The sequence below is a fragment of the Phyllobacterium myrsinacearum genome (assembly GCF_002980555.1).
Classification (GTDB): Bacteria; Pseudomonadota; Alphaproteobacteria; order Rhizobiales; family Rhizobiaceae; genus Phyllobacterium; species Phyllobacterium myrsinacearum.
Window position 1 is genome coordinate 1 of record NZ_PVBT01000012.1, and the last position, 55,449, is coordinate 55,449.

At 60.4% G+C, this 55,449-nt stretch carries 55 protein-coding genes; 18 read left to right on the plus strand and 37 right to left on the minus strand.

Features of this window, described 5'->3' with window-relative positions; genetic code table 11:
* Positions 1–211 precede the first annotated feature (211 nt).
* The 5 genes from repB to C5750_RS26960 form a co-directional block, all read right to left on the minus strand.
* On the minus strand, positions 212–1,192 hold the full coding sequence (gene repB / locus C5750_RS25760) for a plasmid partitioning protein RepB (RefSeq protein WP_105738241.1): 981 nt from the start codon (positions 1,190–1,192) through the stop codon (positions 212–214).
* Between the two features lie 75 nt (positions 1,193–1,267).
* Positions 1,268–2,473, minus strand: a complete 1,206-nt coding sequence (gene repA, locus C5750_RS25765) for a plasmid partitioning protein RepA (protein ID WP_105738242.1) — start codon at positions 2,471–2,473, stop codon at positions 1,268–1,270.
* 725 nt (positions 2,474–3,198) lie between these two features.
* Positions 3,199–5,175, minus strand: coding sequence for a relaxase/mobilization nuclease domain-containing protein (locus C5750_RS25770; protein ID WP_105738243.1), 1,977 nt, complete (start codon positions 5,173–5,175; stop codon positions 3,199–3,201).
* Positions 5,176–5,252: 77 nt separating this feature from the next.
* Positions 5,253–5,525, minus strand: coding sequence for a hypothetical protein (locus C5750_RS26455; protein WP_130273097.1), 273 nt, complete (start codon positions 5,523–5,525; stop codon positions 5,253–5,255).
* Between the two features lie 318 nt (positions 5,526–5,843).
* The gene (locus C5750_RS26960) at positions 5,844–5,978 is read right to left on the minus strand and encodes a hypothetical protein (RefSeq protein WP_280952438.1); all 135 of its coding nucleotides are present in this window, start codon (positions 5,976–5,978) and stop codon (positions 5,844–5,846) included.
* Positions 5,979–6,105: 127 nt separating this feature from the next.
* Between C5750_RS26960 and C5750_RS25775 the strand changes: the two genes are divergently transcribed.
* Positions 6,106–6,429, plus strand: a complete 324-nt coding sequence (locus tag C5750_RS25775) for a helix-turn-helix domain-containing protein (protein ID WP_105738244.1) — start codon at positions 6,106–6,108, stop codon at positions 6,427–6,429.
* 96 nt (positions 6,430–6,525) lie between these two features.
* On the opposite strand, the gene C5750_RS25780 is transcribed toward C5750_RS25775, so the two are convergent.
* The gene (locus C5750_RS25780) at positions 6,526–6,765 is read right to left on the minus strand and encodes a hypothetical protein (protein ID WP_105738245.1); all 240 of its coding nucleotides are present in this window, start codon (positions 6,763–6,765) and stop codon (positions 6,526–6,528) included.
* Positions 6,766–7,160: 395 nt separating this feature from the next.
* Here C5750_RS25780 and C5750_RS25785 point away from each other — a divergent pair, with 395 nt between their 5' ends.
* The 3 genes from C5750_RS25785 to C5750_RS25795 all read left to right on the plus strand — a co-directional run bounded on the left by C5750_RS25785 (position 7,161) and on the right by C5750_RS25795 (position 9,957).
* Positions 7,161–7,883, plus strand: coding sequence for a winged helix-turn-helix transcriptional regulator (locus tag C5750_RS25785; protein ID WP_105738246.1), 723 nt, complete (start codon positions 7,161–7,163; stop codon positions 7,881–7,883).
* A 231-nt stretch (positions 7,884–8,114) separates the two neighbouring features.
* A complete protein-coding gene (locus C5750_RS25790) occupies positions 8,115–9,371 on the plus strand; it encodes an aminotransferase class I/II-fold pyridoxal phosphate-dependent enzyme (RefSeq protein ID WP_105738247.1) in 1,257 nt (418 codons plus the stop codon).
* A gap of 31 nt (positions 9,372–9,402) precedes the next feature.
* Positions 9,403–9,957 carry a GNAT family N-acetyltransferase gene (locus C5750_RS25795; protein WP_105738248.1) on the plus strand — a complete coding sequence of 185 codons (555 nt, stop codon included), beginning with the start codon at positions 9,403–9,405 and terminating at the stop codon, positions 9,955–9,957.
* On the opposite strand, the gene C5750_RS25800 is transcribed toward C5750_RS25795, so the two are convergent.
* The 5 genes from C5750_RS25800 to C5750_RS25820 are packed head-to-tail and all read right to left on the minus strand — an operon-like array spanning position 9,952 to position 15,512.
* Positions 9,952–11,487: a M81 family metallopeptidase gene (locus C5750_RS25800; RefSeq protein ID WP_158531359.1), complete on the minus strand. Its 1,536-nt coding sequence runs from the start codon at positions 11,485–11,487 to the stop codon at positions 9,952–9,954. The genes C5750_RS25795 and C5750_RS25800 overlap by 6 nt on opposite strands.
* Positions 11,488–11,518: 31 nt before the next feature.
* Positions 11,519–12,586, minus strand: a complete 1,068-nt coding sequence (locus tag C5750_RS25805) for an ABC transporter substrate-binding protein (RefSeq protein ID WP_105738250.1) — start codon at positions 12,584–12,586, stop codon at positions 11,519–11,521.
* Between the two features lie 58 nt (positions 12,587–12,644).
* The gene (locus tag C5750_RS25810; RefSeq protein ID WP_245421275.1) at positions 12,645–13,499 is read right to left on the minus strand and encodes an ABC transporter permease; all 855 of its coding nucleotides are present in this window, start codon (positions 13,497–13,499) and stop codon (positions 12,645–12,647) included.
* Positions 13,489–14,400, minus strand: a complete 912-nt coding sequence (locus C5750_RS25815) for an ABC transporter permease (protein WP_105738252.1) — start codon at positions 14,398–14,400, stop codon at positions 13,489–13,491. The genes C5750_RS25810 and C5750_RS25815 overlap by 11 nt, the downstream gene beginning before the upstream one ends.
* Positions 14,397–15,512, minus strand: coding sequence for an ABC transporter ATP-binding protein (locus C5750_RS25820; RefSeq protein WP_105738294.1), 1,116 nt, complete (start codon positions 15,510–15,512; stop codon positions 14,397–14,399). Before C5750_RS25820 ends, C5750_RS25815 begins: the two co-directional genes overlap by 4 nt.
* A gap of 229 nt (positions 15,513–15,741) precedes the next feature.
* Between C5750_RS25820 and C5750_RS25825 the strand changes: the two genes are divergently transcribed.
* The 5 genes from C5750_RS25825 to C5750_RS25845 all read left to right on the plus strand — a co-directional run bounded on the left by C5750_RS25825 (position 15,742) and on the right by C5750_RS25845 (position 21,136).
* Positions 15,742–16,434 carry a GntR family transcriptional regulator gene (locus tag C5750_RS25825; protein WP_105738253.1) on the plus strand — a complete coding sequence of 231 codons (693 nt, stop codon included), beginning with the start codon at positions 15,742–15,744 and terminating at the stop codon, positions 16,432–16,434.
* A 91-nt stretch (positions 16,435–16,525) separates the two neighbouring features.
* The gene (locus C5750_RS25830) at positions 16,526–17,893 is read left to right on the plus strand and encodes an aspartate aminotransferase family protein (RefSeq protein ID WP_105738254.1); all 1,368 of its coding nucleotides are present in this window, start codon (positions 16,526–16,528) and stop codon (positions 17,891–17,893) included.
* A complete protein-coding gene (locus C5750_RS25835) occupies positions 17,883–19,601 on the plus strand; it encodes an acetolactate synthase catalytic subunit (protein WP_105738255.1) in 1,719 nt (572 codons plus the stop codon). The genes C5750_RS25830 and C5750_RS25835 overlap by 11 nt, the downstream gene beginning before the upstream one ends.
* Positions 19,598–20,371 (plus strand): 3-oxoacyl-ACP reductase FabG, encoded by a 774-nt coding sequence (gene fabG, locus C5750_RS25840; protein WP_105738256.1) that lies wholly within the window; start codon positions 19,598–19,600, stop codon positions 20,369–20,371. Before C5750_RS25835 ends, fabG begins: the two co-directional genes overlap by 4 nt.
* Before the next feature lie 63 nt (positions 20,372–20,434).
* Positions 20,435–21,136: a winged helix-turn-helix transcriptional regulator gene (locus C5750_RS25845; RefSeq protein WP_105738257.1), complete on the plus strand. Its 702-nt coding sequence runs from the start codon at positions 20,435–20,437 to the stop codon at positions 21,134–21,136.
* 125 nt (positions 21,137–21,261) lie between these two features.
* Here the strand turns inward: C5750_RS25845 and C5750_RS25850 are convergent, their stop codons facing one another.
* Positions 21,262–21,606 (minus strand): MarR family transcriptional regulator, encoded by a 345-nt coding sequence (locus C5750_RS25850; protein ID WP_105738258.1) that lies wholly within the window; start codon positions 21,604–21,606, stop codon positions 21,262–21,264.
* A 213-nt stretch (positions 21,607–21,819) separates the two neighbouring features.
* On the opposite strand from C5750_RS25850, the gene C5750_RS25855 reads away from it, so the two are divergent.
* Positions 21,820–22,146 carry a hypothetical protein gene (locus tag C5750_RS25855; RefSeq protein ID WP_130502137.1) on the plus strand — a complete coding sequence of 109 codons (327 nt, stop codon included), beginning with the start codon at positions 21,820–21,822 and terminating at the stop codon, positions 22,144–22,146.
* Positions 22,147–22,346: 200 nt separating this feature from the next.
* On the opposite strand, the gene C5750_RS25860 is transcribed toward C5750_RS25855, so the two are convergent.
* From C5750_RS25860 to C5750_RS25955, 19 genes are all read right to left on the minus strand, one after another.
* Complete coding sequence (locus C5750_RS25860) at positions 22,347–22,643, minus strand: DUF736 domain-containing protein (protein WP_105738260.1); 297 nt, start codon at positions 22,641–22,643, stop codon at positions 22,347–22,349.
* Positions 22,644–23,121: 478 nt separating this feature from the next.
* Positions 23,122–23,376 (minus strand): hypothetical protein, encoded by a 255-nt coding sequence (locus C5750_RS25870; protein ID WP_130502138.1) that lies wholly within the window; start codon positions 23,374–23,376, stop codon positions 23,122–23,124.
* 111 nt (positions 23,377–23,487) lie between these two features.
* Complete coding sequence (locus C5750_RS25875; RefSeq protein ID WP_105738263.1) at positions 23,488–24,423, minus strand: DUF2493 domain-containing protein; 936 nt, start codon at positions 24,421–24,423, stop codon at positions 23,488–23,490.
* A gap of 289 nt (positions 24,424–24,712) precedes the next feature.
* Complete coding sequence (locus tag C5750_RS25880; RefSeq protein WP_105738264.1) at positions 24,713–25,765, minus strand: DUF7146 domain-containing protein; 1,053 nt, start codon at positions 25,763–25,765, stop codon at positions 24,713–24,715.
* A 73-nt stretch (positions 25,766–25,838) separates the two neighbouring features.
* Positions 25,839–27,872 carry a ParB/RepB/Spo0J family partition protein gene (locus C5750_RS25885; protein ID WP_105738265.1) on the minus strand — a complete coding sequence of 678 codons (2,034 nt, stop codon included), beginning with the start codon at positions 27,870–27,872 and terminating at the stop codon, positions 25,839–25,841.
* 117 nt (positions 27,873–27,989) lie between these two features.
* Positions 27,990–29,186: a DUF932 domain-containing protein gene (locus C5750_RS25890; protein ID WP_105738266.1), complete on the minus strand. Its 1,197-nt coding sequence runs from the start codon at positions 29,184–29,186 to the stop codon at positions 27,990–27,992.
* Between the two features lie 277 nt (positions 29,187–29,463).
* Positions 29,464–31,914, minus strand: a complete 2,451-nt coding sequence (locus tag C5750_RS25895) for a type IV secretory system conjugative DNA transfer family protein (RefSeq protein WP_158531358.1) — start codon at positions 31,912–31,914, stop codon at positions 29,464–29,466.
* Positions 31,892–32,932 carry a P-type DNA transfer ATPase VirB11 gene (gene virB11 / locus C5750_RS25900; protein ID WP_105738268.1) on the minus strand — a complete coding sequence of 347 codons (1,041 nt, stop codon included), beginning with the start codon at positions 32,930–32,932 and terminating at the stop codon, positions 31,892–31,894. The genes C5750_RS25895 and virB11 overlap by 23 nt, the downstream gene beginning before the upstream one ends.
* Positions 32,929–33,768, minus strand: a complete 840-nt coding sequence (gene virB10, locus C5750_RS27060) for a type IV secretion system protein VirB10 (protein ID WP_425350523.1) — start codon at positions 33,766–33,768, stop codon at positions 32,929–32,931. The genes virB11 and virB10 overlap by 4 nt, the downstream gene beginning before the upstream one ends.
* Positions 33,769–34,235: 467 nt before the next feature.
* The gene (locus C5750_RS25910) at positions 34,236–35,072 is read right to left on the minus strand and encodes a TrbG/VirB9 family P-type conjugative transfer protein (RefSeq protein WP_105738270.1); all 837 of its coding nucleotides are present in this window, start codon (positions 35,070–35,072) and stop codon (positions 34,236–34,238) included.
* On the minus strand, positions 35,069–35,767 hold the full coding sequence (locus tag C5750_RS25915; protein WP_105738271.1) for a VirB8 family type IV secretion system protein: 699 nt from the start codon (positions 35,765–35,767) through the stop codon (positions 35,069–35,071). Before C5750_RS25915 ends, C5750_RS25910 begins: the two co-directional genes overlap by 4 nt.
* 140 nt (positions 35,768–35,907) lie before the next feature.
* The gene (locus C5750_RS25920; protein WP_105738272.1) at positions 35,908–36,942 is read right to left on the minus strand and encodes a TrbL/VirB6 family protein; all 1,035 of its coding nucleotides are present in this window, start codon (positions 36,940–36,942) and stop codon (positions 35,908–35,910) included.
* Entirely contained in the window at positions 36,939–37,187 is a 249-nt protein-coding gene (locus C5750_RS25925) for a hypothetical protein (protein ID WP_105738273.1), read from the minus strand. The genes C5750_RS25920 and C5750_RS25925 overlap by 4 nt, the downstream gene beginning before the upstream one ends.
* Positions 37,184–37,969, minus strand: coding sequence for a conjugal transfer protein (locus C5750_RS25930; RefSeq protein ID WP_105738274.1), 786 nt, complete (start codon positions 37,967–37,969; stop codon positions 37,184–37,186). The genes C5750_RS25925 and C5750_RS25930 overlap by 4 nt, the downstream gene beginning before the upstream one ends.
* A gap of 33 nt (positions 37,970–38,002) precedes the next feature.
* Entirely contained in the window at positions 38,003–39,121 is a 1,119-nt protein-coding gene (locus C5750_RS25935; RefSeq protein WP_158531356.1) for a lytic transglycosylase domain-containing protein, read from the minus strand.
* Positions 39,102–41,609 carry a VirB4 family type IV secretion/conjugal transfer ATPase gene (locus C5750_RS25940; RefSeq protein WP_105738276.1) on the minus strand — a complete coding sequence of 836 codons (2,508 nt, stop codon included), beginning with the start codon at positions 41,607–41,609 and terminating at the stop codon, positions 39,102–39,104. The genes C5750_RS25935 and C5750_RS25940 overlap by 20 nt, the downstream gene beginning before the upstream one ends.
* 1 nt (position 41,610) lies before the next feature.
* Positions 41,611–41,937, minus strand: coding sequence for a VirB3 family type IV secretion system protein (locus tag C5750_RS25945; protein ID WP_105738277.1), 327 nt, complete (start codon positions 41,935–41,937; stop codon positions 41,611–41,613).
* A 14-nt stretch (positions 41,938–41,951) separates the two neighbouring features.
* Positions 41,952–42,275, minus strand: a complete 324-nt coding sequence (locus tag C5750_RS25950) for a TrbC/VirB2 family protein (RefSeq protein WP_105738278.1) — start codon at positions 42,273–42,275, stop codon at positions 41,952–41,954.
* Positions 42,272–43,072, minus strand: a complete 801-nt coding sequence (locus tag C5750_RS25955) for a lytic transglycosylase domain-containing protein (RefSeq protein ID WP_105738279.1) — start codon at positions 43,070–43,072, stop codon at positions 42,272–42,274. The genes C5750_RS25950 and C5750_RS25955 overlap by 4 nt, the downstream gene beginning before the upstream one ends.
* A gap of 492 nt (positions 43,073–43,564) precedes the next feature.
* Here C5750_RS25955 and C5750_RS25960 point away from each other — a divergent pair, with 492 nt between their 5' ends.
* The 3 genes from C5750_RS25960 to C5750_RS25975 all read left to right on the plus strand — a co-directional run bounded on the left by C5750_RS25960 (position 43,565) and on the right by C5750_RS25975 (position 45,418).
* Positions 43,565–43,816, plus strand: coding sequence for a DUF1344 domain-containing protein (locus C5750_RS25960; protein WP_105738280.1), 252 nt, complete (start codon positions 43,565–43,567; stop codon positions 43,814–43,816).
* Positions 43,817–43,970: 154 nt separating this feature from the next.
* On the plus strand, positions 43,971–44,534 hold the full coding sequence (locus C5750_RS25965) for a DUF4337 domain-containing protein (RefSeq protein WP_105738281.1): 564 nt from the start codon (positions 43,971–43,973) through the stop codon (positions 44,532–44,534).
* Positions 44,535–45,046: 512 nt separating this feature from the next.
* Positions 45,047–45,418 (plus strand): hypothetical protein, encoded by a 372-nt coding sequence (locus C5750_RS25975; RefSeq protein WP_130273123.1) that lies wholly within the window; start codon positions 45,047–45,049, stop codon positions 45,416–45,418.
* 698 nt (positions 45,419–46,116) lie between these two features.
* Here the strand turns inward: C5750_RS25975 and C5750_RS25985 are convergent.
* Entirely contained in the window at positions 46,117–46,353 is a 237-nt protein-coding gene (locus C5750_RS25985; RefSeq protein ID WP_105738285.1) for a hypothetical protein, read from the minus strand.
* Positions 46,354–46,585: 232 nt separating this feature from the next.
* Between C5750_RS25985 and C5750_RS25990 the strand changes: the two genes are divergently transcribed.
* Complete coding sequence (locus tag C5750_RS25990; RefSeq protein WP_105738286.1) at positions 46,586–47,044, plus strand: hypothetical protein; 459 nt, start codon at positions 46,586–46,588, stop codon at positions 47,042–47,044.
* Positions 47,041–47,535, plus strand: coding sequence for a hypothetical protein (locus C5750_RS26460; protein WP_130502139.1), 495 nt, complete (start codon positions 47,041–47,043; stop codon positions 47,533–47,535). The genes C5750_RS25990 and C5750_RS26460 overlap by 4 nt, the downstream gene beginning before the upstream one ends.
* 149 nt (positions 47,536–47,684) lie before the next feature.
* Here the strand turns inward: C5750_RS26460 and C5750_RS26000 are convergent, their stop codons facing one another.
* Positions 47,685–47,978 carry a hypothetical protein gene (locus C5750_RS26000; RefSeq protein ID WP_105738288.1) on the minus strand — a complete coding sequence of 98 codons (294 nt, stop codon included), beginning with the start codon at positions 47,976–47,978 and terminating at the stop codon, positions 47,685–47,687.
* A complete protein-coding gene (locus C5750_RS26005) occupies positions 47,975–48,220 on the minus strand; it encodes a hypothetical protein (RefSeq protein WP_105738289.1) in 246 nt (81 codons plus the stop codon). The genes C5750_RS26000 and C5750_RS26005 overlap by 4 nt, the downstream gene beginning before the upstream one ends.
* Before the next feature lie 201 nt (positions 48,221–48,421).
* On the opposite strand from C5750_RS26005, the gene C5750_RS26010 reads away from it, so the two are divergent.
* Positions 48,422–48,673 (plus strand): DUF1344 domain-containing protein, encoded by a 252-nt coding sequence (locus tag C5750_RS26010; RefSeq protein ID WP_105738290.1) that lies wholly within the window; start codon positions 48,422–48,424, stop codon positions 48,671–48,673.
* Between the two features lie 390 nt (positions 48,674–49,063).
* Here the strand turns inward: C5750_RS26010 and C5750_RS26015 are convergent, their stop codons facing one another.
* From C5750_RS26015 to C5750_RS26025, 3 genes are all read right to left on the minus strand, one after another.
* Positions 49,064–50,521 carry an efflux transporter outer membrane subunit gene (locus C5750_RS26015; RefSeq protein ID WP_105738291.1) on the minus strand — a complete coding sequence of 486 codons (1,458 nt, stop codon included), beginning with the start codon at positions 50,519–50,521 and terminating at the stop codon, positions 49,064–49,066.
* Between the two features lie 200 nt (positions 50,522–50,721).
* Complete coding sequence (locus tag C5750_RS26020) at positions 50,722–52,668, minus strand: MacB family efflux pump subunit (RefSeq protein ID WP_105738292.1); 1,947 nt, start codon at positions 52,666–52,668, stop codon at positions 50,722–50,724.
* A complete protein-coding gene (locus C5750_RS26025; RefSeq protein ID WP_245421279.1) occupies positions 52,665–53,882 on the minus strand; it encodes an efflux RND transporter periplasmic adaptor subunit in 1,218 nt (405 codons plus the stop codon). The genes C5750_RS26020 and C5750_RS26025 overlap by 4 nt, the downstream gene beginning before the upstream one ends.
* Before the next feature lie 137 nt (positions 53,883–54,019).
* Here C5750_RS26025 and C5750_RS26030 point away from each other — a divergent pair, with 137 nt between their 5' ends.
* Both C5750_RS26030 and C5750_RS26035 read left to right on the plus strand, forming a co-directional pair.
* Positions 54,020–54,715: a response regulator gene (locus C5750_RS26030; protein ID WP_105733167.1), complete on the plus strand. Its 696-nt coding sequence runs from the start codon at positions 54,020–54,022 to the stop codon at positions 54,713–54,715.
* A partial coding sequence (locus tag C5750_RS26035; RefSeq protein WP_105738293.1) for a HAMP domain-containing protein occupies positions 54,708–55,449 on the plus strand: 742 nt, incomplete at its 3' end. The genes C5750_RS26030 and C5750_RS26035, both read left to right, overlap by 8 nt.

Below are 55,449 nucleotides of genomic sequence, written 5' to 3' on the forward strand. Positions count from 1 at the left end.
CGCCCGAACGGCGTCGTGAATGCATTCCCCGACTGCATCGTCTTCTACCTTTCAATAGGCAAAAGAAATCCATCCGCCCAAACGACGCCAATTCTGCTTGACACTGATTCCCGGAAATGCGATTCTCGACCTGCTAAGAATACGAGAGAGGCCTTCCCAGACAGAGATGTTTAGGTGGGCTTTTTTCTTGTGCGGTTTCTAGTCTCCGTTTCTACTTCCTTGACTGTTTGAACGTCTCATACAGACGATCCAAATTGTTCGAAATCCATTCACCGAATGGTTTCGCTTCCTTATCTGTCAGGTCGAGCGAGAAACCCTTAGGTCTTGGCTTACTCGTCACGCTGACCAACTTGTCATCAGGAATCCAGATCCCTTGATCAACCACACGCTTGGGCGTTTTCTGCTTTTTTGATGCCTTGATGTGATTGAGAAGGAGGTTAAAGCCCTCTTGGGTGCCGACTTTGAAGTCCTTGGATCCAATAAACTCGATTGCCTTGGCTGCATTGCCTGTAATCTGTACGAGCTTCTTCAGCTCCTCCCAGCGGTCCCGACCGACGCCCTTTGCGGCACCTACGGCTTCCAAGACAATCGCTGGCACTGTGTCGACGACAGAGATCATTCTGGATAGAAGGGTGTCATCAATAGTCAGAGCGGACTTGACCGTCTCCTTTGTCATCCCACTATCCATGAGTTTGCGCGCAAATAATGCTTTCTCGATGAAGGAAAGGTCTGCTCTCGCGGTATTTTCCTGGCCTTGTGCGAGCACATGTTCGATATCAGCCAGCGGCTTTATGATCGCACGAACTTTGAATCCGAGCTCTCTTGCAACTTTTGCCCGTCTGTGACCGAACACGATCATATACCGTCTGGGATCATCCGGATGAGGACGCACCAGAATAGGCGTGGACTGTCCCGAGTGGCGAATTGCTTCCCTCAATTCCAGATATGCATCATCGTCCTCCCCAATTCGATCGGCGATGAAGGAACCATCGAGGTCGCTGGGATCAAGGGAAACGACAGTTTCGCCGTCCAGCATCCGAATAGAATTTTCAGCAAGTTCATCAAGTGACTGCATCATTGAGCGGGACGCGCCACGCTTGGCATATTCGGATCGGGCCCCCGATGGTGAATGCGCCTGTTGGTCCTCGGCCAAGGAGGCGGTTATGCTTGCTAAAAGGTCCTTTCTAGCCATCATTACCTCCACAAATCGACCCTAGCGTCTTGAAATAACGTGCAAAATTGACGTTCTGCACGGCTGTCAAAATCATCACTTGCGCCCCCATGCCTTGTGAACCAGGGAAACGATCTCGGAATTGACCAGATTCAGGCTTTCTATTGCGCGCTCGTAGGTTGAACGCGTGAACTGGCTCTTTTCGACTTCATAAAGGGTCTGCTTGGTAATCCCCGCATCCGCAACGGCGGTGGACTTCAGCATTTGGCTTTTGAGCATCCGTTTGTTGAAAAGGGCCTGCAGAAAACCAACCATCTGGGCCTGCGGCCCGTCTGTTGGCTCATAGCGGGTCACAAGATAGCGAAACCATTTCAGCCTAACGGCAGCGCCCGCGCCCTTGATTGACTGAAGTATTCCGCCCAGCATCAACAGAAACTGCGACATTGACATCACGTCAAGCATCTGAGGGTGCACGGTGATCAAAACAGAAGTTGACGCCGTAAGCGATGTCAGCGTCAGATATCCGAGCTGCGGTGGGCAATCAATGACAACGACATCATAGCGATCATCAACCTCTTTCAACGCCGAAGAAATGCGGGTGAAAAAAAGCCTTCCCTCCGGTGAACTCTTATTTGAGGCCGCCAGAGGAGTCTCATATTCATACTCCTGCAATTCCAGATTTGCTGGAACGATATCCAAGCCCGGAAAATTGGTAGGTCGAATGATGTCCCGGATCGATTTTCTATGTTCGTCGTAGCGCAGTGCTTCGTACAATGACGGATTTTTATCCAGTTCAGGTTGTATCCCATGCAAAGCTGATAATGACGCTTGCGGATCAAGGTCGATTGCCAAGACACGGTGTCCGGTCAATGCGAGATACTGAGCGAGATGCGCAGCGGTGGTGGTTTTGCCGGAACCACCTTTGAAATTCACCACCGAAATCACCTGAAGCGCTTCGCCGTGCCGACGATACGGGACATAGCGTTTAAAGTCCGAGCGGCCATGCTTGTCGAGATACTGCCTCAGCTCAAGCATCTGCTGGGCTGTATACGAGCGCCGGCCAGACCCGGACACTTCAGGAGCGGGGCCCTTCCCCTCCAAATGCAGTTTCTTGATATGGTTTTGTGTTACACCAAGAAATTCAGCAACTTCTGCAGAAGAAAATTGTCGTAGGCTTTTAAGCGCATTAGGAGGATACTGCTCCAGACGCAACATGTTCAATTTATCCGAGATGAGCTCTCCTTGTTCGAGAATCTCCTCATCAAAATCGAATTGAATTTCGTGATCTGGCTGCAAGTTCATATTTGGTAGTTTCCGGAATAACGCTTTTCTCAAGCGATGTGCTCATGAAGTGTGATTAATGCCCGATTCGGAAATAACAGCAAGATTTTTTTGGTTAACAATACCTTAACAATCATATTGCGTTATTTGATTATGCTGCGCGTCACCTCATCAAATCGAATGAAACATCGGCGGCTCCACCCATTTGATCCTCCCTTAACACATTGGTACAGTTTGATTTTTTCACATTCTGCACGGCTGTCAATTTCCGTGCTCGACTTCATCACATCTCATGGCATCGAGCCCGGATTCAATTGAACAACCGAAAAGCTTGAACGGCCGGCATTGAGAAATACTATTTGCACCGGCTCCATGCGACGACCGGAAACCGCAACAAGATCATAGCTCCCTTGCTCGACTGTCGGCCATGCCGAATACAGTGGATCGGTGAAGATGATGAGAACGTCTTCCCCATCCCCAATATCGTTTGATGATGACAACCAGGTTTGAATGCAAACTCCCAACGGCCAGCTCGTATTGAGCACAACCCGCAAAGGGCTGCGAGCACCCCAATTGGATCATCACCACGCATTGGCCCATTGTTCGCAATGGACGCCCCGCAATTGTGAGAGACGCAGTGCAATCCAGACGATCCGTCCTGGAGACACAAGCACCACAAACATTGTGCGTGATGCACTCGCTGACGTCGCAACACAATGTGAAAGCCCTCTCCACCAGGATGCAGGTCACCGCATGCGGCTCCTTTCCTTTGCGATCATCCGACCGTGATCCTTGTCGGGCACCATGCCTTTGAGATTTTCACCCGCATTAAATCGCTCCGACTTTGCTTTTACGTCCACGACACGGCCAATCTTCTTTGCAACGGTGTTGAGGCCTTGAAGTTCAGTGGGAAGCGCACGATGCCCGGGTAGGGTGCCAGGATCATCGCAAATCACCGATCTTCGCTCAGCTGTTCGCGCTACAGCGACTTCATTGATCCGGGCGTCCAACTGAAGGCGCGCCAATCGATTGATGACTTCTCCGGCATTGGTAAAGATCGGCCGGTCAACCGGATCCTGAATCAAAGCTGCCGTGGCGGTAATCCTTCTCGCAATGTGCTCCTTGGCGCTATCGGCCTGAGAACGAGAGAGATATACTGTCCTGGTTTCGTGGATCGCATTTCTTTCCAAGATAGGATTACGGCGGTCGTGCAGTGTGCACTCCAATCGCTGATATTCGCGTGAAAGCCCATCATGCAGTTCTTTACTCAGTTCGCGTGCGGTGCTGGGGCCATTGCGGTCTCTGCTCAATTCATCAAGCAATTCAATCACACGGATCAGATTTCTTCGCGTCGTCTCGAACCTTACCCTTGCCGCAGCAAGCCGAGGTGCCGTCGGCCGGTCAAACAACTTCATGCAGACCTTTTGCGCAAGCGTCGGCGGAGCTGCCATGCCTAGACGGCGGAATAGTTCCCATTCCCATCGCTTTATCGCCGGAGGCGCAGCGCGGTCCGTGCGCTTTTGCGGCTCCAGTTTGATGCCATGTTCGCGGGCCTTTTCGGCAAAGCAAACCCGCCAATTCGAAAAATCACGGATATTGGGATCGAGGCGTTTTCCGTGACCATCATTCATGGCAACGATGACATGAAGATGCGGATGCCGTCGCGCTTCGTTGCGGTTGTGAATTGCGTAAGCGTACCGGTGGCCGGCAAATTGGGTCTGCAGAAAAGCTGCACCTGCTTTGATGAAATTGTCGCGATCGGTGTCTGCCGGTGCCGAAATCAAAAGATGCATGAAGTCACGGCTTTGTTGACTACTCATCAAAGAGGCAATGACCGCGCTTTCCCGGCTGATCTCTCTGTGATTGTTTGTGACGACTGTACGCCGCTGAGAACCGCGTTCATACTCACCGATCTTGCCTTCTCGATATTTGATGTATGTCTTGGTCGAGATTGTAACAGCCGCCCCACGTCGTCCCATCGAACGGAGCGCGGCGCTCAGGCCCTTCCGCCCGGTGGTTGTTTCGAAACCTTTCCGCAATGCCACCACAATCCCTTCGCCACCCAGATAGCGTTCAATGTTGCGATGAATCCTTTCGCGCGCGTCTTCCGTGGGCTTCAATCTACCTTCTTTGTGCCTATCGGCCCGATCATGCTTTTCAGGGGCGATAATTATGGCAAGCGTCAACAGCATCTGGTCGCACGCCGCCGGCTCGGCGCTATATGCCAATGATCGCTCCGTATCCTGGTCATCATGTAGTCCTTCATTGCCAATGCGCATCATGGCTTTGCTGATCCTGTCGCCACTCGCATTGGTCAGTAGATAACGTAGAATGAGGATATCTTTCGAGCCGGCCCGCCCCTTGAATTCCTGGCTCCATTCTTCGATCGTTCTGTTTACGTCGGCAACTTCGTGGCCATGTTGATCGACAGCCCGCTCCTCCTTTGCCAAATAGGCAAGAACATTGCGCGCAGATCTAACACCAGCACCATAGCTGAGAACTTTCAGTACAACCGCATTGTTGCCGCGCGCACGGCTAAATGCTGTCGCCACGCCGAATCTGCGCGCCGCACGCAAGGACGACAACCCGGATACCACAAAGGGCAGGGGACGCTTGGGCGGACTGCCCCGATCATCATCCTTTTCGATATTCTCAAAATATGTCGGCAGTGCCCGATGGTCATTCAATACGGGCAAGCCGTCGGCAGATGATTTGTGTGGCATGACACTTGGCATCCTGATCTTTAACCAACGATCGCTGTGATCAACCGGTTCGAATCTGCTTGCCCACCGATCGAGTCTCACCTGAGAGCATTCACAGCTCTCACTCTTTGATCCGTTTCCAATGATCGCACCGCCAGATCGAGATGCGAAAAACTCGGATTTCCCTGCCTGGCCGAACCCGCTTCTTGAAAGTTCGCACCATGGGACTGCATCAGAAATGAGATCCAGCCCACGAGCAATAAGCGATCATCAGCCGGGAAGGTTTCAGCTTCGATGAGGCGCATAACAAAAAGCCAACTAGAGTTATATTTTATTTTTGGAGAACTGCAAGCGAAATCCATCTTGTTCATACTTTTGGATCGGCACGACCGCTGAAAACATTGTCCTGCGTTCCATCTGTCAATCACATGATCCCCGGCAAATGAGCCTGAGAAGAAGCATCCCGCAGGCCAGAGATCAGCCGGGATGCAGGCAATCGCCCCGCGGGCGAAACGGGCTTCTCAACGAGAAGTCCTATCCTGCCAAACCAAAACAAGCTGCCAACTCTCAGCACCGCTTGCAACGCACGCCGCCGACAATTCGTCAGTGCCAGAGGAGGGGAGGGGAGGGGACAACCGTGAATGTCAGGCCAATGTGCTATAGATCGTAAAACGCTGACAAGAGCACAGTCACTCAAAACCGGCCCCGTCTTCAACCGCATTGTTGAGCCCGATGTGCCAGTGGATCAGTGGCAGACCACAGCCCCAGAAACTGCCGCTTCTGCCATGGGCAGCCTCGCCGCAATGGACAACGCAGATCATCATGATCTGCGCACTCTCGTGCCCTGGGTGTGATGCAGGCCCGACGGCGACCCATCATGACAGAGCGGATACAAATCCCACTAGAGTGTATGCTATACTCAGCCAGCAACAGTGATTTGAGGAAAAATGAATGCCAAAATACAGTGCCCCGCTCGAGGAAAGCGTAGAGCTGGGTATTTTTCAATTGCGGCTGGCAGCATCGCTCGCAACGCTGCGCAAACGCGAGCGTTTCAAATTGCATGAACTGGCCAGCAGGGTTGGCGTGTCCAACACCTATATGACACGTATCATGCGCGGCCGCGCTAATGTTTCCCTGGGCCTGCTTTATGCTCTATGCCGGGAGCTCGACGTACCGGTCACCGAATTGATTGGTACATGGGCGGACATGACGGTGGACAATCCGCACAGTGCGGCGACCGACGGCCATTCCGTTGCAGAAGGGAAAAAGCCATAGGTTTGCCCGCGTTTTGTCAGCTCCGACACGGGAAACAAGTGCTGGGATGAACCGAACGATCGCAACCGCCCGGCAATGATCGCAAACGACCGTTGTCTAGCCTGCATCTGAGCCAGCCGCCGCGCCGGTTTCCGCGCGAAGGCGTTCAAAGATACCAAACCAGAACCGATAGTCGGCCCTTCGACCATCGCAGCGCGCCGCAAGCGCATACCAGGCTGCTGCAACGCTGGCTCTCTTGCCGTACAGCAACCGCGTGGCTGCAATTGCCTTTTCAATGTCCCGTTCGTTCCAGATCGCCAGTTCAGGATCGGAACGCGAAGTATCGTCTTTAAGCATGGCATGTTCCCAGGTGAAGCCGGCGGGGTCAGTGTCAATTGCCGGACGTTCGTCCTCACGGACACGTGAGACACATCAGGAAAATCCCGATCTTCGTGTCGTCCCTGGCAATTGATGCACGCAACTGGCCCCATGCTTCAGCAGCACATTTCCATACTTTCATGCCTAAACATCCAAATGCTGCTCGTCAGCACAAGCAAAAGCCCCCAAGCATGGATGATATGTCCTAGCTCAAAACGACGGGCAAACGGCGGCTTTCCTTTCTCCCCCGCAACATGCGAGCAGCAAAATATAACTTCTCTTCTCACATTTGTTGTCATATTTTGTTGCAACAAAAATGACCCGCCTGTCATAAACTGCTCTGGTGAACACTGCAACCCACAAAGGAACGGAAGATGGCACCTGTAATTGTGATCTGTTCGCACGATGCCGAGTTCTTCCTCATGCTGCAGCATATATTCGAGGCAGAAGGGTTCCGCAGCGAGATTGCCCAAACGGTCGATGAGGCTGTGCGCCTGGAAGAGGCCGGCAATGTTGCTGCCATCATTCTTGACTGCGAGCAGGATTTTAAATTCGCCGCGGAAATCTGTGCAAAGTTTCGCTCCGGACAGACCGGAGGCAAAGTACCAATCATCGCCCGCGTTGTGTCCGGTTGCGACAAATCCTATATCGGCCTGCTCAAGGCCGGTGTTGATCAGGTGTTTGCACGGCCAGTTGCGCCGCAGTGGTTCTTGTCCAGCCTCCGGACCATCGTCGGTCCCGGGCGCGATTGCAATCGCCCGGGCGAGAGCAAATCACGGCTTTCCGTTGGCGGCCTGACCATATTGCCTGATAAGTTCCGCGTCCACCGGCATGATGGCAAGAGCATTCATCTCAGCCCGATTGAATTCAAGATACTTTGCGTTGTGGCGCAGTTTCCCGGCAAGATTTTCAGTCGCGAAGAATTGGTCCGCGCGGCGTGGCCGGAAAACGTCCATGTCGAACCACGCACTGTCGACGTTCATATCGGCCGGTTGCGGCGATTGCTGAAACGAGAAACCGGTATGAACCTCATCCGTACCATTCGCTCGATAGGGTATGCCTTTGTCAATGACGAAGCCTCGCGCGCGCAATCGTGAAAATGACGGGGCCTTGTTCACAATGGGCAGATTTGCAAAAATATTGACCTATACGCAAAGAATACACCTAAAAACTTCCTTTACGTGACGATATATTCTTGTAATTTCTCATAATATTTACCTATTTCCCTCTGAAATAATGTAATACTTCAGAATAACTATAGAATAACTGTGAATCTACCGTATTGAGCGACTAATATTCATTCCAAACAGCGATTTTGAGGGATCGGCATGATTGACCAGACAACCACCGCGCGCGGCGTAGGTGCGCACCGTCGCAACACGCAGAAGCTCATTGAGCATGCCGCGCCGCATTTTGCCGCCGCGCATCTTCAGGGACTGATGGCCCTTTATGCCCATCCGCGCGGCGGCCGGAGCGTCGAATTGCTCAATGCCGATAAAATGCCCTGCCGCATCGTCGATTTCGTGCGCTGCTCCTACCTTGGGCTGGACAACCATCCGCAGATCATCGCGGGCGCGGTGCGCGCGCTCGAGCAATGCGGTACGCTGCACTGGTCCTGTGCCCGCACACGTCTCAATTTTGCGCTGCTAGGGCAGTTGGAAGAAGGACTATCCGACCTCTTTTCCGCCCATGTGATTGCCTATTCGAGCGTTCTTGCGGCCAATATGGGCGCCTTGCCGCTTCTCGCGTCCGGTCATCTGACCCAGGGCATAAAACCCGTCATGGTGTTCGACCGTCTGGCGCATGCCACATTGGCGTTTCACAAAGGCACCCTGGCCGAGGAGGCGGAAGTACACACCATCGAACACAATGACCTCGACAGGCTGGACGCGATCTGTCGCCGGAACCGGTGCGTTGCCTATATATGCGATGGCATTTATTCAATGGGAGGCGCAGCGCCAATCGGTGATTTGCTCGATCTGCAAGCGCGGCAAAACCTCTTCCTATATATTGACGACGCTCACGGCATTTCACTGTTCGGCAAAGCGGGAGAAGGCTATGCCCGCTCACATATCTCCGGACCGCTCGGTGATCGGACCATCATCGCCGCGTCGCTTGGCAAGGGATTTGGAGCATCGGGCGGGATTCTGATGCTTGGTACCGCGCATCAATCCGATCTTTTCCGGCGATTTTCAGTCTCGCACGCGTTTTCCGCCTCGCCCAATCTGGCCGCCATTGGCGCTGCTCTGGCGTCGGAAGCGGTGCACAGAACTGCGGAATTGGCCGTGCTGCAAAAAAGCCAGCAGGAGCGATTGATCCAGTTCGACCAGCTCTGCCCCACGCCACTCTCCGGCACTGCCTTTCCGATCAGAACCATGATCATCGGCGACGAGCTTGCAACGATTGGCGCTGCCCGATCCATTCTCGATCAGGGCATCTACGTCTCGGCCATTTTCTTTCCAACCGTTGCCAAAGGATGCGCTGGACTGCGCATCTGTCCGACTGCCGGGCACACGCCAGCGGAAATCACGGCACTCTGCCGGTCGCTTGCCGAGGTGTGCGGCCGGCCCGCGACCGGCGCATGACAGACTGGGCGTACCCAGCGCAGGTTGACACATGACCCAGCCGCATCGTCCGGGACGGGACATTCCGCTGCTTGAAACACAACGCCTCTACATGCGGCCCGTGCGGATATCCGATGCGTCGACGCTCTATCGTCTGCACACCGATCCCCTTGTGGTTGAACTGACATCCGCCGGAACCGCCATGACACGGGCGCAATCCGACGAACGTCTGCGCCTTTATCTGAGGGAATGGCAGGAGTATGGATTTGGCTTTTTCATCGTCTACGAGAAGCAGGCAAATGGTGATCTGGTATTTGCCGGGCGCTGTGGACTGCGTAGCCTTGACCGGGACGATGTCGAACTGGGCTACTGTTTTACCATGGCCGCGTCGGGCAGGGGACTGGCGACCGAGGCAGCGCAACAGCTCGTGGATTTTGCCTTCTTTGCCTGCGGGATGAGGAGACTGGTCGGCCTTGTCCGCCCGGCCAACGCCCCATCGGTCCGCGTGTTGCACAAGATCGGCTTTGCCTATCACAGCACGGGCACCTATCGTGACGCGGTCTATCGGCGCTATGAACTGGCTGCACCACTCCCGCGCCCCTCATGAGGGTACATCCATCGGCGTGGCCAACGGAGCGTTTCTCGTAAATATTTGTGGCGTGACGACCGGTGGAGGAACATCATGCTCAGGCCAGAAAATCGCCTGGCGGTAGACGAGGGAACCCCTGGTGTAATAGCCAAGGCCCGGCGTGCGGACGAGCACAGGCTTTGCCAGTGCGGCAAAGTTCAGTTTGAAATGATATCCTGATTTCACAACGACAAAATCCTGCGCCCCGATCACCACACCCTGACTGGTGAAGACCGCAGGATCATGACTGAAGGCGGGTTTGCTGGTGACAACTAGGGAAAGACGCCCGTCGACCAGCAGCGTGGCTGTCGGACCCATTGCGCTGGGTTCGCCCCCCTGAAACGGTCCCGCAAGCACGAAGTTTCCGTCGCTGAGGTGAATGACCCTGGCGCGCACGGAAAGGGGCCGGAAACCCGGGGTTATTTTTCCGCCCAGATGCAGGGATAACTCGCTGTCGCGACCTGCGGCAAATGCCTGTGCGACAGCCTCAGGATCGGTAATGGGAATGGCGCCGCGCAACCGGCAGGGTGCATGAAGTGCGGCCGCCAATATGGCCGTACTGTCCCCCGGTGCACCGGCAAGGACGCGGTCGCCCATATCGGCAAGAACAAGGGGCCGTGCATCCGGCCGCGCTGCCGCCATCGTCAGCGCGTCACCGATGGCAACCAGTTCGTCTTGAAACCGCATGCGCTTGTGCCAGAAGGCGGCGGCCAGCGGAGCAGCGGCCCGTTCGGCGCTTGCCGGATTATTGTTGGTCAGCACCAGCGCCGCCTGACCGATGCCGTGATCATCCGCGTAACGGAACACGTTGAACAGGGAAATATCCCAGATCGCCGGATCCGCCTTGGCCAGTCTCCTGGCCTCATCGTGAATCTCGAGCAGCGGCCCTGCCGCCGTTTCTGCCGCACCAGGCAGGACCATCGGCACTTTGGCCATGGCCGTTACCGGCCGCAATTCGCCCCGCAGCACAGCCAGAAGGCAGACCGCAACCTTGCTCCCGCATTCAACGACATCCGAATGTGGATTTTCCTTGCAGGCAATACACAGGTCCACCGCAGCGAGCATCTGTTGCGTCACATGGGCATGCAGATCAAGACCAATGGCGATGGTGGTGTGTTTGCCGGCCGCTTGGCGCAGGGCGGCCAGCAGATCGCCCTCCGCATCGGCAAGCTGCGTTGTGCCCATGGCGCCGTGCAATTCCAATGCAATGGCATCGGGCTTGAGACGCTGTATGTCGGCGACGAATCTGGCCTTGATCTGTTCGAAAAAGTCGTGATCGACAAGTCCGCCGGGGGCGGCGATGGCGGACAGGCTCGGCAGGATCTGCACCGCGTGCCGTTGCAGCGCCGCAATGATCCCCGCCAATGTGGTTGAGGATGAACGGGCCTGCGCGATCAGTGTTTCGCCCTCCGCCAGCTGGAAATCGCTGCCCTGGGTGAAATGCGGATTGAAGCCGTTGGATTCGTGCCAGAAGCGGCCGACCATGATGCGCGGGGATTTGTCGTTCATTGTCGCGATGTCCCGTGTTGTGCCGCAGCCCTCAGCGAATCCAGGCATTCCACCGCTCCAGCATTCTTGCCGCATGGGCATTGATCCATTGGCTATCCGGCACCACCAGATAGGTCTTGACGTCATCGGAACTGGGCATGGTGGCGCGCGCCTGCGGCGACATCAACGCGATCGCCGCCGCCGAAGGCGGTGTGCAGGACAAAGCCTCGCAGACCTTTGCCTGCGCTTCCGGCGAATTGAGCCAAAAGGCCGCCAGTTTGAGTGCATTCTCGCGGTTGGGCGCCTGTTTGAGAAGGGCGATGCGGTCGGAGACAAGAAACGATGCCTTGTAGCTCCATGCCACCGGCAGCCCCTCATTCTTCAACGCCTGCGCCCGGGAAAGCCATATCTGCCCGATGGAATAGTCACCATTGCGCATCCCCTGCACGCTTTGATCGCCCGTCTTCCACCACAGAGAAACGGCAGGGCGGATCTGATCAAGCTTGGCCAGCGCACGGTCGATATCCAGGGGAAAGAGGGCGCTGCGCGGCACGCCATCGGCAAGAAGCGCAGCGGCCATGACACGCCAGGGATCATCGAAATTGGGAAAGGCGCGCCCGCCGGGGAACCTTTGTGTGTCCCACATATCCGCCCAGGTCTCCGGCGTTGCTCCCTTGAAGGCATCGCTGCGAAAACTCAAGAGCGTGGCATTGGACAGAAGGCGAACCCCGGCGGGCGTGCACGTATCGCCCGGCAGGTCGGCACGCCCGGCAAACTGCCGGCAGAAATCGCTCAGATCCTGCGCCACCTGGCGATGTTGATCGGAACTTGCCTGAATTTCGCCCTGCATGAACAGGTCCCAGGTGACATTGTCTGCGGCAACCATGGCCGCGGCCTTGGATCGCATCTGGCTGTTGGAGCCGGCCACCGTGACAATGCGGATGCCGGTCTGCCGCGTGAAGGGATCAAACCATGCTTCGCGCAGCGCCTTTTCATAGGCGCCGCCCGTTGTCGCAACCACCACCTCATTGGCCAGGGCAGCACCGCCTGTCACGCCCAATAGCAGGCAGGCTGCCAGATTGCTGACGACGCGCCTCCTATATTTTGTTCCTGTTCGCATGGATTGTGTCTCCCGTTGATGTTTGTCTGGATACGCGGCCGATTGCCCTGCGCGGCGGTCAGCGGCGCCGCACCTGGTGGATGAGCCCCATCAGCAGGAACGAGACCCCCATCAGCATGGTTGAAATGGCGGCAATGACCGGCGTCAGGTTAAAATCGATATCCTCGAACATCTTGCTAGTGACGGTTTTTCCGCCGACATCGGACAGAAAGAAGGCCACCGTTGCCTCATCGAAGGAGGACAGGAAGGCAAAGCCGGCGCTGGCGACGACCGCTGGCAGAATGTTGGGCAAAACGACGTGGATGAAGGCCTGCGCCCGGTTGGCGCCGCAGCTGAGCGCGGCCCGTTCCAGCGCAAAATCGAAGCGTTGCAGGGCGGCGGAAACATTGATGACCACATAGGGTACCGCCAGCACCGTATGGGCAATGAGAAAGCCGGCGAAGTTCCCGGTCAAGTGTATTGGCGCAAAGACAAGATAGAGCGCGACACCCAAGACAATATGGGGAATGATGAGCGGACCAAGTACCAAAGCCTCGATGATGGCCAGGCCAGGCAGCCTGCCGCGCACCAGACCGATGGCCGCCAGCGTTCCGGCAAGGGTTGATGCGAATGTCGTTGCCACAGCGATTTTGAGACTGAAAACGGTGGCGGCCATCCAGGCGGGATCGTTGAAATAGGCCTCATACCAGCGCAGACTCAGGCCATGCAGCGGAAACTCCATATGCGATGCGTTGCCGAACGATAGGGCGGCAACAATCAGCGTTGGGACCACGAGGAACAGCAAGATGAGCCCGACCGCAAGGTTGCAGCCGAGCGCTACCGGCAATTGATATCGCCGCCGGCCGGACCCCAGATCGGCAAGCAGCATCGTTTTTCCGGCGGTCGGCGGGCATGCGGCTTGTTCAGTGGACATGGTCAAATCCCCGGCTGGTTGCGAGCACCTTGCGGAACATGAGGACGAGCAACAAAGTGGACAGGAGCAGCACCGTTGCCAGCGCTGCGGCAAAGGGCCAGTCGAGAAGGACGGTGACCTGCTGGCCGATGAGGGTGGCTGCCATCAGGCTGCCGGGGCCGCCGACGAGCGCCGGCGTAATGTAAAAGCCGAGGGCGAGAATGAAGCAGATGACACAACCGGCAAAGACGCCCGGCAAACTCAGCGGCAGCGTTATACGAAGAAAGGCGGCAACCGGTCCGGCGCCCAGATTGCGCGCGGCCTGACCGTAATGGTGCGGGATGGCGCGCAGGGCAACGAAGATCGGCAGAATCATGAATGGCAGGAGAATATGCGTCATGGCCAGAATAACCGCCCCTTCGGTATAGATCATGCGCAAGCCCGTCGCGCTCAATCCCGTCTGATGCAAAAGGGTGTTAATGAGACCGTTGCGCTGGAGAAGCACGATAAAGGCGTAGGAGCGGACCAGGACGGGAGACCAGAGGGCGATCAGCACACATCCCCCGGCAAGCAGTGACAGGCGCCGCCGTTTTCCCGCCATGACCAGCGCGATCGGATAGCCCAGGAGAAAGCTCAGTCCCATGACCGCGACCGCGATTTTGACCGTTCGCACCATGACGTCGATATAGAGAGGATCGCTGAAAAGCCGGCGATAATGTGCCGTGTCAAATTGCGGGACCAACAGGCTGAGCTTGACGAGATAGGCGATCGGATAGACAAAGCCGAGCAGCAAAAGCACAAGCAGCGGCGCCAGCAGGAGCACGGTCAGTGCGGGTCCGAATGACCGGGCCGAATGCACCCGGCATGCCTCTTTCCGGACAGGGAGGGGTTCGGCAAGCTCACGCTTGGCCTGGCCGGTCATTGCAGGCCACCGTCTGCGACAGCAAACAATTGCGCGGCGCCCTCATCGGGAATGAGAGCGACCGCAGCGCCGGGCTGGGCAAAGGGCAGGGGAACGGATGCTGCCACCTGAATCTGGATTATGGGATTTCCCATGGCGGTGATCTCGACCAGAACGATGCGAAAGGCGCCGACGAAAATGCTTGTGCGCACATGGCCGAAAACGGCGGCATGCGGCTCGCCTGGTGGTGCAATCGTCAGGCGTTCGGGGCGCACGGCAAGTTGGACCCGCACGCCGCGCCGGAAAGTTTGGTGACCGATACAGTTGGACAGCGGGACTGCCAGGCTCGACGTCCCGGACAGACGCACAACAACCGAATCAGCCTCAATGCCGAGACATTCGCAATCGATCAGATTCATCTTGCCGATGAACTGGGCGATAAAGGCCGAGCGTGGCTGCGTATAGAGTTGGACCGGCGTGCCGATCTGCGCCAGCGTGCCGTTGAGCATGACGGCAACACGATCCGACATGCTCAGCGCTTCATCCTGATCGTGCGTGACATAGACAACGGTCGCTCCGAGTTCCTTGTGCAATGATTTGATCTCAAGCTGCATCGCCTCGCGCAGATTCTTGTCGAGCGCCCCCAGCGGCTCGTCCATCAAGAGCAGGGGCGGCTCGAACACCAGCGCCCTTGCTAGCGCAACCCGCTGCTGCTGCCCCCCCGACAATTGGTGTGGATAACGCAGTCCCAGCATGTCCAGATGCACGAGCCGCAGCGCCCTGTGCACACGGTGGACGATATCGGGCCTCGGCAGACGGCGCATGCGCAGGGCAAAGCCGACATTGTCCTCGACGGTCATGTGCGGAAAGAGTGCGTATTTCTGAAACACCATTCCGATGTTGCGCCGGTTGGGCGCCAGCCCCGTCACGTCGCGGCCGCCGATGAGGACGGAGCCGGCATCGGGTGTTTCAAACCCCGCAATCATCGTCAGAAGCGTCGACTTTCCCGAACCGGAGGGGCCAAGGATCGACAGGAATTCACCGGGTTCGACCTGGCACGAAACATCGGCAACGGCCAAAGCGTCCTCATAGCGTTTGCGCACTCCATTGAGCATGAGCGACTGCCCGATCATTTCCCTCTCCCTGACAATATGCGTGATGACGAAACTGCGCTTCATGCCCCTTGCGGGGGTAATGGTGCGACATCGTTTGCGAAGGCCTTCGCACTATTTTGCGATTGACCGCGGGACGGTGCCGTCAGAAAATGCTATGACACGGTGATGTCACACACTGTTCGCATTAACATCACACAACTATTTTGATGCAACACAATAGTTGCAAAGTCAACGATGGGAAAATAAAATGCCTGAGTCTTCAGTGGCCGAAGCAGCAGCGCCGGCCAGGCCACCCGTGCGCCTGGGTGATATTGCCTATGAGAAATTGAAGGAAAGCCTGATCCGCGGCACCTATAGGCCGGGGCACAAATTGACGGTTCGCGCCGCCGCCGATGCGCTTGGCGTCAGTTCGACCCCCGCACGCGATGCGATCAACCGCCTGGTCCTTGAAGGGGCACTTGTCTATACCGGGCCAAAGACGGTCATCGTGCCGCACCTTGATAGCCAAATCCTTGAAGAGATTACCCTCATCCGCCTTGCACTGGAGGGACTTGCCGCCGAGCGGGCCGGGTCTGAGGGGACGCAAACCATTGTTGCCGAGCTGGAGGCCATCCAGGCGCTGATCGACGCCGCGCTCGATGAAGCGCGCTATGCGGATGCACTCTGGCACAATAAGGAATTCCATTTCTTCATTTACCGCCTGGCCGGATTGCCGCACCTTCTTGGCATGATCGAGCCGCTATGGCTGCGCATCGGCGCCTCGTTCAACGATCTCTATCCCGAGTTTGCCCTGGCAAAATATGGCGTCCACAATCACCGGGCGGCGATCGAAGCCATCGGTGAACGCGACGGCTCCAGCCTGCGGGCGGCCATTGAAAGCGACATACGCGACGGCTTCCGTCAACTGAAAAGAGCCAAAACCGCCGATCATCAGCCGTAAAATCACCGCCGCGTGACATTTTTGTTGCAACATTTTCATAACTGTGATTTTTGTTGCAACATAATGAAGCGCGGCAGCGAGGATATTGCACATGGACGGAGATGATGTTCGGGGCGCCGCCGATCCCGGCGGCTTGAGCCAATCGCAGCGATTGTACCGGCGCGGATGGCGGGTCTTTCCCGATGGAACAACGCGTGTCACCGTCGAAAGGCAACCGGAGCCCATCTATATCGTGCGCGGGGAGGGGGCCCATCTCATCGATGCCGATGGCCGGCGTTTTCTTGATCTGAACAATAATTTCACCACGCTCATTCATGGCCACGGCTTTGCGCCCATGGTTGAAGCGGTGGCAACGGCCCTTAGCAATGGCACGTGTTTTGCCAATCCGACCGAAAGTGAAATCGCTCTGGCCGAACTGATAGCCGGGCGGATTCCATCCGTGGAGCGGATCCGTTTTGTCAACAGCGGCACGGAGGCTGTGATGTTTGCCATCAAGGCGGCGCGCGCCTTTACCGGCAGACCGGCGATTGCCCGCTTCGAAGGCGCTTATCACGGCGCCTATGACTGGGCGGAGGCGGGTCAGGCCAATGGTCCGGCGCAGTGGGGCGTGGCGCAGATGCCGCGGGCGGCACCGACCTATCGGGGCATGCCGCAATGCGTGGCCGACAATGTGGTTCTGTGCCGTTTCAATGACCTTGCCGAGACCGAACGACAATTGAGCGCCGCGGCGGGCAGGCTTGCCTGCGTCCTTATCGATCCGATGCCGAGCCGGGCAGGGCTGCTGCATCCCGACGAACGGTTTCTCGGCATGCTCGCAGGCCTTGCCGACAAGCACGGCATTCTCATCGTGGCCGACGAAGTCTTGAATTTGCGCCAGGGCTATCACGGCGCCTGTGCACGCTACGGCATGACGCCGGATGTGATCGCCATGGGCAAGATCATCGGCGGCGGCTTTGCCATCGGCGCCGTCGGCGGACGGGCGGATGTGATGCGCGTTTTCAGCGCCAATGGCGGCAAGCCCGCCCTGCCGCAGGGCGGAACCTTCTCGGCCAATCCGATTTCCATGATCGCCGGTCGGGTGGCCATGGAGGCCATGACACGCGATCAATTCGACCGGCTTGAGACAATGGGAGATGCAGTGCGGCAAGGATTGCACGGGGCCATTGCCCATCACCGTGCCCGTTTCAGCGTCAGCGGCGTGGCCTCGCTGTTCCGCATCCATCCACGCCCACGCATTCCCACCGACTACCGGCAGGCCTATCTGGGCGAAGCCGACAAGGCGCTGATGGAGCGGCTGAACCGGCACTTTCTGCAGGCTGGCATTATCCTGCCGAAGGGGGCGGCGGCCTGTCTTTCGACGGCCATGACACCGGAAGACATTGCACACATCATCGAAACCTTTGCGGCGTTTCTGGCTGCCAGTGCCTGCACGCATGGAGAAAACGACAATGGCCGGTGACGCATCCCGCAGCGTGGCGCAGTGCATCGCGCTTGCCCTGAGGCGGCACGGCGTTTCGCATGTTTTTGCCCAGAGCCTGCCCTCGGCGGTCATTCTGGCCGCCGAAGCGCTAGGTATCCGGCAAATCGCCTATCGCCAGGAAAATATGGGGGGCGCCATGGCGGACGGCTATGCGCGCTGTTCCGGCAGGATCGGCGTGGTTGCCGCGCAAAACGGGCCGGCGGCAGCCTTGCTGGTGCCGCCACTGGCCGAGGCCCTGAAAGCCAGCATTCCGGTGGTTGCCCTGGTTCAGGACGTTGAACGCGGCCACACCGATCGCAATGCGTTCCAGGACCTTGATCAGATCGCTTTGTTTCAGTCCTGTACGAAATGGGTGCGCAGGCTCGCCGCCGCGGACCGGGTTGACGACTATGTCGACACGGCCTTTGCCATGGCCGGATCCGGCCGTCCCGGTCCGGTGGCGCTGCTTCTTCCGGCCGATCTCTTGCGCGACATTGCACCGGAACCTGTATTTCCGCGCACGGCTCAGCTTGGCGTTTGGCCGCTGGACCGGCCGCGCCCGCCGGAGTGCCTGATCAGTGAAGCCGCATCGATCCTGGCGCAGGCGCATGCGCCCATCATTCTTGCCGGCGGCGGCATTCATGCCAGTCAGGCCGCCGATGCACTGGCTGCACTGCAGCAGGACTGCAGCATTCCCGTGCTGACGACGAATATGGGCAAGGGTGCCGTCGACGAAGGTCATCCCTTGTCGGCCGGGGTTCTGGGCTCCCTGGTGGGACCGGGCTCGCTTGGCCAATACACCGCCGCGCTGATCGGGGAGGCCGATGTTGTCGTGCTTGCCGGCACACGCACCAATCAGAACGGCACCGACAACTGGCGCCAGATCACAGGGGATAGCAAAGTCATTCACATCGACATCGATCCTGCCGAGATCGGGCGAACCTACGAGGCCTTGCGCCTTGTGGGGGATGTGCGCGAGACATTGGCGGATTTGCGCGAAGCGCTCCTGCGCGATACGAATCTGGACCGCCGCACGCTGGCGCGGCCGAATATTGCAAGCAGGATCGCCGCATGCTGGGACAGGTTCGACAAAGACCGGCAGGCCAGGGCACATTGCGCCGCCGCGCCGATCCGGCCGGAGCGGGTGATGCACGAATTGCAGGCCTTGCTGACACCGCAAACCATCATTGTTGCCGATGCCAGCTATGCGTCCATGTGGGTAGCGGGGCAATTGCGCGCACTGTCGGCAGGCATGCGTTTCGTGACGCCGCGCGGGCTGGCAGGGCTCGGCTGGGGTCTGCCGCTTGCTCTCGGCGCCAAGGCGGCCAGACCGGATGATGCAGTTGTGTGTATCGTCGGCGATGGCGGCTTTGCCCATGCCTGGGCGGAAATGGAAACCATGATCCGCTCGCGCCTGCCGGTTACCATCGTCGTGCTCAACAATGGAATTCTTGGCTTTCAAAGGGATGCGGAGACCGTCAAGTTTGGCCACTATACAAGCGCCTGCCATCTTGGCGATGTTGATCACGGCCTCATTGCACAGGCATGCGGATGCCCGTGGGTGCGCATCGGCGATCCACTGGAACTGCGTGAGCAATTGCAACGGGGACTGCATGGTCGGGAAGCCTTGCTTATCGAGGTCATGACGGATCCGCAGGCGCACCCGCCCTTGTCGCTGTTTGCGGCCATGGACAGGAGCGTCCGATGAGAGATGATCATTTGCGGGTGGCGGTTGTGACGGGGGGAACGACGGGGATCGGCCTTGCCACGGCCCGGGCGCTGCTGCAGTCGCGGCATCGTGTTGCCGTTTTCAGTCAGAATGACGACAAGGTGCGCGTGGCCGCGGCCGAACTGCAAAAGGTCCATGGACCTGACAGGGTGCTCGCCCGGACCGTCGATCTGGCGCATGCAGCGGCCATTCAGGCCTTCTTTGCCGCAGTGACGGCGGCCTGGGAGGCGCCGGCGGTGCTTGTCTGCAATGCGGGCATTTCGCCCAAGGGGCCCGATGGCGCGGTGCCATTTGGCGCGATGACCCTGCGGCAATGGAACGAGGTGATGGCCATCAATCTGACCGGCGCGATGCTGTGCTGCCAGGCTGCCCTGCCGGGCATGGTCAAAAACGGCTTCGGGCGCATCGTGCTGGTCGGCTCCATCGCTGCACGAGCCCGGCCGAGGATTGCCGGTGCCAGTTATGTCACCTCGAAGGCAGGCCTTGCCGGGCTAACACGGGCATTGGTGGAGCCCTATTCCCGCGCCGGCATCACCGTCAATCTCGTGGCGCCCGGGCGGATATTGACGGATATGTCCGGGCGCGCCGACAGTCCGGCCAATCTTGATGCGCTCGGCCGCATTCCGTGCGGACGCTTCGGCCGCCCGGACGAGGTGGCGGCGCTTGTCGCCTTTCTGGCAAAGGAAACCTCAGGCTTTATCAATGGCGCGACAATCGACATCAATGGCGGCGAATTTGTCGCCCCTTGACGGGTGGCAAACCCGGCGGCGCTTGCGCCGATGATCTGATCCTGGACTGCACAAGAGGCGGGCATGGCTGCAAAACCTGTGATCGCGATCTGTTCTGACGATACCGAGCTCTGTCTGCTGTTGCGACACATTGTGGAGGCTGAAGGCTATGCCAGCGTTCTGGCCAGTTCACCAGCCGAAATGCTGGCGGTCCTGGAGAACGAGATGCCCCAGGCGATTGTCGCCGATACGGCGTGTGAGGGCTGCGGCCTGTCCGCGTTAACCCAGCAGATCAAATCCAGGAACAGTGGTACGGTCATCCCGATGGCGGCCCTGATCAGGGCCGACCGATCGCGCGAATTGATGCGTGTGCCCTCCGGAAGCATGGATGAAGGGTTTCTCCGGCCTTTGATCCCTGATCGGCTGTTGCGCTTCCTCGCCAGAACGGTGTCCGCGGCGCGTGCGCCTCGATCGGAGGAGCAGGTCCTGCGTCAAGGCGATGTGGCGATCAATGTGCCGGGGCATGTGGCCACCTGCAACGGCCGGCGACTGGACCTGCCGCCGATCGAATTTCGCCTGCTGTACCATTTGCTGCGTTATCCCGATCGCGTTCACAGCCGGCAGGCGCTCATTCCGGTCCTGTGGGATGACGCGGCACGGGTCAATCCGCGATCGGTGGACATCCATGTCAGTCGCTTGCGCCGGATTCTGCGCAACGGCAACACCGGCACGCCGATCAAGACCGTTCGCGCCTGCGGCTATATCTTTGACACCTGCGGTCTGTGACCGCCCGCAACCGAAGGAGCAAAGGGATGAAGCGGTCCGTTTGGCCCCGAGCGTGCTTGACATGTCCGCGCTGCATCTGTTGTCTGCGCCAATTGCCGACGTGCTGCCCCGCGCCGACCGCCTATTCAATCCGCATCCGGGTGCTCAAACAGGTCTTCATCGATATGAAACCGTCTTGCCGTCCCCCGGCCGAGGCTGTTTCTCTCCATCGTTTCGGCAAGGATATGCCGTGCGAGCAGTTGATCGACGGTCTCGGCCACGCCGGAGCGCGTCAGGCCGGTTTGTCCGATAATCGTGGTCAGCGTCAGCGGAATATGGCTGATGTGCATGTGATAAAGAACGCTCATCATGCCGACTTGCTTCAGGCGGGACTGGGCCGTCTCGTTGCTGCGTGGATTGTCCATGATGCGCCGCAGCACCCGGGATGAAAATGCAAGGCTTTTCCGCTGGGCGGCAAGGGGGCTTGGCATTGATTTAACTATTCTGTATAAGTGAGTTAAATGGCACGAGAGGAACCATCCCTATAGCACGGCCTGCGCTCCGATGAAATGCGGCAAGCCTGAGCGCAAGGATGGTGTGTTGTTCGCCCGGGCAGATCAACCATCGCTGCCCATGGCGCGTGCCGCCGCACTTGATCACGGCCGGTCTGCATCGTCTGCCGGCAGCCTTGGGAACCAGAAGCCATGCAATCCGGAATACCCTGGCCTGAGCCCGATCAATCTGAGGAAATGGTGCTCGAAACGGCCATTGAACGGCACAGGACAGCAAGGCTGGAGATAGATGGGCTGTTTGGCCTGCTGGCGCAGGGTGATGCAGACGGGCGGCCGCTGGACGAGCGCCTGGAGATGGCCTGCGCGGCGGCAGAGGCGGCCTGGCTGGCATTTCTGCCCTATCCGGTCGCAAGCCTTGCTGGCATCCGAAAGAAGATCGCTTACGTTCGATCGATTTTGGCGCAAGGCGATGAACTCAGCACAGGCGAGCTTGAGCTCTTGCTGCGCTCGATCCTCTGACTTGCCCTGTTGAGCGATGTGTCCAGGCGATCAGCGCATTTGGCATTGTGCCGGCATTGGGCTGTTGCAAGACGGAGCAGCAGTCATCGGGATGCGGTGGCATCGGCCCCGGCGGCGCGCAGCGTCTTGCACCGTTGCCGCCGCCGCATTGCAAGACCGCGGCGCTCCGGGTGGAGTGCCGCGGCCGGCGATTGGTGGCCTTAACGCGACCAGATGAGCGCATAGCCGTCATCATTTGCGACGAGGCTGGCATAGATCGGAGCGGGGAAGCTCGGATCGTCGAGCCTGATCGAGTGATAGTCGCGTCCGGTCTCCTTTGCGATCTTCTTCCAGCCGGCGCCAATCTCGATGGTACCCGCGAAGGCACGCAGGTCGGGTGACCTGTCACTTTCCTTCTCGGCCGGAACAAAGCGGGCCTTGATGTTAAGGTTGAGGGTCTTGATCACGCCGGCGAAAGAGCCGTCATCGTTGCGGGTGAAAGTGCCGATCTGAGCCATTTGTCTTCTCCGTTGCTGTATCAGGACGCGACCACCGCGGCCTTGATGGCGATCGCAGAACACCGGGCGACCGGCACGCACCCGAAGGGCAGAAATGCAATGGAGGGCTGCGCGGGGAAGAACTTCTTGGCGCGCGAGGAAGCCACGCCGGCATCAGCCGAGCAGGGCGGGGAAGAAGGTCAGCATCGCGCGGTTGCGGGATCATGGTCGGCGGCACAGCAAGCAAACCCGGTGTAAGACAAGCCAGCAAGAAAGGTCGTGGCGAGCAGTTTCGGACAGCGTCATGGGGAGAAGACGCCCGGCATGGCGGAGAAAGCCAGCCGGTGACGATGCACTCATCGTCAGGAGTTCTGGGAGTAAAGACCCTAACGCTGACACAGTAACACCGCACAAATTTGGGGCAACATATTAACTATGCAAATTATCCCATAGCGGTGCTTGATGGACGGTGCATCAGTCTGGCATGCAACATGTGTTTTCATTGCAGAAGGTTGGCTATTCTATTGGTCCACGCCGTATCCAACCCGGCACTATATCTGTCAGCGGCATTTCCAGCCAAAAGCGCGGCAAGTGCTGCTTTCGATATGGGCTCTGGGATGGGCAGTTCATCATATCCCACAGCGGAAAGCCTTTGCGCATAGGAGGGGTGGCCAGTGCTGTCGTCAGATGGCAACTGCCATGCCTTGTCCATGTAATCTGCCAGCGCAATGGGATCAGCCAGTTGACCAGCCATTTCCACCATGCAAACACGGGGCGGACCAAGCTGTTCCCGGCTGCCGTTCACCCCAAACGAGACAGCAAGCTCCCCGCTCCTGACAGCAGGGAGCACAATGGCGGGAGGTGCCTATAGGCCGCCTTGTTTGCGTCGGCAGTCGAAGACGGGAATGCCGAGTTTGCGTGCCTTGTCGGCCAGATTGTCCTGTATGCCCGTGCCGGGAAAGACAATGACACCGATCGGCAATACCTCCAGCATGACATCGTTGCGCTTGAACGGTGCGGCCTTGGCGTGTCGCGCCCAGTCGGGAACAAAACCGATCTGCGGCACCTGGCGATGATCGGCCCAGCACGCGGCGATCCTTTCGGCGCCTTTCGGTGACTTGCCGTGCAGCAACACCATGTCAGGATGCTTGGCGTGAACCTGGTCGAGCGTCGACCAGATCAGGCGGTGATCATTGAAATCGAGCCCGCCGCTAAAGGCGATTTTCGGTCCGGCTGGCAGAAGTACCTCTTGCGCAGCGCGTTTTCTTGCCTGGAGGAAATCGCGGCTGTCGATCATGGCGGAGGTCAGAGCCCTGTGATTGACCATGGATCCGGCGCGTGGATGCCATGCAGAGCCTGTGTGGCGCTCATAATGTGCGGCGGCTTCATCGCGCATCAGCTCAAAGGCATCCTGGCGTTCAATCAGTGTCTGCCCTTCGGCCGTCAGACGTTCCAGTTCAACCGACTTCACCTCGCTGCCATCCTGCTCGCGCTGGTTGCGGCGCTGGCTCTGTTCGTTGCTGTCGAGCTCACGCACGATCCGTTCCGTGGCGCGGTGAAAGAGGTTGACAGCCGACCAGAGCAAGACATCAAGGTCGGGTTCAAGGCGTGTGTCGGCGAGCGTGGCGATCAGCGCGTCAAAGATGTCGGCCACGGCGCCCGCCACTCTGGCGCCTTCTGGAAGCGGACGGGGATCAGGTTCGTCGGCAAAGGGACGATAGCCGTAAAGCTGAAGTTCGGTCAGGAGATGGTCGGTGGACGATGCCAGATGATGCAACTCATGGTCGTTATGCGCGTGCATGGGAACCTCCCTTGGCTGGACCGCGACCGCGCGGCCTTCATGGCGAGACAAGCGGGCGGGCGGACTGGACCTGCACCCGCAGCCATGCGAAGGGCCGCAGCGCGAGCGCAGGATGGCGAAGGGCGGCGATTTTGCCTCGCGATGGAAAGCGCGCTGAGCGCGCCGGAAAATCGCTGGCCGCAGCCGTTGCGGGGCCCGGCCGTCTGCCGGCCGATCGCCCTGGAGAAGGCCGGGGCGCGCTTGCCGGAAAAGGGTCGTACAAGGGATGCTGCGAACCCTCCAGGCGGCATTACCGGCCGGGCAATGGCGGCGGTGACAGGAACCGAGCAACATCCTGCGCGATGAGCTGCCTGCGCAGGCCTGCGGCAAGCGCCTCGATCCCGGCGCGGCGCAGATCCTCGTTGAAGTCCTCAAGCGCCGGAGACAGTACAATCGCCTCGATCCCAGCCGCAGCCGCGCGCGCAAGCAGGGTGTCACGCGCAGCGTCGCCGGCAGGATCGGCATCCTGCGCGATATAGAGCCGGCAGAGCGTGGCCGGAAACAGGAGTGCGGCCAGATGGGCGGACGAAAGCGCAGCGGCCATGCTCATATGCGGCAGGGCACAGCGCAATGACAGCATTGTCTCGATGCCTTCGCCCACGGCCAGGACTTCGCCCGACCATCCAAAGCGGACCGCATGCCCCAGCAGCTTGCCCATGGCGCGCCGCGGCGTATCGATGGGCGCCTTGCCATGCCCGAAAGGATCAAGCCAGGTCCGGTGCGCACCGGTCTGATGACCGGCAAGGTCGGTGACACAGGCAATCATCGCGGGCCAGGTCTCGGTGGGCGAGTGCGCATCCGGGCGATAGTAGCAGCGCGGATGGAACCGCAGGCTCGCGGTTCCATGGAGATTGGTAATGCCGCGCCCGTGCAGATATTTTTCAGCAAGCGTGCCGGCAAGGGGGTGTGCCAGTGCAAACAGGCGCCGCGCCGCGTCCGGCGTTCCGGATGCGCGTTGGCCGGCATCCGATTGGCGAGAGACGCGTTCGGGCTGGGCGTGCGACCCGTCGAGGAAGCGCAGGGCCTCGGCGGCAATGTCCGTAAAGCGGGTCAGGCCACGCGCCTTGGCAATGATGTCGAGAAGATCGCCATACTCGCCGGTGGCCGCGTCCATCCACCTGCCTGGGGTGCCCCTTTCGCATTCTCCGCGGTCCAGTCGAACGAACATCGACCGTCCGGGCGTGTTGCGCACGTCGCCAACGCACCAGTAGCGCCCCTCGCGATGGCCGTTGAAAAGATAATGGCGGCACACGGCCTCGGCCTGGTCGGCCAGTCGCCGTGCAAGCTCGGCAGCAGGAATCATGATGGCCTCCTTGACAAATGGGGCCGCCTTGGCGGGCAGCCCCGGATGCGGCGTGAATATTTGGTCTGGCGTTCTACGCGGGGGTGCCCCCTTGCTTGGCCGTTTCCGCCGGTTCATCTGCGCGATCGCCGGCGGCGGAGACGGGATCTGCGGGGGCAAGGATGGTGCAGCCTGGCGTGCGCAGCGCTTGCGGCAGCCAACCGGTACCGGCAAGAAGCTCCTGCGCCTGCTCGGCCATATCGCCTCGTTTGAGATGGGCGATGCGATCGCTGGCCTGCGCTCCCCTTGCTTCACGAACCGACGCCAGGATATGCGCCTTGGTCACGCGGCCGAGATAGGAGGCAACGGTAGGCTCCCATCCGGCTGCGGCCATATCGAGCGCAAGCGTCATGGCCAGTTGATCGGCATGGGCAAGGGCGCGCGGCGGGCGCGTATAGGCATCCACCATTGCGTTCACCGACAGTGACACGCAATGTGCAAACAGGGTCAGACGGCTGTCACTGTCAAAACCTTGCAGCGCCTCCCACAGCATGCCCGGCTCGTGCGGAAGCCTTGCGAGCCAAGCCTGATGGCGGCCATGCACGGCACCAGCCCATGGGCTGTCATTGAAGCCGGGCGCCTGTGCACCAAAGCCGGCGCTCTTCAGCTCCAATGCCATGCAGCTTTCGCTTGCATGGGGATAAAATGCACGCAGCGTCAAGGCATGCAGCGCGGCAAGAAAAGCCGTATCGGGCTGCGCACCCAGTGCATGGCGCAGCGCCAGCGTGCGATGCGCCGTCAACTCGGCCAGCAGACGATCAGAGATCGGCCCGGCGCCTTCTTCATCTTCAACGTTTTGTGCGCAAGATGGAGCGGCACTGCGATCCTGTTCCGTCTGATCGCGAGCATCCGCTTCAGCCGGCAGATCGGCATCCGCTTCAACGAGGGTCTCATCATCGGGGCGCACATAGCCGCGTTCGACCCTGACCTTACCCGAGCCGTCGATGCTGACGAAGGCACCGGCGTGGCCCGTCTCGTCCGGATTGAACAGGACGGGCCTGTCGTCGAGTTCAACCAGCGCCATCCCGATCGCGTCAAACCGTTCGCTGATGTCGGCGGGAAGGCTGTCGGCGCAGGCATAGATGTCCTCCAATCCATCCAATTCAGCCTGAAGCGCGGCGCGGCTGGCCGATTCCTCCTGGGTCAGAGCCGCCGGCTCGCCGCGAAGCTGGCGCAGGCCAAAGGTATGACCATACGGAAAATCCGGCGCAACCTCGATCCATTTCCAGCCTTCGGCAGCGATGAGCGCCGCGTGCGCGCGCAATTTCTCCGCCGCCAGTCTGTCGAGAAGGCCGGCATCCTGCAGCCAGCCGCCATCATCGCCCTGAAACAGATCGCGCATGATGGCCCCACCGGCGGCGGCATAGGTGTTGACGCCGACGAACTGCGCCCGCTTATCGGTGATGCGAACCGCGCCCTCCGTCAGCATGCGGCGTATGAAATGCGGTTCCCTGGCATAGCTGCTTTGTGCGAGCTGTTCAAACACCTGTTCCTGTCGCGCATGGTCGCCATTGACCGTAAATGCCATGAGTTGATCAAGGGACATGCCGTCATCGGCATAGACCTCAAGCAATCTAGGCGATACCGACGCAAGGCGCAGGCGCTGCCTGACGACAGCCACCGAAACGAACTGATGGGCGGCGATCTCCTCTTCGGACATGCCTTTCTCGCGAAAGACGAGGAAGGCGCGGAACTGATCGAGCGGATGGAGAGGTGCCCGCTGCATGTTTTCGGCAAGCGAATCCTCCTCGGCGAAGCCGTCTTCGCGAAGGATGCAGGGTATTGGCGCATCCTTGGCAAGGCGCTTCTGTTTGACCAGCCGTTCAAGCGCCCGGTAGCGGCGCCCGCCGGCCGGAATTTCGAACATGCCGGTCTCGCGACCGTCGGCATCACGCAGCGGCCGAACCGTGATGCTCTGCAGGAGGGTTCGTCTGGCGATATCTTCCGCCAATTGCTCGATCGACACGCCGGCCTTGATCCGCCGCACATTGGCCTTCGACATGACAAGCCGGTCGAAGGGGATGTCGCGCGAGGACGACAGGGTAATTTTCCGGGATGATTTTACCATCGCAGTACACTCCATGACGGGCGACTGGGAGCCTCTCTCTCAGCCTCCAACCCGTCACGAAGTGCCGGCCTACCCCTTGCTTTGAGAGGGCGGCCGGCACATCATCCTGCGCCCAGATCAGGCGGCCCGATCCAGCAGATACTTCGTCTTGGCTTCCAGTGCGAGACGCGCATCCTGATGTGTCTGGTCACGCGCCGCGGCGGCGATGCCTTGAACGAAATCAAAGAGGCTTGCCGGTTTGCGGTCTTCCTCGGCCAGCACTGACGCGATGATCCTTGCGGTTTCAGTCGCGCTGAAGCCACAGTTGCGCAGAAAGCCCGCACGCTCCTCGTCCGTGGCGGCGACGGTCCGCTGACGCGCGGCCTTGATGGTTCTGACAAAGGACGCAGCGCTGGAATCGGCAAACCGCGCAAGCGCCGGTGCGGCCTCATGGGCAAAGCGAGCGGCGACGTGCTTGGAATGCCGGATGGTGATTTCCTGGAAGTCCTCCACGCCCCAGAGATTGCGGTTCTGGCACACGGCGCGCAGATAAAAACAGGCTATGCCGAGACTTCTGGCGCCAACCTCCGAGTTCCAGCAATAAAAGCCGCGAAAGAAGAGATCCGGCGACCCATCGGGCAGATGTCCCGCCTCGACCGGATTGAGGTCATCGACCAGGAAAAGGAAGATGTCGCGGTCGCTGGCATAGAGCGTCGTGGTCGCCTTGGTGACCTCGACGCGCGGCCTGTAGATGCTGGTTGACCAGTCGAGCGTGCCTGGCACCTTCCAGCGCGTGTCACCGGTGCCATTGCCCGCGATCCGCCGGACGGCATCGACCAGTTCATGGTCAAAGACGCGGCCGTAACCGGGTCCGGTCACCGCACGCAGTTCACAATGGCCATTGCGTGTCGCAAGGGTCCTGACCGGTGCGGTCCGGTTCGAGGCCAGGCCATGCTGCAGATTGAGGCCGGCGATCGATGCGGGAAGCTGGCGCAGATAGGCAGCAGGGGCGCCGGCAAGGCTCGCAAGCTGGCCAAAACTCCAATGCGTCGGCACCAGTGGTTCGGCCACACCGGGACAGACGAGGGACAGGCTCTGCGCATCGGAGCGGTGTGCCTCAACGCGGATCGCTGCACTGTCGACCAGACGGTGCCAGCTGCGGAGACTGCGATCGTGCACCTTGTCGAAGAGTTCCGGCAGGGAGAGGAAACGCTCATCGTCGGGGCGCGAAAACCATTCCGAGGACACGCGGCCGATCCGCTCACCCCGGCCGATATCGACCTTGTAGCCAACCTTTGCATGGCCTGCGGCATTCATGATGTCCGAATTGTTCATGGCTGTTCTCCAAGACGGGTGCCGGAAGCCTCTCTCCCGATCTTCAAACCGTCGCGGCGCAGCCCGCAGCCCTCTCACTCTCAGCGCGGCCAGCCCGAGCGCAACAGAGCAAGCCGTCCGGGAAGGAACGACCGCGCGCAACGCGCTGCCGGACCGGGCACGGCGGCAGCGCCTGGTATGGAACGCGGATTCTGATGCCCTCGACGGCCGCCTGCGCAGACCGGCAAGCATCATCGTTGCCCCCAAGGGGCAATCCCGGACTGAGGAAATTGACCGGTCACATTGCCTTGTCATCGTCATCCTGCAAGGGGTTGGACACGGCTTCTTCAAGCGTTCTGAAGGCCTCTGCCGCCTGCGGCGGTATGGATGGGCGGACCTCGTCGAGCAGGGCGAGGAGCGCCGCCTCGATCGCGGCTGGATCGGCAAAAGGCAACCCATCAGGCCAGTGATCAGAAGCGGCCCAATGATCCGCAACCGCTTGTCGAAAGCCTGCCTTCGCGCCACTTTCAGCCTCGCCGCGCGCTGAACTTGACCGGTGGACGACAGCCGTTTGGTTGCCGAACAGTTCGCCCTGTCCGCCGCCGGGCCGATGCGGCCATCCGCCGTCTGTGCCCAAAAGCGGCGATTGAAGCCCGAGCCGCAGCCGCAAGCCGTCCAGGTTGGACAGATAGACCAAAGCGCCATGCGGATGACTGGCACTTTTGCGCGCCATGTCGCGTGTTTCAACGATGGTCATGCGCGGCCGGGAAACAGCGGGGTATCTGGCACAGTCGCAAAAGCGCGGATCATTGCCGCCATCGATCTTGTTCAGTTTGAAGATCGGCGCGCCGGCCACATGCAAGATTGCCTCTTCCGGTTTCAACAGCATCAGATCGGCAACCGACAGGAGTTCCCGTTGCACCGGCAGCATTGACACCTGGCGGTCGCGCCGGCCATGCCGGTAACTGTATGACGACGTCGGCAGCCAGTCGGTGGTCTTGCCGGCGATGGCAGCAACATGAAGGGCATCGCGCGGATTCTGGAAGTTCATGTAAAGGGTGAGCGTCGATGCCCCGGCGATAATCTCCCGGCCGGGTTTCTGATACAAGCGTTCCAGTTGCGCACTGTCCTGCAGGGTCAGGACAAAGCGAATGCCGTATTTGCGCATCAGCGGGGCCTGGGTAAGGATCGTATCAAGGCGCCCGGCATTGCCGAACTCATCGAGCATCACCATGACATCATGCTGGCCGTCGCGCAGCGGGCCCTGCCGGACGAGCACGTCCATGGTGGTTTCGATGATAAGGGACACAAACCGCTCGAACACCCGCACCGTCTGCATATCGACATCCAGGAAGATGGCCATTTTCCGGTTGCGGATGGCCGCAAGCGGAACCGTTGTCGCCGCAAACATTGCCTCGAGATTCCGGTTCTGCAGCACATCGATCTTGGCGGCGATTTCGGCGGCGATGCCTTCCGCAAGCTTGTCATGGCGCCCGCAGAATTTCTCAAGCTGCATGCAGGTCGCGTCGCTGAGCTGATGACGGTATTTTTTCAAAAGCTGGGCAACGACCACATGTTCCTCCGGCATGGCGCCCAGAATGCGGTGCAGTTCACCCAGGGATTTGCGCGTATCCGGGCATTCGATGACGAAGGCCATCAGGGCGGTCAGGAGGATGCGGGCGCTTTCTTCCCAAAAGTCCGATGCATCGGAGCGGATGCGTTCGGGCATGATCATCATGGCGAGCTTCTGCAGATCGGTGATGCGCTGCACCGGATCAGAACTGACGAAGTCAAACGGATTGAAACAGTCCGTCTCGATCTTTCCCGGTGCAATGACGTAGATCCGATAGCCGTTCGCGCCCAGCCAGCCGCTCATCTCCCGATGCAGTTCGCCGCCGAAATCAAGAATGAACATGGATCCGCCGAAGCGCATGATCGAAGGGATGACAAGGCTGCGCGATTTGCCCTGACCGGGCGAGCCGATCACCAGCACATGTCTGTCGCTGTCGTCGATGAGAAGCCGGCCGCGCTGACGGCCGAGCACCACGCCGCGCCGGCGGCGCAGTCCGAAATCGGCAGCATCGGTCAATGTTGCCAAGCGGGCATTGCCGTAGATGAGGCGCCGGCGCCGGTAGACGGCAAGGCCGATGGGAATGCACAGGCTGGCAAGGGCTGAAAGACCTGCCAGAAGGGTTGCCTTCCGGACAGACGGACTGGCGGCCATGCGGGAAGCAAATGGCAGGGTTGCCATGGCAAGCGGCCGTGCGGAAAGATAGCGCGCCAGTTCAACCCGCCGCTCGAACATCGTTGCCGCGCAATAGAAGGTGACGAAATAGACGGCGACCGCCGTCAGGCTGAGACATTGCGCGATTGCCACGCACTGGACCAGCCGGCGCGTGGAACGAATATGCATGTGATAAAGCAGAGAACGGGAGATCGTGCGGCCGCGCATGAGCATCCACTGGGTCAGAACGGCGAACATCAGCGGTGCGGCGAGAATCAGGGAAAGCACAAGCAGGCCCAACGACTCGCGCCGCGCCGCCAGGGTCAGGAAGCGGCGGGCATCGCCGGCCGATGGCGGCATGGCGATATCCCGGAGCACGGCAAAGATACCGAGCCAGAGCGCGACGGCGGCAAGAAGCGCCAGTATCAGCGTTGCGGCCGGCGATTTCCACCACCGGTCTGATCGCACCGGCCGGCGGGCGCCCGAATGGTTGCGGCGCGAGTCAGGCGTGTTTGCGTTTGCCATGGCAGTCGACCTCATCGGCAAAAAAGATCTCGCTCACGCCGCGCGCGCCGTGTTCGCCGCCTTTTGTCAGTTGCACGACGATCGGAACAATGGACCGGATGTACCCGATGATATCGGCCCGATCCATGCGGATGCCGCTGTTGAGGACCAGGGTCGAAAGCCGGTCAAAGGCATGGCGCGGCGAGTTGGCGTGAATGGTTGTCATGGAGCCCGGATGCCCGGTATTGATGGCATTGAGAAAATCAAAGGCTTCTTCTCCGCGGATCTCGCCCATGAAGATTCTGTCCGGCCGCAGCCGCAAGGCGGCGGCCAAAAGACTGGTCATCGTCACCCGGGCGCTGCCCTGGCCACCTTTTGATGCGGTGAGCAGAACGACGTTTTCCTGGGATGGTTCAAGTTCAAGCGTATCCTGCAGAATGACGAAGCGCTCATGCGGTGCAATGGCCGATAGCATGGCGTTAAGGAACGTGGTCTTGCCCGTCGACGTCCCGCCGCTGATGATCATGCTGCGGCCATGGCGCGCGGCGCATTCGAGGAATGGCCGGATGCGGCTGTTGCGCAAAAGGCGCGACAGCTCGACGTCAACCGCGTCGGTGAATGCGTTTGTGGCCACGCGTGTGGAGCGGAAGGCACCGAGGGCATCATAGTCGGCAAGCGTCAGACGGCGACGGTTCTGCTTGCGGATAGCAAAGCAGTGACCGGTGGCCGAGGTCGGATGAAGCACAAACTGCGCGCGTTCACCGCCGGGCAGGGTGACGGACAAAAGCGGCTGTTCGGCGCTGATCATCTGATTGGAATGCGCCGCGGCGCGTTCGGCCATCAGGGCGATGGCCGCCCCATCCAATGCATCGACCCGGTGTCTGACCATGTCATGCCGCCCCGCCTGCTCGATCCACACCTCGCCTGGTCTCTGGCAGGCGATTTCCCCAATGGCGGCATCGTCGAGAAAGTGGCGAATGGGGACCAGAGCCTCGTCCAGGAAATAGCGCGCCGGACTGACGGGAAGGGCCTGAGTCATCTGTGCCCCCGCGCCTGGCGCATGCGGTCAAACTCCTGGCGGACCGGATCGGGATAAAGCCCGGAAAAATCGAGATCGCGGGTCACGAAGACCTGAACTTCGCTGCCCTGATCGATGCGGATCGTCGGCTGGATGGCGCTGGTATCCTTGAATGCTTCCGCAGCCAGTTGCTGGATACCGGCCGCAAGCGTTTGTGACGCGATCTGCTGCGGGTTGGCCGTGCTCCCATTGCCGCCGGCCGGAACGGTGATCAGCGTTCCGGTCGCGGCATCGACGATGGTTGTGTAAGGCTGATTTTGCCGGTTGCCCAGCGCGGCGAGATATTGCGTGGCGCCGCCGATCATGGTCAGGAGGGCAGGGGGCCCCAACCGCTCCCAATATTTCCTGTCGACCGACCCGGCAAGGCCGGAGCGTCCGAGTGCATCCGTACCAAAGGAACCAAGCAGGACCGATACACCATCGCCGCGCAGCATACGGGTCCAGACGATGAACAGGCGCTCCTGGCCGCGGGCCATGCCGTTCTTGTAGTCACCGACCAGAGAGGATCCGGCCGGGATCAGGACGCGGCGGCCGTCGAAGGAATAGACATCCTTGCGCACGATGGCCTTGACCATGCCGGCCAGATCCGAGTTGATGGCGGTTTCCAATGTGGCGCGGATCAGGGTGCCCTGAGCAATCCAGGCATCGGTTCTCCTGATTTGCCGGGCCGCGGCGGTTTCGACCTGCGCCGCGCCCATGCGGGCAAGAAAAGCGCGATCGCCATCGGTCGCGACGGGCTGAGCCGGTGTCCGGTCCGCCTCGCCCGAGGCGGTGGACTGCGCGCCGGCACCCAGCATGTCAGCGGCGGCGCTGTCGACGACCACGATGCTGGAATGAACCCGTTGCAGCAGTTTGCGTTGCCGGTCCTGTTCGATGCATTCGGGCCGCGCCGAGCGTGCATCGATCACGTCGGCACAATCGGGTTCGGCCGGAGTGGCGGGCGCAAGATCGGCCTGGGCTGCCTGTTCCTCCATCCCCGACGGCGCCGCCGGTACGACAACGGCCGGAATGGCCGGCGGCGGGGGCGGGGCAAAGGCTCCTTGCTGGGGCGCCGTCAGCGGCAGAAACTCCTCGCCCTGCGGCAAATCGACGGGTCCGGATGGCGGCCCATCATTGCCGGCAATGACATAGGCGATGGCGGCGAGGCCGAGCACGGCAAAAAGCAGCGCCAGGACCCGGCCGCGCCGCGTAGTGCGCCTTCTGACCGCCGTTCCCGGCGCGCTGTCCCTCCATTGATAGTCCGGCGCGGGCATGGGTGAACCTGTCATTGCCTGGCCGCCGTGCTTGCGGGAAACGACACGAACCCGCCCAGGCGGCGCGGTGGCACGGCGCCCGGGACGGGCGCGGGCAGGTCCGCCGGACCGGCCCGCAGGTTGAACAGGCAGGTCTCCGTGTCGCCGCCGGAGCGCAGCGACCATTGGCGTGATACGGCGTCGATGACGATATAATCGTCCTCGCGCCGGTAATTGACGAGGCTTTCGCGCCGCCTGTCATCAACGGCAAGGATGGCAGGCACATCGCCGGTGAATTGCATGAAGGTTTTCACCCCGTCGTCAAACACCCAGCTTGGCCGCGCCCTATCGCTGCCCTTGAAGCCGTATTCGAAATTCAAGCGGTCGCGGCGCAGGTTTTTCAGATTGGGGTTTTTCGTCGCCGCCTCGGCCTGGCGCCACATTTCGGCCGTTCCCCGCGGCCCCGCAGCTTCCGGATAGACGAAACGCACCTTGAAGGTCTGCTCGCGTGCGGCGCTCGCCGTGTTGATCCGCAGCTCGAATGCATAGCTGCGTCTGGATGTTATCACCGACATGTTGGTCGGGGCGTCCTTCTCGACCGGCTTGAGGCTCAAAGCCTTCCTGTTGGCGGCAACAACAATCTGCCAGGAGAGTGTGTCGCCGGCCGCCACGGTGAGGATATCCTCGTCCGCGCCGAAGAGAATGGTGGTGATGAGCCCATAGGTTGCGGTCACAACGACCACCTGATCGGCCGAATAGGCAACGCTGCGCACGCGCGGATCGGCGCGCCCCGGCTGGGCAACCAGTTCGGCCGACGCGCCGCCAAGTGTCACGGCCAGGTACAGACAGGCAAGCAGCATGCGTTTCATGGCGTGAGCCCACCCGGCATGTTTTCCGGCACGCGGACGTAATCGGTCACGACAAAGCCCAAGGGATTGAACAGCCTGACACGGTTGGAGGCGGGCAATTGCACCTGCCTGTAGCGGACGGTTGCCGACCAGCGGTTGACGACATTGCCGCCCTTTATTCTTTCGCGCGTTTCAAAGCGGACATTCATGGTGCCGGCATTCAACGGATTGACCGAGAGGATTTCGGGACGGATGTCTCCATCCGTCCCGATCACGGAGACAGGCCCGCGCGGGTTGGCGGGGTTCATCCAGGCCTCATAGGTTTTGAAGGCATCGCCGCGCGGATCCGACCACAGCCCGATCATGTCGTAATTGTCAGCCACATAGCGCGGATCATAGGTCTCGCGCCGCAGGACATAATTGCCGACAAAGGCCGCACGCACCGCCTGCAGCTGCGTGACCTTTTCACCATCCCGGGCAAGGGTGGTCACCGTTTCCATATAGCCGGTGTTTCTGTCGACGATGAGCGGCACGAGTTCCGACCGGATCAGCGGAAACATCTGCGACAGGGTGAAGGCCAGAATGCCGGCCAGGGTCCAGCCGGCAGCGGCAGCGCCCAGAAGAAGCAGCGACATCATCGTCTGCAACCGGCCCGTGCGCCCTTGCCAGGTTTCGCCCTCGCGGTAGAGGCTTTCCCATTCGCCATTGCCAGCCATGCGATCACCCTGACATCGCGTCCGATGCGCCCGCGGCGATCGGACCGGTTGCTGAAGTCCATAAAATCAAACTCTAGTTTTAAAACACTGTCTTTTCAACCGGATTTGCGCGCCGACCGACGGACTCATCCGGGTTCTGCTTACCTATTTCTGCCGCGCAGACGCGCGGTGAGCTGCCGGGAAAAAAGACTGATGCCGGGGCGCGGGCCGAAGGCGCCCCGGCTGCCGCTTGCCGACCGCGCGGCTGCGACGGCTTCGCCCTTAAGGATCAGTGCCGTTGCAAGGGTGCCCATGGCGACATGCCGGGCGCCGCCGCCGCCCATGCCCTGAAAGGCAAGACCGGTGCCGAAGGCGAAGGTCTGGGCAAAATCGGGGACCTTGCAGACAAAATAGCAGATCAGCAGCAGATAGCAGGCAAGGGCGACAACCTTGGCCACCACGCCGGTATTGTCGAAATCGGTGGTGCCGATGGCGGCCATGATCTGGTCGAGGAAGGAAAAGGACAGGCCCAGAATGATGAAGGTGAAGAGCAGCATGCAAAAGCCGAAGGCCAGGCCCTTCAGCCATGCTTCAAACAGGAAACGCGCCTGTTTGAAGAAATAGGCCATGATGGCGAAAGGGCCGATGGCGAGCATGATGGCAATGATGAACTTACCGAACAGGGTAACCCCCGTCAGGATCAGAAGGAGCGGTATCAGTCCGACAAGAACAATGGACATGGCAAGAAGTCCGACGATGTTGAGCGATACCCATGAATCATTGGCGCGCATGACAGCGGAGGCGAAATTGTAGCTCCTGACCGCGACATTGCGGACAAGATCGGCCATCCCCTCGGTACCGACGGCAACGCCGCCCATTTTGGCGGCAAGGGCAGCACCGATCTGTTCGGGGCCGTGCAGCAGAATCTGGCCGGCAAGCGCGTTGAAATCCGGCCATGACATGATGAAGGCATAGGCGATGACCACCTTGAGCCCGGTGACGGCGGCATCCTGAAGACTGCCGCGGCTGTAGCCCAGAGCCACGCTCAAGCAGTAGAGGATGACGAAGAGGGTAAAGAGCAGACTCACCAGAGACCGGTTTTCCGCCAGAACGCTCCAGGCGCGGCCGATGCTCTCGCCATTGACCTTGTCGAAGAAGCGCATGGCATCACCATAGAAGGTAACGAGCAGGTTCATGGTGCAGTGCGCCGCGGCGCAGAGACGAAGCGGAGCGGATTGACCGGCCGCATCGGGCCGCAGCCGTCACCGGTCAGACGTCCGGGCTGCAGCGCGAACGGCGCACCGGCGGGCGGCAGCGGCTGAAGATAGGCGTTCGCTGCGATCGGATTGTCGCGTGACGAACATTTTGCCAGTCTTTCCGACCGCGCCGCGCAGGCCGATGCCAGCGCACCGGCTATCAGAATGACGATCCCCGTTTTCATGGCCGGCTTCGCTTCTCCTGCTGCAGTGCCTGCAGGCGGGCGCGGATATCGCCATAGGCGCTGCCTCTTGCATCGCTAACGGCAATCGGTGCCAGAGCCCTGTTGCGCTCGGACATGGCGGCGATACCGGCGCGCTGTTGTTCGGACAGCAGATGCACCTGACTGTTCAGCGATCCGACGGCTTCATTGGTCGTCTGGTTGCCCTGCAGCACCATCTGCGTGTTCTGCTCCAGAGCCCCTTTCAGATCGCCGGCAGCCCCGACATGCCGCGCCGCATCGTTAAAACCCTCGGAGCGCTGCCTGGCCGCCGCATTCATGGCATCGGTCAATGCGGCCATGGTGGTCAGGCTCCGCACCGCCTGATCATAATTCCTGCTGCTTGCCGTGGAACCATTGCCAAACTGATCGGCCAGCGATTTCACCAGGTTGAGGCCGTTGATAAGTTTTGCAGCGCTGTTCTGGAATGGAGCGCCAATGCCGCCAAACGCGGCCTGATTGGCCTGAAGGACGGCGGCAAGGTCAGGCGCTCCGGCCATGGAAAAGCCCTGACCCGTCGCCAGTTTCGCAAAAAGCGCGGCATCCTGACCGCGTTCACCGGTGACGGCCTGCAAGGTTCGGTGCGTATGGTCCTTGACAAGGGACGTGTCGGCCTGGATCTGCCGCGACAATTCCCTGATCTGGCTGGCAAGTCTGATATTCTCGGCGTCTCTCACCCGGACCTGCGCCGTGGCGGCGCTCATCGTCAGGATGGAGCAGACCAAAACATAGAACACGGCTTTCATCGCCTTTCTCCTTTCCATAGAACGGCATGCTCATCACTGCGGCGCCGCTCTGACGATTGCCAGATATGCACCGGCCTCCCCGTGCATCAGATCCAATGTTGCCTCGCGCTGTGCCCGTCGCTGCAGGGCGGCAAGCCATGCCCCGACATTGCCGACCGATGGCACGCGATAGCAGCGCGCAGCGCCGGGCGCGCCGATCCCTGCCGGGCACGGCACTTCGCCGGCCATGCTCCCGTCAGCGCCGCGATGGCGTTCACCGGTATCGGCGGCCCGGCTGGCCGTTGACATGGTGCGCATGGCCTCGAGCGCGGCCGTTGCCGATTGGCGGCCGGCGGCAAGGCTCCGTGTCAGGAGATCATTGACGATCCGCGCGCGTGCCAATTTGGCCTGGCTGTTGCGGTCGAGAGCCTGTTTGAGCGCTTCGCTGCAGTCCGATAGAAGCGGCGGCACGGGCGGCGGACCCGCAGATTGCTCCGACCTGGCGGCAGTGAAGGCACGGTAATGGGCCGAGACGCGCCGGACATAGTTGCGGGTTTCGGCAATAGTCGGAATCTGGCCGTTGCGCAGGCTCGCCCGGTTGGGTCCGGCATTATAGGCGGCAGCGGCAAGATCCATGCGCCCGCCGAACCGGTCGAGATTGGCCTTCAGATAGCGCATGCCGCCGCGAATATTGCCTTCAAGACTATAAGGATTGACCCCAAGCGCGGCAGCCGTTGCCGGCATCAGCTGCATGACGCCGATGGCACCGGCCGCCGAGCGGGCATTCTGGCTGAAATGCGATTCCTGCTGGGCGATGGCAAGAGCAAGGTTCGGATCAATGCCCTCTTGCTTTGCCATGCGCCGGACCATGGCAGCGACGGTCTCCCGGCCGGCTGCAATGGCGGCGCTGCCCGGCACGGCCGCAGCATCGCCGGCGGTACAGGGACCGGAGGCCGCATCCTGCGGGGGGACAGCGCTCTGCACCATGCCGCCCGTTGCATTTTTGATGACACGCATGTGCCCGCCAGAGCGCTTCATCCGCGATCCGGTCTCGCCCTGCGCCTCCGCACGCGCGGCATCATTGACGAGTACCTCGGCCCTGCCGGCACCCGGCGCGGGAACGAGCGCGACCAGCGTCAGCAAAACCGCATGGCTATGGCGCGGCATGGTCATGATTTTCTCCTTCCTGTGGCGGCCAGCCGCAGAAGGCGGGCAGCCAGGCACTGGGGTCATCGCCATATTTCTGCCGCAGCGCCTCGCATTCGCGCACCGTTGTCTCGCGGCCGCTGAGCACCTTGACGAAATCCATCATGTGCGACAGGTCAAGGCGGGCAATGACGGAAGCCTTTGCGTGCTTGATCAACATGAAATGGCTGGCCGGATCGGCGTTCTTCACCCAATCGAATTCGGCGCGCGAGAGGCTGAAATGCCGGCGGTATGAGGGGATGTCCGCCTTGGCATTGGCGAAGAAAATATTGGTGGATGTCTGTTCGATGATGGTCCGCGCCACCTTTGATTCCACCACGTCGGAGGCGGACTGCGTGCCGAAGATCACCATGCCGTTGCGCTTGCGGATGGTCTTGAAATAATCCTTCAAGAAATCGATGAAGACATCATCGTCGAGAAGCCGCCAGGCCTCATCCATGAGATTGATGACCGGCGCGCCGTCATAGATTTCGTCCAGGCGGTGAAACATGTACAAGAGCGCTGCGGTGCGCAGCGCAGGCGTATCAAGGATGCGCGTCATGTCAAAGCCGATACAGTTTGACCTGAGATCCATTGCATCGCGCTCATTGTCGAACAGCCAGGCATGGGGACCATGCCCGATCCATTTGTCAAGACGGGCCGACAGGCCGCCATCGCTGTGCTGCCTGCCGTCGAAAAGGGTCTTGAGCGAGGATAGACGGCGCATGGCAATATCGCGGGTTGTCAGGATCGTTGCCAATGCGCTGGCGATGATGGCTTCCTCTTGCGCGGAAAGGCTTGTTCCGTTGTCCGGTTTGAGCATGTAGCCGACAAGCCGCAGCAGAAAGGCACGGTTGCGCGCCGTATCGGGCAAAAGCAGCGGATTCCAACCCGACGGCCTGCCCGGATCCAGGGTCAGATAGGTACCGCCCACGGCGCGCACCATCGGGTCCAGACCGCGGTCCTTGTCAAAGATGACGGTTTTCAGGCGGCGGTCCACCCGGTGCGCCTCAAGGACGAGGAATGCCATGACCACCGTCTTACCGGAGCCCGTCGGGCCGAAGACGGTGGTGTGGCCGACGTCCCGTTCATGGAAATTGAAGAAGAAGGGCGTGCCCGACGTGGTTTCGAAGATGGTGATCGCCGGGCCCCAATGATTGCCGTCCGGGCGGCCATAGGGGTAGGCATGGAAGGAGGCAAAACCGGCAAAATTGAGCGTCGATATGACGGCGCGCCGGGCAATATAGGCATGATTGCCCGGCAGTTGCGCCCAGTAGCAGGGTTCGCAGTTGAAATCCTCGCGCACATAGGAAGCACCGATTGCGCCGAGCTGGGCGCCGATGTCGGCGACCGCGTCGTCGAGCGCAGCCGTCGAGGCGGCGATCGGCATGAGCGTCAGATGATGTTCGGCAAAGGCAACCTCCTTGCGGGCCAACTGGTCGCGCGCAAGCGCCAGATCGTCCTGCAGGCTCGATCCCGCTTCGTCGGCCTTGGCAAGCTGGCGGTCCAGCCGGTCGATCCGGCCGCGGGCGACGAGGTCATCGAGAAAGGACAGGGACTGCGTGAGGATCATTTCGTGCGGAAGCTGCAGCACATAGTCCAGCATGCCGGCGCCGGTTTCGGCCGGATAGTCCTTGAGGGATACCAGTGCGGCGAAGCGCGCATGATCCGGCACCGGTCCCTCCAGATGGATGCAGCGGTTGCCGATCGAAATGCGCTGGCCCGGCAGAAGCTGGTCGAGCGGCGAGGCGCCGAGGCGGACGGGCCGCATCCGGCCCGCATTGAGGAGAGCGTGGAGGAACTCGGCCTGTTCGCAAAACCAGGCGGTCTTGCCGTCCTGCGGCAGGGGGCGGCCGGGGATTCGATCCTGATAGAAATAGGACCCATCCGGACGCGTGATCGTGTACCGTTCAACATCCCGCAGCGGTTTGGGGCCATAGGCATCGAGCGTCTTGACGAGGGCGCTGATCCCCTCAGCGAGCCTGTCGCACAACTCCTGCCGGATGCGCCGGCCGGCGTCCCGGCCGCGCGGCAGCAGCCGTGACAGGGCGGTGTCATGGGCAAAGAGCGGCCGAATGACAAGGGTGAGGTAAAGGTCATTGACGAACATTTCATGGCGCGCGATGTGGCGCTGATACTGCGCGTCAAGCCGGGTAATGAAAGGGTTGCCCGTATCGGCCGGCAGGGTTGGCCGCACCTTGCGGCGAATGGTGTGGCTATAGAGGGAAAAACTGCCAAGCGAGGCTATTGCGCGCAAGGCGGTGTTGCGGTTTTTCTGCAGAAGATTGATCTCATCAATATCGGCGGTTTCAAAGGAAAACCCGTTCAGCCGGATGGTCGACAGAAGGCACCCGGTTTTGGTGCCGATGACGCCATTTGCGACCGGGCGCAAATAGGGGATATGGCTGCCGATGGACCGATCGGCAAAAATCCGCCAGCCATGCACGAGAGAGGATTTGAGCCCGGTCGCAACCATATCAGGCTCCATAGGTGCGCACACCGCCAAGCGAGCGACCGACCGGATTGCGGCCGCAGGCGGATTGCCGGAAAAGAATCTCGAAGAACCACAGATCGCCTTTCACACACAGCACATAGAGCGCCACATGGCAGACGCAGAGGGCAAGCGGCAGCCACAGGATCGATCCGAGAATGAGATAGACCATCATCGAGATGAAGGCTTCGACACAGACATAGAGATAGGGAACGCCCAGAATGGTCGGGGGCCGCGTCAGGGCAAGGATGACGGGAAAGGTAGCGACATGATCGTCACCGTGCTCGTGATCATTGTGATAGCCAAAATCCATGTCGGCGGGCCCCCTCAATTACCGGCCAGGAAGCCGACGAGCTCGGCGGCGGCAAACATGCCGGCCAAGGCGCCGCCGACCCGCAGCAAGGCACCCCAGGACCAGAAGCCAAAGGCCGCGGCAAGGAACATGCCGATAAAGGCCATTGCCCCGACGGAACGCCCGAATTTTCCGGTGAAAAACTGGACGAGACGGTCGGCGGCGTTTTCCAGTTTCTGCAGACTCTGGGCAGCGGCGGAATCCGTCCGGAACAGCATCAGCATCCCGATGCACAGGCCAAGTATCACGCCATGCAACACCAGCCTGCGCTGGAGCGTGGATCGCAGCGGCCGCATCATGGCTTCTCCTTCAACATGCGTGCAGGCAGTCCAGCTGATCCTGCCGGCAGCGCCGGTTGAGGCTCCGGCATCACGGGCCCGCCATCGGAATAGATGAGCATCAACGACGATATCCGGTCGCGCCGGGGCGAGCCTCCGCGCGGCGCCGCGGCGTGCCACGGCGCGCTGCGGATGTCCCGCTGCGCTTGATTTGTGCCGGTGTAAAGCCCGATGACCCTCGTGACATAGGCGGCGGTTTCGCGGATGAGGGGCAGGGAGGCGCGCGCGTCGACCCGCGGTTCACCGGCATGATAGGCGCTGGCGATGAGAACGGGGTTGCGATATTTTTCGGCCAGGATGTGCAGGAACCGCGCGGCGGCGCGGATGTTTTGAGCGGGCACCGTCAGATCAGCGGCACCCAATGCACGGCCGGTGGCGGGCATGAGCTGCATCAGGCCGACGGCCCCCGCGGGACTGATAGCGGCCGGATCGAAGGCCGCATTTTCGCTGTGCAGGATTGCCAGCATCAGATTGATGTCCACGCGCTCATGGCGTGCCGCGTCGATGAGGATACGGGCATAGTCCTCCGGCACCGGCGCCAGAAGGTCCGGGCGGGGCGGCGCATCCACCCCCAACGAGATGACCGGCGATCCGCCGGGGCCCGCCGCAAGCGGCAGGGCGACATCCGTAAGAGGCAATGATGGGCCGCGCTCTTGGCCGGCTGCAACCGACAACATCGACACGAGAAGGACGGCGCCGCAGGGCAGGGCAGCGGCGCTGAAATTCGGGCAACCGAAGGTTCGAAGGCGCATTTTCATGGCAAGAAAATCTCCATCTCGCCATTATACACAATATTTCTAGTATTTCAACAATTTATTTTTCATTATAACTTTAATGCATAATATTTATATTACAAATCTCGTAAAATATATTCGCAACTTATGTAAGTAATAAAAACTATATTTCTTTTATACGCTTTCGTATCCTGCGTTATTCGAAGTCCTTCCATGAATTACCTATAAATACAACTCTAGTTTTACTTTTCGATCTGCTGAACCCACCCGAAGGCCGGGCGGCCCGCTGCCAGCTTCACAAGAATAACACTAGAGTTTTATTTTTAAGCGTCTTGCCAGTCGGCCCAGCGCGCGGATCGGCACCCGCACGGATAGCCAAGAGCGGACGGGCGCAGCTTGCGGGGGATAACGGCCACGGCTCCACCGTTCCTACACAAAAGATGCATGAATTCTCGATTGAGGCATTCGAGAAAGCGACTTTCCCGCACAGTCTGCCGCAATGAGGATCCGTGACACATGCGCAAATTGCTCTTCCTTGGCGTCCCGATGGCCGCGCTTCTGGCAGGCGCGGCCGCCGCCATTACCCTTTCCAGCGAAATCAAGGCCATCGATGCAAAGCTGGGGATCATTATCCTCAGCAATGGCGCAACCTATGAACTGGCCCCGGGCGTGGACGCGGGCAAGCTCAGGCCCGGCGATAAGGTCACCATCGACTATGAGCAAATCGGCGCGCATTCCGTGATCTCAAACATCAAAAAGGTGAAATAGCAGCGCCTGCGCCGGCGCAAGCGGCGCGGCAATCCTTGCGCTGCGCGTCATCCGCACGCTGCCTTGCTGCGGCGGTCAGGGCCGCAGCGACATTGCCAGCGGGACGCTGCAATTCAGCCGTCAAAGCACCAACACACCAACTGAGGAGTGAAGCATGTCTACAGGCCACGGCCATCTTGATGCATCGAACAAGAGGATTGCGCTGCTCATTGCGGTGCTTGCTCTGTTTCTCGCCTTGAGCGAGACATTGGGAAAGAACGCCCAGACCGGAGCGCTCAGCCACAATGTCGATGCGTCCAATCTCTGGGCCTTCTTTCAGGCCAAGAGCATTCGGCAGACTGTCGTGCGCACAGCCGCCGAGGGGATGGAAGTCGGCCGGACGAGCGCCTCCCCGGAGACGGCCGCGACAATTGCCGCCACGCTGGAGCGCTGGAACAAGAATGTCGGGCGCTGGGAGAGCGAACCGGAAACGCAGGAGGGCCGCAAGGAGATCGCCTTGCGCGCCAAGGCGGCCGAGACGGCGCGCGATCTGTCCCTGGCGCGCTACCATCATTATGAACTTGCCTCCGCCGCGATACAGATTGCCATCGTCCTGGCTTCGGCAGCGGTTGTCACCGGCATTGCGGCTTTGATCTGGTTCACGGGCGCGCTGGGTTGCATCGGGCTCCTCTTCACAGCGCTCGGCTTGTGGGCGCCGCACAGTCTTCATCTGCTTTAAGACACCGGCGCAGCACGTGTCTTGCGCGCACCAAGAGGGGGAATCGATGCGCCTGTTCTGCCGCACGCTCGAGGCGGATTCCAAACGGCTTGCCTTCGCCATCGAGATCACGACGGAGCGGGTGTCACCGGCCACCGTGCGGGAGCGCGCATGCAGGCAGCCATTGGCATGGATGGCGTTCCCGCCCGCCTTGACGAAGGTATCCGTTATCGGTTGGACCCCAGACGGTCGCCATGCCTGTGTCTTGTCGCACGGCGGATCCGTTTGGGATCGGTTCCGTTTGTGACCGCCTCCCACCGTCACGGCCCGGTCACCGCAGAACGACGTCGGTTCGGTATGATCAGCGGGCGGCTATGCATTGCGGCGATGGGCAATCGCTCATCCCAATGGGTTCAAACACAGCGGGCCGCAGATTGGTCTCGACACAACCTCCACGCGGCAAGCAGGAAATCTCCACAAGGAAAGACGACGCTGGTGCTGCATCCGTTCAAGGCGCGAGCATGGAGATTGACATGGCCACTTTACGCAAATTAACCGCGCTTTTGCTTGCAGCACCCTTGGTGCTCGGCATTGGCCCCGCGCAAGCCGATGATTGGGCTGATTATGGGGAGGGGTATAGTGATGGCTACAGCGACGGCTATCATTCGGGCTACGGCAACGCCTATTCCGACTACGAACCCCGCTACAGGAGTTCGCGCAGCGATGTCGGTGGAGCGCTTGCGCTCGGGGTGATCGGCGGTGTGGCGCTTGGTGCGATTGCAACGTCGCGGGCTCCCACGCCAGTGATCGTGCACGAGGATTCCGGCTGTTACCGCACCTGGGAAAGGGCATGGAACCGATATTCCGGCACGTATCAGCGCAAGCGCGTTCTGATCTGCAACTGATCTCATCGCCTGTCGGACAAGCCGGGCGCTGGAAAGGATTCTTTCGACAGATTGCGCACAGACGCTGACGCAGGGTTGCTGCATGGTCGACAGCGATCAATCGCGCGCCTCATGCGGCCGTCGCGGAGAGACAATGGTCAAAACCTGACTTGAGGCTATGATTTATGCAAGAAGAGACCCGGCAGTTGCCTTCATCCCCCCCTGCCAGGTCTCAAGCGGCACCTCAGTGCAGCCGTTTGGCTTATGATCGACGCGGTGGTAACGGTCAAATCACGAATGTTGTTGCCGATCATCTGTTCCGGGTAAGCAGGAGCCTGCGCAAACGCCGTTGCGACCGGCGCAATGAGCTGTTTGCATCACGGTTTCGAACCATGGCATCAGATCGCTGGGCCCTGATGATGATGGTCTTTGTTCGCTTATCCGCGTTGATAAATGACACTTTGACCTGCACGACACGTCCTTTCTGTGAACGTCTCATGACAATGTAGTCTGACTTGCTTTCAAATGGCTGAACGGCAGCGGAAGCATTGAGGCTTTGCAACGCGTTCGTCGAGGCAGCCTTCTCGTCGAGGGCGATTATCCAATTGCCGCTCATCAACACCGATGGGCGCGCAACCGTTTTCGGTTGCGCTGGTTTGAACCAACAAGAGCGCCGGGACTGCATTGATCTCGCTCGGCCTGGCTGTCCCGGATTTGCGTCATTTCGTTTGCCGCAATTTCGACAGGCGCATTTCAACATCTGTCTTTCCCCTGGTATCCAGGGCAAGGGCGGTGATGTCGACAAGCGAGGCGAGCGCGGCCAAGACTTCTTCATGGTGCCATCCGGCGCGGGTCGCTTCGACAACCAGTTGAACAAACACTTCTTCTATGGCCGTCTGGCAATCCTCGAAACGATCAGGATAATTGCCCGTTTTTGTGGGAGACGTGATGTTCATTGACCTGCCCTGATTGTGCAAAACCATCAAGTTCACCTGAGGCAGGCGCCCTTGACGCGTGCTATGCCGACGCCTCTTGACGGTTTCAGGCCGCCGGTTGCCGATCCGGTCGCAAGTGAAACACATTATTGCTTCAAGCGGTGGCCCGCGCGCGATAATGTGTCCAATCATGCGCCTGTACAAGGGCCATTCAATGGCCGTGCACGAGAATTGAAGTGAAGGGGAACCGGGGATGGCAGAGGAAGAAAGACCGAGCAAACGCTTTCGCCTGCCGCCTGAACGGATCGCGCAGATCGCCACACTTCTGGTCAGGGATGATATGGGAGAGAGCGCAGGCGATCTCGGTCATCTGGCGGCAACCTCACGTTATATCCGCAAAGTCGTTGCCGGCCCGCCGCGGTCAGAGACCGTTGGACGTACCGATGATGCTGGCGGCGGATCGCCGGAATTGAAACGCGTGCGAGCACGCATCGATGGTCTACGAACCTTTGCAAAAACCATCTATGAAACGGCTCTGGCGCAAACACTGCCGCCGTTCGACGACCGGTTCAGGAAAAGCGAGCCTTCAAATGCGCAGCACCCGGTGTTTGCCTATGAAACGCGTGCAGGCCGAACCGCTGAAACTGCGCTCTGCAGCCGTTGCGCATCACGTGGAGACGGTGGAGGCCATTCTCCATCTTCTTTCCCATGATGAACCGGTCCGATTTTGTCACCAAAATCCTCGACAATCATGATCCTTTGGACAAATCCGAGGCGCTTCATCAAATGGCGGACTATCTCGGCGCCCTGTCCAGGAATGATGGCTCACGCCTCATCGGGCGGGCGTCCGATGCGGATTTGGCCATGCTGAGCAAAACATTCAAGCAAAACTATTCGGTGGACCCGGCATTGCGGGGGGATGAGCGTATCCATGCCGAAATTGACAGAAGAGACGGTCTGCGGGCGATCACCGCGTCGTGGTCGAGGCATCGACCATGTTGCGACGGGGATCGACATTGCCGCGGCAAGACCTGGCAGGCAGCAAGATGCCATTGCGGCCCAACAGGCAGAGAAGCATCCGGGTCCGAAACGCCGGCCTTGACACCGCTCTTAATGGCGGCAGCGCTCGAATGCAAAGCCGGGCAAATTCTGCAGGCACGGCGTCCTGTTGTCCTTCGGCTGCTCTGTCTGCTGCGGGGTTAGCACCACCGTCAGGATCAAGGGTCCGAAGAAGAAGGCAAAGATGACGGTCAGGCCGAGGAGCGATCGGGCGAGCGAACGAATCCCGATCCCCCTTGGCAACAAGAGCCTGTTGCGCAAGAACACGGCCCTGCGCTGAGTTGACTGTCTATTCATCTGACTTCGTTCAGATCGAGGGTCATTGGCCGCAACATGCTCCTATCCCGTGCAAATTCGATGGAGATCCTGTGCAGGCACCACCCAGACGGAGCGCGTGTAAAGCGCCTGTCGCGCATCACCTTTCGGGCCGCCGCGCCCGATCCTTGATACGGTGCGGCGGCGCGCTGGCCATGGTCCGGACGCAGCCGAACGGACGGCGCGAATTCCATGGCGGCGATCGAGCAATTCTGGGCGCGCAAAGAACGGAAAGCCGTGACCATGATGAAGGAGGATCCGATCACCTTCACCTCATCTCCATATGATCTTCGCATTGTCTGAACAGAGTGGCGATCCTGTACCCGAAAGGGTCAAGATGCTCGCACAACGTTTCACCATCCTCCTCTGCATCTTCGCCGTAGCCTTCGCAATCCTGCTCTGTCTGCTTGCCGGTGACCTGCGCATCAATATCCGGCTGCACGGCGTCGCGGGCATGGACTGCGGGCGGCAGATCGCCGGGCTTCGCACTGCCGGGGACCACCGAGACCTCCATGGGTTGTGACAACCCCATGGTTTGAAGGTGTGCCTGCGTTAAAACCCATGTCGACGTGGCTGTCCCAGTGCCGCACCAGCGATGGTCACCTTGGGCACCTGCACCATAATCCACGGTCTCTTCGCATAGCCTCGACAGAGTCTGGTCAGAGAAGATTGACAAGCAGCATGTTTGGACAATTCCAGCTAGGAGTACTCGAGAATGAAGAGACTGTTTCTCACCATCGCAACTGTCGCCGCCTTGCTTTCGGGGGCTGCGAGCGCGGCGACGCTTTCAAGTGAAATCAAATCGATCGACACAAAGCTGCAGACACTCACACTCACGGATGGGAAAGTGTACCAATTGGCCAGGGGCGTTTCCGTCAACAAGCTCAAAATCGGCGACAAGGTCTCCGTCAGCTATGATCAGAGTGGAACCAAACTGGTGGTTACCAAGATCGAGAAGATCAAATAGGTCCGCCGGCGCGGCGGCTCTAGCCGTCGCGCCACGGCCCGGGACGCGCAATAGGCCTGCATTGCCGCTTTCCCCGATGGCGGGAATCTCCGACCACTGTGAACGGACCAAAACCGGCACCACCGCCCTTGCCGATGTCCCACGGACCTTGCCCAAGCCTCCCTTTGCGGCCCTCTGCCGCAAAGGGAGGCTTGGGCATCCCGGCGATGTCTCTGGCGGACATGCCGCATTCCTGCGATGCCGCAGCTGCTCCATGAGCGTGTGAACAGGCGCAGCCCGGTTCAGCGTCAGCTGCCGGCGGTTTCGATACGCTCACCGGCATGGTCTGGCCCTCCTGCTGCAACGTTTCAAAGCGTCGGGCAGAGCTGCGCCTGCCTGCCCCATTCCGGCTCAGGGCGCGGCATCGGCAGTGCCGCTCCAGCCGCCGCCCAGTGCCTTGTTGAGGGCGATATAGGCCGCTGTGATCGCCAGCTGGCTGTTGATGAGCGCAGTTTCGGAGCCGTAGAGAGCCCGCTGACTATCCAGAAGGTTCAAATATTCGCTCGCACCGGATGCATATTGAATGCGTGCGGCATTGGCAGCTTTGCGGTAGGCTCTGACCGCAGCGGCAAGTTTCGTATGGCGGTCCTGTTGCCGCGTCAGGGAGATGATCGCATTCTCCACTTCGCCCATGGCGGTCAGAACTGCGGATTGATAGGTCAGCAAAGCCTGATCGCGCCGGGCGTTGGCGCCATCGACCGCCGCCTGCAGCTGGCCACCGCGCAACAGTGGAAGGGTCAGGCTTGGTCCGATCGCCCAGCCGATTGTCGATTTCTGCGCCAGATCGCTGATCCCCATGGCCTGGGTCGTGATGTTGCCGGTCAAGCTGATCGATGGATAGCGGGCGGCTTCGGCAACGCCGATGCGGGCGGTCGCCTGGGCAAGCTGGCGCTCGGCCATCCTCAGATCCGGCCGATTGGAAAAGATATCCGCCGGCACGCCGAGCGGCAACGGAAACCGTGGACGGGGAATGGGCGCCCTCTTGGACAATTCGCCCGTCAGCGCGGCCGGGGCAAGGCCAAGAAGGATACCCAGGCGGTGGACCGCCAGGCTATGATCGATCTCGAAGGTTGCTCCATCCGCCTGCGTGGTCGCCGCGACTGCCTCTGCCCGTGCCATATCGGCATTTGCCGCCGACCCTGCATCATATTTGGCTCTGATCAGCGAGGCGGTTTGGCGCTGGGATTGGGCGGTCCGGCGGGCCAATCCGAGGAGGGCCTGCTGGGCACGCACCTGTGTGTAGTTCAAGACAACGTCGCCGACAAGCACCAACAGGGTGTTGCGCAAATCCTCCTCGGATGCGTCAAGACCGTAACGCGCCGCTTCCGCGGCCCGCTGTTTGCCGCCAAACAGGTCGAGCTCCCATCGCGCATCGAACCCGGCCTGGTGCTGGGTCGAGACGGCATGAGCGCCGTCATTGGCCGCAATACCGGGCGAGCGCGTCCGATTGACCGAGGATGTGCCATTGGCAAGGGGAAAGAGCGCGCCCGTCTCCTGGCGCAGGGTCGCGCGCGCTTCAAGGATCCGCGCTTTTGCCAGAGCAACATTCAAATTGCCTTGAACGGCCCGCTCGACAAGGGCCGTCAGCAGCGGATCATTCAATCGCTTCCACCAGTGGGCCAGCCGGGGCGCCGGCTGGCGCATTTTCCGGTCGCCAGTGTTGCTCCAGCGTGCGGGCAGCGGCATGCCGGGGGTCTGGTGGTTGGGCCCCACCATGCAACCGGCCAGAACAACGGTTGCAAGCAGCGCCGCCAGAGCTTTGCCGGTGCAGTTTTTGCGGGTTACCCGATTTCCATTTGTGATACGCATGAAATGCCACACTCTCCTTGAGATGCAAAGCTTCTGACCGGACCGCGCCGCGGCATGCACCCCTCTGTGTGCACATGGCGGGCGGGGGACTGGCCGTCGGTCCCAATTGAGGTTGAGCCTTGCCCGAGGAGCGCAACCAGGAACCCGGCCAGCGGCAAAGAAAAACAAGTCCCGGGGAAAGGCTCTGATACCCCTCTTTTTTACTCACGCGACAGCGCATCAACGGGATCGAGCCGTGCGGCGTTGCGGGCGGGCAGATAACCGAACACAAGACCAACCGTGATTGCCGAAGCGCTGGCGATCACGATGGAAGCGCCCGTAAAAATCATCGGAAACTCCCCATCTCTCGAGCCAATCCCGCTGCCGGCGGCAAGCGCCAGGCCGATGCCGAGCGCGGCGCCGGCAAGACAGATTGCCAGGGCTTCGATCTGGAACTGCAGCATGATGTCGATGCGCCGGGCACCGACCGCCATGCGCAAGCCGATCTCCTTCGTCCGTTCGGTGACGGATACAAGCATGATGTTCATCACCCCGATGCCGCCGACGATCAGGGCAATGGCCGCAACCGAGGTGATGAGCAGAGTCATGGAGCGCGACGTGTTCTCAAAGGTCTTGCGCAATTGATCGCTGTTGAAGATGAAGAAATCCTTCGTCCCGTGCCGGCGCGTCAGCAGGCTGGCGACGGCACCCTCCGCAAGCCGGGTATCGACGCTGTCGGAAACCCGGACGGCCAGCCCGTTGAGGCTGGACGCCGGGCCGCTCAGCCGCCCCATCACCGTCGTATAGGGAAGGAATATCTGCAGGTTGCGGCCGGCTTCACTGGCCCGGCGCGGGGCCAGGATGCCCGAGACCACCATGGGAACCTGCTGAACCAGGATGATTTTGCCGATGGGATTGGGGTCATCGGCAAACAGACGCCGCCTGGTGTTGTCGTCAATGACAGCAAGCTGCGATCGTTCCGCGACGCCGTGCCGGTCAAAAAACCGCCCGCGGCCAAGCTTGAGATTGTTGACCTGGAAATAGCTTTCGCCCACGCCATTGATCTCGGCATTGACAAGCACATTGCCCCGGCGCGCCGTTCCGGAGGTTGCAAGAACCGGCGATACGCTGTCAATATAGGGCTGCGCCGCAAGTGCCGTCGCATCCTCGGGGGTCAGCGTGTGGATGCGGCTGGCCCGCTCGTCGCCCCAATCCTGTCCGGGATAGATGCCGATCGTGCTCACACCAAGATCATTGACCTGGGCCAGAACTTTTTGCCTGGATCCTTCCCCCAGTCCAACGACGGCCACGACTGCGGCAACCCCGATGATGATTCCCAGCATGGTCAGAAACGTGCGGACACGGTGCGCAGCCATCGAGCGGAACGCCATGGGCAGGGCCTCGCCGATCCGGTGCCGGAGGCGCGAGACGCCAGCCAAGCGGGTCAGCGACGGCGCGCCAGCCGCCACGGGGCCGTCCATTTGTGCCTTGCGCCGATCGGCAACGATACGGCCGTCCAGAATCTCGATGATCCGGTCGGCATGGGCGGCGACACTGGCGTCGTGGGTGACAATGATGATGGTATGGCCTTCACGATGCAGGTCCCGCAGGATCGTCAGCACCGTTTCGCCACTCTTGCTGTCGAGCGCGCCCGTCGGCTCGTCGGCAAGGATGACATGGCCGCCATTCATCAGCGCCCGGGCGATCGAGACACGCTGCTGCTGCCCGCCCGAGAGCTGGCCTGGACGATGGTGAAGACGATCGGCAAGTCCCAGCCTGTCCAGAAGCGACCGCGCCCGTTCGCCGCGCGTGCCGGCATTCATCCCGGCATAGATGGCCGGCATCTCCACATTGCCCGCAGCGCTCAGATCTGGCATGAGATGGTAGCGCTGGAAGATGAAGCCAAAATGGTCCCGCCGCAGGCGCGCCAGTTCATCCGGAGCGAGCCGGGCCGTCTCATGCCCGTCGACACGATAGCTGCCCGAACTCGGCTGATCGAGACAGCCGAGAATGTTCATCAGCGTCGATTTGCCCGAACCGCTCGCACCGACGATCGCCACCATCTCGCCCGCAGCGATCGTCAGATCGACCGTGTCAAGCGCGACAACCGTTTCGTCACCCGATCGGTAGCGGCGCGATACATTGGTGAGTTCAATAAGCGCGGTCACAGCATCCCTCCCGTCACCGGCTCGGACAACGGTCCATCGGCACGCAGCACCACCTCATCTCCGACCGAAAGGCCATCAAGGACCTGTGCCTGCACCTTGTCGGAAAGGCCGATGGTCACGAGGCGCGCTTGCGATTTGCCGTCCGGCGTCCTGACGCGCACGCGATAACGCCCGTCAGCCTCCGGTTCGGCCAGCGCCGACCAGGGGATCAATGGGGTATCGCTGACCCTGGCGAGCACGATATTGACCTGCGCCGTCATCAGCGGCCGCAAGGCAGCGACCGGATTGGGCAGTTCCAACAGACCATTATAGTAGATCGCCACCGTGCCTTGCGGATTTGCCGCGGCCTGGATGCCGGCTTCGCTCGACATGGAGGTCGGGGCGGGCTCGATCTGCGCAAGCACCGCCTCATAACGGGTTTGCCGATCGCCCAATATCTTGAACCAGACCTTCTGGCCCGGCTTGGCTCTTCCAACATCTGCCTCTGATATTTGAATCTTCATGCGCATCGTGTCGAGCTGGGCCAGGACGACGATGGTTGGCACGGTTTGCGCGGAGTTGAGCGTCTGTCCCTGTTTGGTGATCACAGCAATGACGACGCCGTCCATCGGTGCGATGATGCGGGTATATCCAAGATTGACCCGCGCGGTCTCAACCTCGACACCGGCCTGCACCATCTGCGCCTGCAATGCGGCAACCTCGGCTTCCAGCGTCTTGTAGGCGGCTTCTGCCGTCTCGACGTCCAGGCGGGAAGCCGCCTTTTGGCTGAGGAGACTGGCCTGGCGGCGATAGACCGTGACGGCCTGGCGAAGCTGGATGGAACGCGCCTTGTGCTGGGCAGTCACATTGGCAAGCGCGGCCTCGGCGATACGCAGCGCATTGCTCTGCGGCAATGAATCGATTGTGGCAATCAGATCGCCGGCCTTGACCTTCTGGCCAAGGCTGACATGCAATGCATCGATCTGACCATTGACCTGGGCACCGACATTGACCATGCGCGCCGGCTCCAGGACGCCGTTGGCCAGGACCGTTTCTTCGATCGAACCGACGACAACCGGTGCGGTCAGCAAACCTGCCTGCTTGTTGTCTTCCAGCATTCCCGTTGCCAAAGCGATCGCAAAGACCACTCCGGCAAGGGCAAGGGCCCAGACCCATTGTCGCGCCAATCGCTGCGGTAATTTCACGGCATCGCCACCCATGTCACACTTGCTCATTCGGCGCCAAATTCATCGCCCGCCTTCAGGCGATGTGAAGGTTGTGTGCAGCTTGTATGGAGATGCCTGTTCCATTCTTGACGTTCACGGTACAAGCGCCTCTTGTGGCACTCATGATTGGCAGCGGGAGAAAGGCTATGGAAAATGCATTGATCCTCATTATCGAGGACGAGCCGGAAATCGTGGAGATACTCGAAGTCTATTTCAGCCGCGAAGGTTTCAGAACCATCAGTGCCAGCGATGGAACGATCGGTCTGGCGCATCACCAGCGCCTCAAGCCGGACCTCATCATTCTGGATGTCAAGCTGCCCGGCCAGGATGGCTATGAAGTTCTTGCCGCAATCCGCCGGCGCGGCGATACGCCGGTGATCATGGCGACCGCATTGGCCGAGGACCTCGACAAGCTTCAGGCGCTGCGGATCGGGGCGGATGACTATGTGGTCAAACCCTATAATCCGCTCGAGGTGGTTGCGCGCGCCAAGGCCGTGTTGCGCAGGGCCACTGGCCGCGACGTCCAGCAGCCGATGCGCGTGGGGCCATTGACGGTCGATCCGGGTGCCTATCTGGCATCTGTCGAGCACCCGACCGGCCCGGCGGTGCTGGAACTGACACGCACGGAATTCCGGCTGTTGAGTTACATGGCGCGTTCACCCAATCGCGTGTTCGAGCGCTCGGAGCTTGTCGATGCCTGTTTGCCGGAAGGCGAGGCGCTTGAGCGCACCGTCGACAGCCATATGAGCAATCTCAGACGTAAGCTTGCCGCCGCCGGGGCTGACCGGCTCCTGTCGGGCGTTCGCGGCGTCGGCTACAGGCTGGCGGATCATTTTGGCTAAGAGCCTGATCACAAAACTGGTCATTGCCATGAGCGTTCTGACGCTGTCGGCTCTGGCCTTGCTGGCGTTTGGCTGGTTCATATATGCCTATTATGTCTATGACTGGCTCTTTCCGGAGGCGACCTACACTGAATTATGGAGCGCCAGCGATGCAGTGGCGCTTGGTCTCATCCTGGCGCTCGGCCTGATGGGAGCCATCATCGTCGGCTGGCGGCTCGCCCAAAATGTCGTCCGGCCGCTCAAATCCATCGCCAAGGCCGTCCGTACCATTGCCGGCGGCGACTTTTCGGCGCGCGCCGAGACGATTCATTCGCCATTTGGCGAGGCCGAGAGCCTGATTGCCGACTTCAATGCCATGGCTGCACGGCTGGAGAATGCCGAGATTGAACTTCGCTACTCGAATTCCGCCATTGCGCACGAACTGCGAACACCGCTGACGATTTTACGCGGCCGGCTGCAGGGACTGGCCGATGGCGTGTTTACCCCGGCACCGGAAATCTATCGGCGGCTGCTTGCCCATGTCGAAGACCTTGCCCGTATCGTTGAGGATCTGAGGGTCCTCGGCCTGTCCAATGCGGGTCAGCTCGAACTCAAGCTCGACAGAGTCGACCTGGCTGAAGAAGTGGACGCAGTGACAGCTTCGGTTGACCAGGATCTTTCAGGGTCAGGCATTATCCTCAAACGCGATCTTGGCCGTGCGATCACCTTTGCCGACCGGGCCAGAATCCGCCAGG

What these genes read in the sequence shown, in the direction of transcription:
- C5750_RS25985 (WP_105738285.1), bottom strand. Translation starts at nt 46,353, where the DNA reads ATGAACATCACGTCTCCCACAAAAACGGGCAATTATCCTGATCGTTTC.
- C5750_RS25880 (WP_105738264.1), bottom strand. Translation starts at nt 25,765, where the DNA reads ATGATTCCTGCTGCCGAGCTTGCACGGCGACTGGCCGACCAGGCCGAG.
- C5750_RS25940 (WP_105738276.1), bottom strand. Translation starts at nt 41,609, where the DNA reads ATGGTTGCGACCGGGCTCAAATCCTCTCTCGTGCATGGCTGGCGGATT.
- C5750_RS25860 (WP_105738260.1), bottom strand. Translation starts at nt 22,643, where the DNA reads ATGGCTCAGATCGGCACTTTCACCCGCAACGATGACGGCTCTTTCGCC.
- C5750_RS25915 (WP_105738271.1), bottom strand. Translation starts at nt 35,767, where the DNA reads ATGGCTGGCAATGGCGAATGGGAAAGCCTCTACCGCGAGGGCGAAACC.
- C5750_RS25770 (WP_105738243.1), bottom strand. Translation starts at nt 5,175, where the DNA reads ATGCCACACAAATCATCTGCCGACGGCTTGCCCGTATTGAATGACCAT.
- C5750_RS25875 (WP_105738263.1), bottom strand. Translation starts at nt 24,423, where the DNA reads ATGCACGCGCATAACGACCATGAGTTGCATCATCTGGCATCGTCCACC.
- C5750_RS25815 (WP_105738252.1), bottom strand. Translation starts at nt 14,400, where the DNA reads ATGACCGGCCAGGCCAAGCGTGAGCTTGCCGAACCCCTCCCTGTCCGG.
- C5750_RS25775 (WP_105738244.1), top strand. Translation starts at nt 6,106, where the DNA reads ATGCCAAAATACAGTGCCCCGCTCGAGGAAAGCGTAGAGCTGGGTATT.
- C5750_RS25990 (WP_105738286.1), top strand. Translation starts at nt 46,586, where the DNA reads ATGGCAGAGGAAGAAAGACCGAGCAAACGCTTTCGCCTGCCGCCTGAA.
- C5750_RS25920 (WP_105738272.1), bottom strand. Translation starts at nt 36,942, where the DNA reads ATGAACCTGCTCGTTACCTTCTATGGTGATGCCATGCGCTTCTTCGAC.
- C5750_RS26030 (WP_105733167.1), top strand. Translation starts at nt 54,020, where the DNA reads ATGGAAAATGCATTGATCCTCATTATCGAGGACGAGCCGGAAATCGTG.
- virB10 (WP_425350523.1), bottom strand. Translation starts at nt 33,768, where the DNA reads ATGCTGGGTGCCGGCGCGCAGTCCACCGCCTCGGGCGAGGCGGACCGG.
- C5750_RS26025 (WP_245421279.1), bottom strand. Translation starts at nt 53,882, where the DNA reads ATGAGCAAGTGTGACATGGGTGGCGATGCCGTGAAATTACCGCAGCGA.
- C5750_RS25850 (WP_105738258.1), bottom strand. Translation starts at nt 21,606, where the DNA reads ATGCCAAGCCCCCTTGCCGCCCAGCGGAAAAGCCTTGCATTTTCATCC.
- repA (WP_105738242.1), bottom strand. Translation starts at nt 2,473, where the DNA reads ATGAACTTGCAGCCAGATCACGAAATTCAATTCGATTTTGATGAGGAG.
- repB (WP_105738241.1), bottom strand. Translation starts at nt 1,192, where the DNA reads ATGGCTAGAAAGGACCTTTTAGCAAGCATAACCGCCTCCTTGGCCGAG.
- C5750_RS25795 (WP_105738248.1), top strand. Translation starts at nt 9,403, where the DNA reads ATGACCCAGCCGCATCGTCCGGGACGGGACATTCCGCTGCTTGAAACA.
- C5750_RS25780 (WP_105738245.1), bottom strand. Translation starts at nt 6,765, where the DNA reads ATGCTTAAAGACGATACTTCGCGTTCCGATCCTGAACTGGCGATCTGG.
- C5750_RS25950 (WP_105738278.1), bottom strand. Translation starts at nt 42,275, where the DNA reads ATGATGCGGCCGCTGCGATCCACGCTCCAGCGCAGGCTGGTGTTGCAT.
- C5750_RS26015 (WP_105738291.1), bottom strand. Translation starts at nt 50,521, where the DNA reads ATGCGTATCACAAATGGAAATCGGGTAACCCGCAAAAACTGCACCGGC.
- fabG (WP_105738256.1), top strand. Translation starts at nt 19,598, where the DNA reads ATGAGAGATGATCATTTGCGGGTGGCGGTTGTGACGGGGGGAACGACG.
- C5750_RS25855 (WP_130502137.1), top strand. Translation starts at nt 21,820, where the DNA reads ATGCAATCCGGAATACCCTGGCCTGAGCCCGATCAATCTGAGGAAATG.
- C5750_RS25785 (WP_105738246.1), top strand. Translation starts at nt 7,161, where the DNA reads ATGGCACCTGTAATTGTGATCTGTTCGCACGATGCCGAGTTCTTCCTC.
- C5750_RS25935 (WP_158531356.1), bottom strand. Translation starts at nt 39,121, where the DNA reads ATGACCATGCCGCGCCATAGCCATGCGGTTTTGCTGACGCTGGTCGCG.
- C5750_RS26455 (WP_130273097.1), bottom strand. Translation starts at nt 5,525, where the DNA reads ATGAACAAGATGGATTTCGCTTGCAGTTCTCCAAAAATAAAATATAAC.
- C5750_RS26960 (WP_280952438.1), bottom strand. Translation starts at nt 5,978, where the DNA reads ATGATGATCTGCGTTGTCCATTGCGGCGAGGCTGCCCATGGCAGAAGC.
- C5750_RS25845 (WP_105738257.1), top strand. Translation starts at nt 20,435, where the DNA reads ATGGCTGCAAAACCTGTGATCGCGATCTGTTCTGACGATACCGAGCTC.
- C5750_RS25910 (WP_105738270.1), bottom strand. Translation starts at nt 35,072, where the DNA reads ATGAAACGCATGCTGCTTGCCTGTCTGTACCTGGCCGTGACACTTGGC.
- C5750_RS25885 (WP_105738265.1), bottom strand. Translation starts at nt 27,872, where the DNA reads ATGGTAAAATCATCCCGGAAAATTACCCTGTCGTCCTCGCGCGACATC.
- C5750_RS25800 (WP_158531359.1), bottom strand. Translation starts at nt 11,487, where the DNA reads ATGAACGACAAATCCCCGCGCATCATGGTCGGCCGCTTCTGGCACGAA.
- C5750_RS26010 (WP_105738290.1), top strand. Translation starts at nt 48,422, where the DNA reads ATGAAGAGACTGTTTCTCACCATCGCAACTGTCGCCGCCTTGCTTTCG.
- C5750_RS25830 (WP_105738254.1), top strand. Translation starts at nt 16,526, where the DNA reads ATGGACGGAGATGATGTTCGGGGCGCCGCCGATCCCGGCGGCTTGAGC.
- C5750_RS25960 (WP_105738280.1), top strand. Translation starts at nt 43,565, where the DNA reads ATGCGCAAATTGCTCTTCCTTGGCGTCCCGATGGCCGCGCTTCTGGCA.
- C5750_RS25925 (WP_105738273.1), bottom strand. Translation starts at nt 37,187, where the DNA reads ATGAAAACGGGGATCGTCATTCTGATAGCCGGTGCGCTGGCATCGGCC.
- C5750_RS25805 (WP_105738250.1), bottom strand. Translation starts at nt 12,586, where the DNA reads ATGCGAACAGGAACAAAATATAGGAGGCGCGTCGTCAGCAATCTGGCA.
- C5750_RS25930 (WP_105738274.1), bottom strand. Translation starts at nt 37,969, where the DNA reads ATGAAAGCCGTGTTCTATGTTTTGGTCTGCTCCATCCTGACGATGAGC.
- C5750_RS25810 (WP_245421275.1), bottom strand. Translation starts at nt 13,499, where the DNA reads ATGTCCACTGAACAAGCCGCATGCCCGCCGACCGCCGGAAAAACGATG.
- C5750_RS25870 (WP_130502138.1), bottom strand. Translation starts at nt 23,376, where the DNA reads ATGGCTGGTCAACTGGCTGATCCCATTGCGCTGGCAGATTACATGGAC.
- C5750_RS25825 (WP_105738253.1), top strand. Translation starts at nt 15,742, where the DNA reads ATGCCTGAGTCTTCAGTGGCCGAAGCAGCAGCGCCGGCCAGGCCACCC.
- C5750_RS25835 (WP_105738255.1), top strand. Translation starts at nt 17,883, where the DNA reads ATGGCCGGTGACGCATCCCGCAGCGTGGCGCAGTGCATCGCGCTTGCC.
- C5750_RS25890 (WP_105738266.1), bottom strand. Translation starts at nt 29,186, where the DNA reads ATGAACAATTCGGACATCATGAATGCCGCAGGCCATGCAAAGGTTGGC.
- C5750_RS25895 (WP_158531358.1), bottom strand. Translation starts at nt 31,914, where the DNA reads ATGGCAAACGCAAACACGCCTGACTCGCGCCGCAACCATTCGGGCGCC.
- C5750_RS25975 (WP_130273123.1), top strand. Translation starts at nt 45,047, where the DNA reads ATGGCCACTTTACGCAAATTAACCGCGCTTTTGCTTGCAGCACCCTTG.
- C5750_RS25790 (WP_105738247.1), top strand. Translation starts at nt 8,115, where the DNA reads ATGATTGACCAGACAACCACCGCGCGCGGCGTAGGTGCGCACCGTCGC.
- C5750_RS26005 (WP_105738289.1), bottom strand. Translation starts at nt 48,220, where the DNA reads ATGGAGGTCTCGGTGGTCCCCGGCAGTGCGAAGCCCGGCGATCTGCCG.
- virB11 (WP_105738268.1), bottom strand. Translation starts at nt 32,932, where the DNA reads ATGACTCAGGCCCTTCCCGTCAGTCCGGCGCGCTATTTCCTGGACGAG.
- C5750_RS26460 (WP_130502139.1), top strand. Translation starts at nt 47,041, where the DNA reads ATGATGAACCGGTCCGATTTTGTCACCAAAATCCTCGACAATCATGAT.
- C5750_RS25945 (WP_105738277.1), bottom strand. Translation starts at nt 41,937, where the DNA reads ATGGATTTTGGCTATCACAATGATCACGAGCACGGTGACGATCATGTC.
- C5750_RS25820 (WP_105738294.1), bottom strand. Translation starts at nt 15,512, where the DNA reads ATGATCGGGCAGTCGCTCATGCTCAATGGAGTGCGCAAACGCTATGAG.
- C5750_RS25955 (WP_105738279.1), bottom strand. Translation starts at nt 43,072, where the DNA reads ATGAAAATGCGCCTTCGAACCTTCGGTTGCCCGAATTTCAGCGCCGCT.
- C5750_RS25965 (WP_105738281.1), top strand. Translation starts at nt 43,971, where the DNA reads ATGTCTACAGGCCACGGCCATCTTGATGCATCGAACAAGAGGATTGCG.